Source organism: Ostreiculturibacter nitratireducens (assembly GCF_032670585.1).
Lineage (GTDB): Bacteria > Pseudomonadota > Alphaproteobacteria > Rhodobacterales > Rhodobacteraceae > Ostreiculturibacter > Ostreiculturibacter nitratireducens.
Genome location: NZ_JAVQHL010000003.1, coordinates 109896 through 165689, shown reverse-complemented (window position 1 = coordinate 165689; position 55794 = coordinate 109896). Strand labels below are relative to the sequence as shown.

At 65.6% G+C, this 55794-nt stretch carries 54 protein-coding genes, 1 tRNA gene and 1 riboswitch (1 of these 56 cut by a window edge); of the genes, 35 read left to right on the top strand and 20 right to left on the bottom strand.

Features of this window, described 5'->3' with window-relative positions:
• From rimK to ABCN56_RS15060, 8 genes are all read left to right on the top strand, one after another.
• Positions 1-99 carry the end of a 30S ribosomal protein S6--L-glutamate ligase gene (gene rimK / locus ABCN56_RS15095; RefSeq protein ID WP_343081970.1) on the top strand. Its footprint begins 807 nt before the window's first position, so the window shows 99 of its 906 coding nt (coding positions 808-906); its start codon lies off the left edge, out of view; its stop codon occupies positions 97-99.
• A complete protein-coding gene (locus ABCN56_RS15090; protein ID WP_343081651.1) occupies positions 99-1142 on the top strand; it encodes a succinylglutamate desuccinylase/aspartoacylase family protein in 1044 nt (347 codons plus the stop codon). Before rimK ends, ABCN56_RS15090 begins: the two co-directional genes overlap by 1 nt.
• A gap of 143 nt (positions 1143-1285) precedes the next feature.
• The gene (locus ABCN56_RS15085; protein WP_343081650.1) at positions 1286-1447 is read left to right on the top strand and encodes a hypothetical protein; all 162 of its coding nucleotides are present in this window, start codon (positions 1286-1288) and stop codon (positions 1445-1447) included.
• A 231-nt stretch (positions 1448-1678) separates the two neighbouring features.
• Positions 1679-2440, top strand: a complete 762-nt coding sequence (locus ABCN56_RS15080; RefSeq protein ID WP_343081649.1) for a MipA/OmpV family protein — start codon at positions 1679-1681, stop codon at positions 2438-2440.
• Between the two features lie 76 nt (positions 2441-2516).
• On the top strand, positions 2517-3173 hold the full coding sequence (locus ABCN56_RS15075; RefSeq protein WP_343081969.1) for a paraquat-inducible protein A: 657 nt from the start codon (positions 2517-2519) through the stop codon (positions 3171-3173).
• Positions 3140-3775 (top strand): paraquat-inducible protein A, encoded by a 636-nt coding sequence (locus tag ABCN56_RS15070; protein WP_343081968.1) that lies wholly within the window; start codon positions 3140-3142, stop codon positions 3773-3775. The genes ABCN56_RS15075 and ABCN56_RS15070 overlap by 34 nt, the downstream gene beginning before the upstream one ends.
• Positions 3772-5856: a PqiB family protein gene (locus tag ABCN56_RS15065; RefSeq protein ID WP_343081648.1), complete on the top strand. Its 2085-nt coding sequence runs from the start codon at positions 3772-3774 to the stop codon at positions 5854-5856. Before ABCN56_RS15070 ends, ABCN56_RS15065 begins: the two co-directional genes overlap by 4 nt.
• Before the next feature lie 3 nt (positions 5857-5859).
• Entirely contained in the window at positions 5860-6423 is a 564-nt protein-coding gene (locus ABCN56_RS15060; protein WP_343081647.1) for a PqiC family protein, read from the top strand.
• 384 nt (positions 6424-6807) lie between these two features.
• On the opposite strand, the gene ABCN56_RS15055 is transcribed toward ABCN56_RS15060, so the two are convergent.
• Positions 6808-7155 (bottom strand): FAD-dependent oxidoreductase, encoded by a 348-nt coding sequence (locus tag ABCN56_RS15055; RefSeq protein ID WP_343081646.1) that lies wholly within the window; start codon positions 7153-7155, stop codon positions 6808-6810.
• 164 nt (positions 7156-7319) lie between these two features.
• Positions 7320-8720 carry an amidase family protein gene (locus ABCN56_RS15050; RefSeq protein ID WP_343081645.1) on the bottom strand — a complete coding sequence of 467 codons (1401 nt, stop codon included), beginning with the start codon at positions 8718-8720 and terminating at the stop codon, positions 7320-7322.
• A gap of 196 nt (positions 8721-8916) precedes the next feature.
• Between ABCN56_RS15050 and ABCN56_RS15045 the strand changes: the two genes are divergently transcribed.
• Positions 8917-10233: an acetamidase/formamidase family protein gene (locus ABCN56_RS15045; RefSeq protein ID WP_343081644.1), complete on the top strand. Its 1317-nt coding sequence runs from the start codon at positions 8917-8919 to the stop codon at positions 10231-10233.
• Positions 10234-10456: 223 nt separating this feature from the next.
• On the opposite strand, the gene ABCN56_RS15040 is transcribed toward ABCN56_RS15045, so the two are convergent.
• Positions 10457-11608 carry an NADH:flavin oxidoreductase/NADH oxidase gene (locus ABCN56_RS15040; protein ID WP_343081643.1) on the bottom strand — a complete coding sequence of 384 codons (1152 nt, stop codon included), beginning with the start codon at positions 11606-11608 and terminating at the stop codon, positions 10457-10459.
• 424 nt (positions 11609-12032) lie between these two features.
• On the opposite strand from ABCN56_RS15040, the gene ABCN56_RS15035 reads away from it, so the two are divergent.
• Both ABCN56_RS15035 and ABCN56_RS15030 read left to right on the top strand, forming a co-directional pair.
• Entirely contained in the window at positions 12033-13085 is a 1053-nt protein-coding gene (locus tag ABCN56_RS15035; protein ID WP_343081642.1) for an SH3 domain-containing protein, read from the top strand.
• Between the two features lie 549 nt (positions 13086-13634).
• Positions 13635-14084, top strand: a complete 450-nt coding sequence (locus ABCN56_RS15030) for a hypothetical protein (protein ID WP_343081641.1) — start codon at positions 13635-13637, stop codon at positions 14082-14084.
• 11 nt (positions 14085-14095) lie between these two features.
• Here ABCN56_RS15030 and iolE read toward each other — a convergent pair whose 3' ends face one another.
• Both iolE and iolD read right to left on the bottom strand, forming a co-directional pair.
• A complete protein-coding gene (gene iolE, locus ABCN56_RS15025) occupies positions 14096-15001 on the bottom strand; it encodes a myo-inosose-2 dehydratase (protein ID WP_343081640.1) in 906 nt (301 codons plus the stop codon).
• Between the two features lie 3 nt (positions 15002-15004).
• The gene (gene iolD / locus ABCN56_RS15020) at positions 15005-16864 is read right to left on the bottom strand and encodes a 3D-(3,5/4)-trihydroxycyclohexane-1,2-dione acylhydrolase (decyclizing) (protein WP_343081639.1); all 1860 of its coding nucleotides are present in this window, start codon (positions 16862-16864) and stop codon (positions 15005-15007) included.
• Positions 16865-17039: 175 nt separating this feature from the next.
• Between iolD and ABCN56_RS15015 the strand changes: the two genes are divergently transcribed.
• The 4 genes from ABCN56_RS15015 (at position 17040) to iolG (ending at position 21335) form a co-directional block, all read left to right on the top strand.
• Positions 17040-18476: an NAD-dependent succinate-semialdehyde dehydrogenase gene (locus tag ABCN56_RS15015; protein WP_343081638.1), complete on the top strand. Its 1437-nt coding sequence runs from the start codon at positions 17040-17042 to the stop codon at positions 18474-18476.
• An 8-nt stretch (positions 18477-18484) separates the two neighbouring features.
• Positions 18485-19291 (top strand): HpcH/HpaI aldolase family protein, encoded by an 807-nt coding sequence (locus ABCN56_RS15010; protein ID WP_343081637.1) that lies wholly within the window; start codon positions 18485-18487, stop codon positions 19289-19291.
• On the top strand, positions 19291-20253 hold the full coding sequence (locus ABCN56_RS15005; RefSeq protein ID WP_343081636.1) for a hydroxyacid dehydrogenase: 963 nt from the start codon (positions 19291-19293) through the stop codon (positions 20251-20253). Before ABCN56_RS15010 ends, ABCN56_RS15005 begins: the two co-directional genes overlap by 1 nt.
• A gap of 74 nt (positions 20254-20327) precedes the next feature.
• A complete protein-coding gene (iolG, locus tag ABCN56_RS15000) occupies positions 20328-21335 on the top strand; it encodes an inositol 2-dehydrogenase (protein WP_343081635.1) in 1008 nt (335 codons plus the stop codon).
• A 24-nt stretch (positions 21336-21359) separates the two neighbouring features.
• Here the strand turns inward: iolG and ABCN56_RS14995 are convergent, their stop codons facing one another.
• The 5 genes from ABCN56_RS14995 to ABCN56_RS14975 form a co-directional block, all read right to left on the bottom strand.
• A complete protein-coding gene (locus ABCN56_RS14995) occupies positions 21360-22439 on the bottom strand; it encodes a Gfo/Idh/MocA family protein (RefSeq protein WP_343081634.1) in 1080 nt (359 codons plus the stop codon).
• Between the two features lie 63 nt (positions 22440-22502).
• Positions 22503-23489: a sugar-binding protein gene (locus tag ABCN56_RS14990; protein ID WP_343081633.1), complete on the bottom strand. Its 987-nt coding sequence runs from the start codon at positions 23487-23489 to the stop codon at positions 22503-22505.
• A 45-nt stretch (positions 23490-23534) separates the two neighbouring features.
• Positions 23535-24551 (bottom strand): ABC transporter permease, encoded by a 1017-nt coding sequence (locus ABCN56_RS14985; protein WP_343081632.1) that lies wholly within the window; start codon positions 24549-24551, stop codon positions 23535-23537.
• Positions 24548-25288, bottom strand: a complete 741-nt coding sequence (locus ABCN56_RS14980; RefSeq protein WP_343081631.1) for an ATP-binding cassette domain-containing protein — start codon at positions 25286-25288, stop codon at positions 24548-24550. The genes ABCN56_RS14985 and ABCN56_RS14980 overlap by 4 nt, the downstream gene beginning before the upstream one ends.
• A 287-nt stretch (positions 25289-25575) precedes the next feature.
• A complete protein-coding gene (locus ABCN56_RS14975) occupies positions 25576-26394 on the bottom strand; it encodes an SDR family oxidoreductase (RefSeq protein ID WP_343081630.1) in 819 nt (272 codons plus the stop codon).
• A gap of 267 nt (positions 26395-26661) precedes the next feature.
• On the opposite strand from ABCN56_RS14975, the gene ABCN56_RS14970 reads away from it, so the two are divergent.
• Positions 26662-26907, top strand: coding sequence for a hypothetical protein (locus ABCN56_RS14970; protein WP_343081629.1), 246 nt, complete (start codon positions 26662-26664; stop codon positions 26905-26907).
• Complete coding sequence (locus ABCN56_RS14965; RefSeq protein WP_343081628.1) at positions 26904-28595, top strand: Na/Pi cotransporter family protein; 1692 nt, start codon at positions 26904-26906, stop codon at positions 28593-28595. Before ABCN56_RS14970 ends, ABCN56_RS14965 begins: the two co-directional genes overlap by 4 nt.
• 132 nt (positions 28596-28727) lie before the next feature.
• Here ABCN56_RS14965 and ABCN56_RS14960 read toward each other — a convergent pair whose 3' ends face one another.
• The 3 genes from ABCN56_RS14960 to ABCN56_RS14950 all read right to left on the bottom strand — a co-directional run bounded on the left by ABCN56_RS14960 (position 28728) and on the right by ABCN56_RS14950 (position 31235).
• Positions 28728-29687, bottom strand: a complete 960-nt coding sequence (locus ABCN56_RS14960; protein WP_343081627.1) for a 1-phosphofructokinase family hexose kinase — start codon at positions 29685-29687, stop codon at positions 28728-28730.
• 85 nt (positions 29688-29772) lie between these two features.
• Positions 29773-30723: an MBL fold metallo-hydrolase gene (locus ABCN56_RS14955; RefSeq protein ID WP_343081626.1), complete on the bottom strand. Its 951-nt coding sequence runs from the start codon at positions 30721-30723 to the stop codon at positions 29773-29775.
• Between the two features lie 104 nt (positions 30724-30827).
• On the bottom strand, positions 30828-31235 hold the full coding sequence (locus ABCN56_RS14950) for a metallopeptidase family protein (protein ID WP_343081625.1): 408 nt from the start codon (positions 31233-31235) through the stop codon (positions 30828-30830).
• An 80-nt stretch (positions 31236-31315) separates the two neighbouring features.
• Between ABCN56_RS14950 and gltX the strand changes: the two genes are divergently transcribed.
• Positions 31316-32638, top strand: coding sequence for a glutamate--tRNA ligase (gene gltX / locus ABCN56_RS14945; RefSeq protein ID WP_343081624.1), 1323 nt, complete (start codon positions 31316-31318; stop codon positions 32636-32638).
• Positions 32639-32718: 80 nt separating this feature from the next.
• Here gltX and ABCN56_RS14940 read toward each other — a convergent pair whose 3' ends face one another.
• On the bottom strand, positions 32719-33282 hold the full coding sequence (locus ABCN56_RS14940; RefSeq protein ID WP_343081623.1) for a gamma-glutamylcyclotransferase family protein: 564 nt from the start codon (positions 33280-33282) through the stop codon (positions 32719-32721).
• A gap of 112 nt (positions 33283-33394) precedes the next feature.
• Positions 33395-33484, top strand: a riboswitch (glycine riboswitch).
• Positions 33485-33630: 146 nt separating this feature from the next.
• Here ABCN56_RS14940 and gcvT point away from each other — a divergent pair.
• The 5 genes from gcvT to ABCN56_RS14915 all read left to right on the top strand — a co-directional run bounded on the left by gcvT (position 33631) and on the right by ABCN56_RS14915 (position 38665).
• Positions 33631-34758 (top strand): glycine cleavage system aminomethyltransferase GcvT, encoded by a 1128-nt coding sequence (gene gcvT, locus ABCN56_RS14935; protein ID WP_343081622.1) that lies wholly within the window; start codon positions 33631-33633, stop codon positions 34756-34758.
• Between the two features lie 24 nt (positions 34759-34782).
• Positions 34783-35142: a glycine cleavage system protein GcvH gene (gene gcvH, locus ABCN56_RS14930; RefSeq protein ID WP_343081621.1), complete on the top strand. Its 360-nt coding sequence runs from the start codon at positions 34783-34785 to the stop codon at positions 35140-35142.
• A gap of 8 nt (positions 35143-35150) precedes the next feature.
• A complete protein-coding gene (gene gcvP / locus ABCN56_RS14925; RefSeq protein WP_343081620.1) occupies positions 35151-37991 on the top strand; it encodes an aminomethyl-transferring glycine dehydrogenase in 2841 nt (946 codons plus the stop codon).
• Positions 37992-38062: 71 nt separating this feature from the next.
• Positions 38063-38521, top strand: coding sequence for a thioredoxin TrxC (gene trxC, locus ABCN56_RS14920; RefSeq protein WP_343081619.1), 459 nt, complete (start codon positions 38063-38065; stop codon positions 38519-38521).
• Positions 38522-38589: 68 nt separating this feature from the next.
• A tRNA-Ala gene (locus ABCN56_RS14915) sits at positions 38590-38665 on the top strand.
• Between the two features lie 142 nt (positions 38666-38807).
• Here ABCN56_RS14915 and ABCN56_RS14910 read toward each other — a convergent pair.
• A complete protein-coding gene (locus ABCN56_RS14910; protein WP_343081618.1) occupies positions 38808-39245 on the bottom strand; it encodes a hypothetical protein in 438 nt (145 codons plus the stop codon).
• Between the two features lie 286 nt (positions 39246-39531).
• Between ABCN56_RS14910 and ABCN56_RS14905 the strand changes: the two genes are divergently transcribed.
• The 9 genes from ABCN56_RS14905 to parA all read left to right on the top strand — a co-directional run bounded on the left by ABCN56_RS14905 (position 39532) and on the right by parA (position 50901).
• Complete coding sequence (locus tag ABCN56_RS14905; RefSeq protein ID WP_343081617.1) at positions 39532-40968, top strand: FAD-binding oxidoreductase; 1437 nt, start codon at positions 39532-39534, stop codon at positions 40966-40968.
• 201 nt (positions 40969-41169) lie between these two features.
• Positions 41170-41820 carry a TetR/AcrR family transcriptional regulator gene (locus ABCN56_RS14900; RefSeq protein ID WP_343081616.1) on the top strand — a complete coding sequence of 217 codons (651 nt, stop codon included), beginning with the start codon at positions 41170-41172 and terminating at the stop codon, positions 41818-41820.
• Between the two features lie 3 nt (positions 41821-41823).
• Positions 41824-43008, top strand: a complete 1185-nt coding sequence (locus tag ABCN56_RS14895) for an efflux RND transporter periplasmic adaptor subunit (RefSeq protein WP_343081615.1) — start codon at positions 41824-41826, stop codon at positions 43006-43008.
• Positions 43009-43018: 10 nt separating this feature from the next.
• Complete coding sequence (locus tag ABCN56_RS14890; RefSeq protein ID WP_343081614.1) at positions 43019-46294, top strand: efflux RND transporter permease subunit; 3276 nt, start codon at positions 43019-43021, stop codon at positions 46292-46294.
• A gap of 121 nt (positions 46295-46415) precedes the next feature.
• Positions 46416-47057 carry a maleylacetoacetate isomerase gene (gene maiA, locus ABCN56_RS14885; RefSeq protein WP_343081613.1) on the top strand — a complete coding sequence of 214 codons (642 nt, stop codon included), beginning with the start codon at positions 46416-46418 and terminating at the stop codon, positions 47055-47057.
• A 118-nt stretch (positions 47058-47175) separates the two neighbouring features.
• Complete coding sequence (locus ABCN56_RS14880; RefSeq protein ID WP_343081612.1) at positions 47176-48213, top strand: TRAP transporter substrate-binding protein; 1038 nt, start codon at positions 47176-47178, stop codon at positions 48211-48213.
• A gap of 88 nt (positions 48214-48301) precedes the next feature.
• A complete protein-coding gene (locus ABCN56_RS14875) occupies positions 48302-48880 on the top strand; it encodes a TRAP transporter small permease (protein WP_343081611.1) in 579 nt (192 codons plus the stop codon).
• The gene (locus ABCN56_RS14870; protein WP_343081610.1) at positions 48877-50187 is read left to right on the top strand and encodes a TRAP transporter large permease; all 1311 of its coding nucleotides are present in this window, start codon (positions 48877-48879) and stop codon (positions 50185-50187) included. The genes ABCN56_RS14875 and ABCN56_RS14870 overlap by 4 nt, the downstream gene beginning before the upstream one ends.
• An 84-nt stretch (positions 50188-50271) precedes the next feature.
• Positions 50272-50901 (top strand): ParA family partition ATPase, encoded by a 630-nt coding sequence (gene parA / locus ABCN56_RS14865; protein ID WP_343081609.1) that lies wholly within the window; start codon positions 50272-50274, stop codon positions 50899-50901.
• A 38-nt stretch (positions 50902-50939) separates the two neighbouring features.
• Here parA and ABCN56_RS14860 read toward each other — a convergent pair whose 3' ends face one another.
• Positions 50940-51131, bottom strand: a complete 192-nt coding sequence (locus ABCN56_RS14860) for a hypothetical protein (RefSeq protein ID WP_343081608.1) — start codon at positions 51129-51131, stop codon at positions 50940-50942.
• A 122-nt stretch (positions 51132-51253) separates the two neighbouring features.
• On the opposite strand from ABCN56_RS14860, the gene ABCN56_RS14855 reads away from it, so the two are divergent.
• From ABCN56_RS14855 to ABCN56_RS14845, 3 genes are all read left to right on the top strand, one after another.
• Positions 51254-51577: a TFIIB-type zinc ribbon-containing protein gene (locus ABCN56_RS14855; RefSeq protein WP_343081967.1), complete on the top strand. Its 324-nt coding sequence runs from the start codon at positions 51254-51256 to the stop codon at positions 51575-51577.
• Positions 51578-51652: 75 nt separating this feature from the next.
• Complete coding sequence (locus tag ABCN56_RS14850; protein ID WP_343081607.1) at positions 51653-51973, top strand: antibiotic biosynthesis monooxygenase family protein; 321 nt, start codon at positions 51653-51655, stop codon at positions 51971-51973.
• Positions 51974-52056: 83 nt separating this feature from the next.
• Positions 52057-52317 carry a GlsB/YeaQ/YmgE family stress response membrane protein gene (locus ABCN56_RS14845; RefSeq protein WP_343081606.1) on the top strand — a complete coding sequence of 87 codons (261 nt, stop codon included), beginning with the start codon at positions 52057-52059 and terminating at the stop codon, positions 52315-52317.
• A gap of 12 nt (positions 52318-52329) precedes the next feature.
• Here the strand turns inward: ABCN56_RS14845 and ABCN56_RS14840 are convergent, their stop codons facing one another.
• The 4 genes from ABCN56_RS14840 to uvrB form a co-directional block, all read right to left on the bottom strand.
• Positions 52330-52617 carry a DUF3175 domain-containing protein gene (locus tag ABCN56_RS14840; protein WP_343081605.1) on the bottom strand — a complete coding sequence of 96 codons (288 nt, stop codon included), beginning with the start codon at positions 52615-52617 and terminating at the stop codon, positions 52330-52332.
• Between the two features lie 4 nt (positions 52618-52621).
• Positions 52622-52831, bottom strand: a complete 210-nt coding sequence (locus ABCN56_RS14835) for a DUF2905 domain-containing protein (RefSeq protein ID WP_343081604.1) — start codon at positions 52829-52831, stop codon at positions 52622-52624.
• A gap of 260 nt (positions 52832-53091) precedes the next feature.
• Positions 53092-53433: a hypothetical protein gene (locus tag ABCN56_RS14830; RefSeq protein ID WP_343081603.1), complete on the bottom strand. Its 342-nt coding sequence runs from the start codon at positions 53431-53433 to the stop codon at positions 53092-53094.
• Positions 53434-53482: 49 nt separating this feature from the next.
• The gene (gene uvrB / locus ABCN56_RS14825) at positions 53483-55663 is read right to left on the bottom strand and encodes an excinuclease ABC subunit UvrB (RefSeq protein ID WP_343081602.1); all 2181 of its coding nucleotides are present in this window, start codon (positions 55661-55663) and stop codon (positions 53483-53485) included.
• Positions 55664-55794 lie beyond the last annotated feature (131 nt).

Below are 55794 nucleotides of genomic sequence, written 5' to 3'. Positions count from 1 at the left end.
ATCGAAAAGGCCACTGGCATCGACGTGGCCGGGAAGATCATCGAGTTTCTCGAAAGGAATGCCAAAGTCGGCGCCACGCGGACCAAAGGCAAAGGCTGATGGCTCTGCAAAAACCGTTCGAGATAGGGGGTGAGATAATCACCCCCGGTAGCCGTCGGACAATCGATATCCCGGTCAGCGTGCTGCCGGATCACACGCCGGTCACCATGTCGGCCCATGTGATCCACGGGCGCCGGGCCGGGCCTGTCGTCTTCGTCAGCGCGGGTGTTCACGGAGATGAGGTGATCGGTGTCGAGATCGTGCGCCGATTGCTGAACGTCGACAGCCTGAACCGCCTTGCCGGGACGCTGATTGCCGTGCCGATGGTCAATGCCTTCGGCATGATGAACCTTTCGCGCTACCTGCCTGACCGCCGCGATCTGAACCGTTGCTTTCCGGGCAGTGACAAGGGTTCGCTCGCCTCGAGGCTCGCGCATATATTCCTGACCGAGATCGTGAAGCGTAGCGATCTGGGCATCGATCTGCATTCGGCCGCCATTCACCGGACCAACTTGCCCCAGATCCGTATCTCGCCCGGCAACGCGGAAACCAAGCGTCTGGCTGAACTGTTCGGCGTCCCCGTGGTGCTGCGCGCGCCCCTGCGCGAAGGCTCGCTTCGGGCCGCGGCGCAAAAGGCGGGCGTAGACGTGCTGCTCTACGAGGCAGGCGAGGCGCTGCGCTTCGACGAAATGGCCGTCCGCGCAGGGGTATTGGGCATCCTTCGCATATTGCGGGATCGCAGGATGATCGGACCGAAAGGCATTACCCGCCCCCGAACGCAGCCAGTTTTCTCCGATTCCAGCCGCTGGACGCGCACCAGCCAGGGCGGGCTGTTTCGCTGCTATCGCTCCGAAGGCGAGGTCGTTCAGGAAGGTGAGGTCTTGGCGGTGGTATCGGATCCATTTGGTGAGGTGGAACACGAAATCACCGCCTCTTCCGACGGTATCATCATCGGTCGCGCGGTCATGCCAGTGGTCAATGAGGGCGACGCCGTCTTCCACATCGCGCGCGTCGGCAACACTGACGACGCGGAAGAGCGCATGGACGCCATTTCAACACAGTTGGAGGCTGATCCCTTGTTCGACGAGGATGAGATTCTCTGATGGCGTCAAGGGCACGTTCAATAGATCTCGATTCCGTTGTGCAAATCAGCCGAAGACCGGACTTCCCCTTTCCGTGCGCAGACATGTCTCACGCTCTCTGTGACGCGGAGGACAATTGCGGTGTAGTGGTTCGGGTCGGCCGAGTGGATATGGAGCTCGGCGAAGTGGGCGTTGGACCTGCGCGGACACATGCGTCGCCGGTCGATCCCGGTCGGCGTGACCATGACACCGATGCCGATCTGGAGATCGGGTTCTGGATCTCCGACACCGAGGAGGGCGTTGCCAATGTGGCTAGCGACGTCTAACTGGAGGCTCGGAAGGTGTTCCAAGAAAGACAGATCGAAATTTCTTTCCCGCAGCGCGGTTTTCACATCAGGTCCGGGCTGCCGGCAATTCCGCGTGCGGCCGAATGAACCATGCCGGACCGATCGCTGTTCCGCTATGAAGGCCCCGGCGCTGCCACCCTTGCTGTCGCTGACCTCGGCGCAAGTGCCGCTCGGCAGCCACGACTGCCACCTCATCGAAAGGCTCCTCGAATGAAGGCTCTCACTCTTGGAATGGCGCTCGCCACCCTGACCGTCGCTGCGGCCGCCCAGGCCGAGCCTGGTGTCTCGTTCACGTTCGGGGCGGGCACAAGTCTGGCACCGGCCTATTTCGGATCGGACGACTACGAGTTCGGCCCGACAGGGACGGTCCGGTTGCACGGGCTGCAGATCGGTCAGTTCTCCTTCGGTTCGCCCGACCCCTCGGTCGAGCGCATGGGTTGGGGTCTGCGCGGTGCGTTCCGCTATTTGAGATCGCGCGAGGCGGCGGACCATCCCGAGCTGACCGGGCTTGCCGATATCGATGCGGCGATCGAGCTGGGCTTGGGGATTGGCTACGAGGCCGAACGCTACCGCGCTTTTGCCGACTTGCGCTATGGCGTGATCGGGCATGAGTCTTTCGTGGCCGAACTCGGCGCCGACGCCAAGCTGCGCGCGAGCGATCGGCTGACGCTGACTGCGGGCCCGCGGCTCCTGATCGGCTCGGACCGCTACGCGGCCACCTATTTCGGCGTCACGCCGGTCGAATCCGTCGCAAGCGGACTGCCCGCCTTCGCCGCGGAAGGTGGCCTGCTGACCGCTGGGGTGCAGGTCGGGATGGCCTATGACCTCGGTGGTGACTGGGGGCTTGAGGGAACGGTCGGCTATGCCTGGCTCCAGGGCGACGCGGCGGACAGCCCGATCACCGCGATGGGCAGCCGCACTCAGGGAACGGCATCGCTGATGCTGACCCGGCGCTTCACCTTGGGGTATTGATGGTACGGGGCGGGCGGCGCGGCGATCCGAGCCGGGCCGACCTCATCCAAGTCGCTGGAGGGCCGAAGTGACTTCACTGTCCGCACCGCCGACGCCGCGGCAGCCGGCGCAGCCCCTTGGACCCGAAGGGCTGGTCGCCTGCCCTGTCTGCGACGCCCTGCATGCCGAGGTGGCGGTACCCTCAGGCGCGCGGGCGCGCTGCCACCGCTGCGGCACGGTGCTGTTGGCGCCGCGTGAGGGCGCGCTCACGCAGATCGTGATGCTCGCGGCCACGGCGCTGATCCTCATGGTGGCCGCAGTCTTCTTCCCGTTCCTGGAGCTGAGTGCGGGCGGCATGGTGCAGCGCAGCTCGCTGCTCGACGCAGTGATGGCGTTTTCGACCGGAATGCTCTTGCCGCTCACCTTCGCGGTGGCGGCGCTGATCATCGTGCTTCCGCTGCTGCGCTTCGGGACGCTGCTCTATGCGCTCGGGCCGATGGCCTTCGGCCGGCGTCCGGCGCGCCATGCGGCTCGCGCATTCCGGATCGCGGAGTCGACCCGGCCCTGGGCGATGGCCGAGATCTTCATCGTCGGCGTGGCGGTGGCGCTGGTGAAAGTGGCAGGGCTCGCCAAGCTCTCGCTCGGGCCGGCCTTCTGGGCGTTCGTCGCCCTGGTGCTGGTGACGGTGCTCAAGGACAACTTCATGTGCAGGCTGACGGTTTGGAAAACGCTGGAAGAACGCAGGAAGTCCTGACGGCGCGCCGGGCGGGCTTGGTCGGCTGCCGAAACTGCGGGCGGGTCCACGACGTCGCGGAGCGCGTCTGCGCGCGCTGCGGCAGCCGACTCTCCAGCCGCGATCCCGGTAGCCTGCAGCGCGTCTGGGCCTGGCTCGTGGCCGGGATAATCGTCTACATTCCGGCGAACCTCTATCCGATGCTGGTGACGACGACCTTCGGCAAGACCAGCGAGAACAGTATCGTTGGAGGGGTGATCGAACTTTTTCATCACGGCGCCTACGCAGTCGCGCTGATCGTCTTCTTCGCGAGCGTCGTGATACCGATCGGCAAGTTCCTGGCAATCGCCTACCTTGCCATCAGCGTTCGCTCGGCCGTCGTGATCCGGGGGCACGGCCGTCAGAAGCTCTATGAGGTGGTCGAATTCATCGGGCGCTGGTCCATGATCGACGTCTTCGTGGTGGCGATCCTGTCGGCGCTGGTGCAGCTCGACTTCGCGGCCACCGTGAATCCCGGCATCGCCGCCGTGAGCTTCGCGCTTTCGGTTGCATTCACGATGCTTTCGGCGCAGAGCTTCGACCCGCGCCTGATCTGGGACGCTTACGAAGCGGACGACACATGACCAATCCCAAGCCAGCCGATCTCGACGTCTCGCCGCTCCGGCCATCGTTCCTTCGCAACCTCTCCTTCGTGTGGCTGGTGCCGATCCTGGCGCTGGTCGTCTCGCTCGCGATCGCATGGCGGAGCTACGCGGAGCGCGGAGTGCGGATTGAGATCTCGCTCCGCAATGCCTCGGGCGTCACTCCCGGCGAGACCACGGTGCGCTACCGCGACGTGGCCATCGGCGTTGTCGAGGACGTGGACTTCACCGCCGACCTGTCGCACGTGGTGCTCTCGGCGCGGATCGACAAGACCGTTGCAGACACATTGCCCGAGGGCGCGATGTTCTGGGTGGTCCGCCCCGAGGTCACCGCGCAGGGGATCAGCGGCCTGTCGACAGTGCTTTCCGGCGTCTACATCGAAGCGGCGTTCAGCCCCAGCCCGGGGAGCGGCGCGTGGCAGTTCGAGGGGCTCGACGCCTCTCCGCTGGTTCAACTGGGCGAGGAAGGGACCCGCGTCACCATCCGCGCGCGCGATGGTAACCGGCTCTCGCCTGGCGCTCCGGTGCTCTATCGCGGGATCCAGGTCGGGCGGATCGAGACGCCACGGCTGACCGAGACCGGCGACAGCGTAATCGTCGGGGCCTTCATCAATGCCCCGCACGACCGCTTTCTGACCACCGCCACGCGGTTCTGGGACACCTCGGGATTTTCCGTCTCGCTCGGCGCCGGCGGTATCAACCTGGACGTGGGCAACCTCTCCTCGTTGGTGACGGGCGGCATCGCCTTCGACACGGTTTTCTCGGGCGGTGATCCGGTCGGCGAGGAGTCCACCTTTGATCTCTTCCCCGACGAGCAGGCGGCGCGTCAGAGCGTCGTCACCGGCGTCGGTCCGAATGCCATCCGCTTCAGCATCGAGTTCGACGGCTCGGTCGACGGCCTTTCGGCGGGCTCGCCCGTCGAGTATCGCGGCCTGCGGGTCGGGGAGGTCAGCGCCATCGGGGCCTTCCTGGTGGAAACGGCGGAAGGGCCGCGCGTGCGCCTGCGGACGACGGTTGCGCTTGACCCGCAGGGCATGGGCTTGCCGGCCGAAGCGGGCGAGGAAGAGACGGTCACCTTCCTCGCCGCCGAAGTCGATGCAGGGCTCAGGGCGCGGCTTGCGACCGCAAGCCTGTTCAGCGCGGCTCTGATCGTCGAGCTTGTGGAGATTCCGGACGCGGCGCCGGCCGCGCTCGAGCGCCCGGAAGAGGGATTCCCCGTGCTGCCTTCGGTGGAATCCGATCTCCCCGATTTCACCGCTACCGCCGAGGGCGTCTTCGAGCGCATCAACGCGCTCCCCGTCGAGGAACTGATGCAGCAGGCGATCAGCCTGATGGCATCGATCGAGGCGGTGGCGACGGCCGAAGGCACGCGCGCGGCGCCCGATGCGCTTGTGGCGCTCCTCGACGAGAGCCGGGCCCTCGTCGGATCGCAGGAGACCCAGGCGCTGCCGGGCGAGATCCGGGCCGCGGTCTCCGAATTGCGCGGAGTGGTCGAGGAGCTTCGCGGTCGCGGCGCGCTCGACCGGCTGGTCTCGGCGCTTGAAAACGCCGATGCCGCCATTGCCAACCTGTCGGTGGCCTCCGAGCAGGTCCCGGCGCTGGTCGAGGACCTCAGGACGCTCGCGGCCAAGGCCCACGCCCTCGAGGCCGAGGAACTGGTCGCTGCGGCCACGCGCGTTCTCGACAGCGCCGATGCACTGATCGGAACCGAAGAGGCCCGCGCGCTCCCGCCTGCCTTGACGGCGGCGCTGGGAGAGGTGGAGGCGACGCTGTCCGAACTGCGCGCGGGGGGCGCCGTGGAAAACACCAACGCGACACTCGCCTCGACGCGCGCCGCAGCCGATGCGGTCGCCGAAGCCGCCGCCGGACTGCCGGAACTCTCGGCGCGACTCGACGCGCTGATCGCGCAGGCCGAGGGGCTCGTTGCCGCCTACGGAACCCAGTCGGATTTCAACGCCGATGCGCTTGCGGCGTTGCGCGAGGTGCGTGCCGCTGCACGGACGGTCGCGCAGCTCGCCCGTGCAATCGAGCGTAACCCGAATTCCCTCATTATTGGACGCTGAGCCATGCCCAACCTTCGCGTGTCCGCACTGTTCCTCGTGTTCACACTCGCTGCCTGCGGCGCCCCCGCCGACCGCTATCTCGTCGAGCCGTCCGCCCCGCCGGAGCCGATCGCCCTGCGGATCGCGAGCCTCGAAGTAGGCGAGGTCGTAGTGCCGGCCTACGCGGAAGCTTCGGAGATCCTCAAGGAGAGCGAGACCGGGGCGCTCGAGGTCGTCGACAGCGCCGAATGGGCAGACGGGTCGGCCCGCGCGGTGACTGCGGCCCTTGCGCGCAGCCTTGATCTGAGGACGCGTGCCGACGTCGCCGCCGAGCCTTGGCCACTCACCGAGCCCGCTGCGGCCCGGCTGGAAGTGAGAATCGAAAGCGTGGTGGCCCGTGCTGACGGTACGTTCCAGATTTCGGGGCAATTCGCAGTCGCCTCGCCCGAAGGACGGATCAGAGAGTTCCTCGACCGCTTCGATATCAGCGTCGCACTCGACGGCGAGGGTCCCGCCGCGATTGCACGCGCCAACGGCCGGGCGTTGGACATGTTGGCCGATCAGATCGCCCTGCGGCTCCGGCGGTAGGCGATGCAGGGTCAGGTCATCCTGCATGAGAACGGCGGTGCAAAAGTCTGCCACGGTAGCGGCGGGATAGGCCTGCTGCGGGCGGTGTAAAGACCGGCCACTTTGCCCTTCGTGCGATCATCGCAGGGAGTGCGTGGAGATCCATACCGTGGAACTTTACCGGAAGGTTCGTCTGGCCTGCGCCGACAGGATGAGCAAGCGCGCCACGCTGTTCAGCGCTCTGCAGTCGCATTCCCTGTTCCGGGACCGCTATGGACGGCCGGGCATGCTCCGCCTCGCACCACTGGCCACTGTCGGTCAGAAGCCGGTCACCCTGCGTGATTTCCGTCACCTTCGAGGACTGGTGCACCCGGTCTTGTGCCAATCGTGCTGCAAGCCCCTCGATCAGGCCGTGCATCCCGCCCTCAAGGCGAAACGATCCCTCAATCGACGCAAGCCCAGGCCACGATGGACCGTGCCGCGCTCATCTTCGAAACAGATGTCGCTGTCGGCGTATTGCGGAAAGGCCCGGAGCCCGAGGTCTTCGACAAGGTTGGCGATGCGAGGTTGCCCGGGCCAGAACCAAGAGGGCCCGAGGTCGACAGCGCCCGTCGGAGGGTTCAGCACCGCAATCCGACCGCCCAGCCGGGAACGCGCCTCGAAGATGTGATAATCCACGTTGGCGTTCTGCAGTCGAGCCGCGAGCGATAGCCCCGCCAGTCCACCGGCGACAATCGCGATTTCGGTTTTCATTCCATCTGCCCCGCGCTCTGGTCATGCTGACGGCCTGATACCGAGTGCTTGGAACTGCAAGAGCATGTTGACGGTGCCTCGATGGGGTTGTCTGGATCGAGCGGCACGCTTCGACTGTCATCGAAGGTTCAGGCAGTCACAGAGGCGTATCGTGCGCTCCATCCTCAACTCCACTCCGGATTGGCAACCAGGATAGGGCGACCCCTTGCCTCGATGTCGCCGCCTGCGGCAAGCAGAATGTCCTCCCGATATCGCGGGCCGACAAGCTGGACGCCCACGGGCCGCCCATTCGCATCCCCTGTCGCGATGGATAGAGCCGGCACACCGATCGCCGGGATCGCCCTCTGGGTCAACTGCGCCTCAAAGACCCGGGCAAAGGCCGCCTTCGAGCTTACGTCGAGCTGCTGGTCGAACGGCAGTTCGCCGGAGACGGGGCAGAGGACGACCGGGAAATCGCTCAGAAAGAGTTGCCACTGGCGCAAGATTCCGGCACGCGCCTGAAGCGCCTCCATGAGGGATCTGAACCCCACCTGGCCGGCGTCCTCGGACATCCGGGCGAAGACGAACTGCGAGTCCGCCTCTCCTTCGCGTGCCAGCATCTCGGCTGCCCCGAACTGCGTTTCGGCCATCCAGAGGCAGGCATTGATGCCTGCCGCGCGCCTCATTGGCGGGCAGTCCACCTCCTCGACTGTCCAGCCGGCGTCCCGCAGGCGGTCCGCTCCGTCAAGCAGGGCCGCACGCACGTCCCCCGTCACCTCCATGCCATCAGGGGCCAGTGCGAGCGCGGCACGCCTGGGGAAATCGGCCCCGCCCTGAGCCGCAGGAACATACCACGGGTCCCTCGGGTCGGGCGCCGACATGGCCGCGAAAGCGATCTCGAGATCGGGCATGCTGCGTGCGATCGGCCCTGACACGGCCATGAGCTGCGCGCCGATGAAGCGGTCGGGTCCGCTGGAATTGGAGGCCGGGATCCGACCGGGTGTCGGACGCAGCCCATGCAGGCCGCAGGCATAGGCCGGATAACGGACCGACCCCGCGATATCGGTGCCATGCCCGATGGCGCAGATGCCCGCGGCAACGGCCGCAGCCGCTCCGCCTGACGAGCCGCCCGGCGTGATCTCCCTGTTCCGGGGGTTCAGTGTCTGGCCGTGCAGGTCGTTCTTGGTGAACCAGCGGAGCGAGAAGGCCGGTGTATTGGTGCGCCCCACGATGATTCCGCCCGCCTTTCTGACGTTCGAGACCACGGGGCTGTCCTCCGTTGCGACGAGCGCCTCCTGAAGCCGCAGGCCGTTAGTCGTTGCATGACCTTTCTGATCGACGTTCACCTTGATCGTCACCGGCACACCGCACAGCGGCCCCGGGTCCTCGCCCTTGGCGATCGCCGCGTCGATCTGTCGGGCAGCATCAAGCGCCTCCTCGGGGAATTCCTGCACCACAGCGTTGATGGCGGGGTTCACTTTGGCGAGCCGGTCGAGATGGGCTTCCGTCACCTGGACCGCCGACAGCCGTTTTGCACGCACGTCCGCCGCAATCCGGCTTGCGGTCATCTCCCAGATTTCCGTCATGGATGCTCCCCTTTCTCAGGCGTCAATCCCGTTCGACGTTGGCAGGAGGGGAAGGGAATGTCGACGGTGTCCGCTGCGCTGCGGGACAGCCGCGGCCGCGAGCGAATCCTCTCCGATCGGTACGACCATGACGATTGCAGATCACGTCCCTCGGCTTATTCTCGCCCATGAGAGTCCATATCCGAGGGAGGTCGTCATGCCGGATGGAAGCAACACGCCGTCGCGCCGCAGCGTCGTCGTTTCGGAGTTCACCAACAGCGTTCTCGATCCGAAAGAACCGATGCTCGGTCCGGTCGAGAATGGCGGGACCATCATCGCGAATACCGCGCCGGGCTGCTGGGGCCCGATGATCACGCCGCGCCTGCGGGGCGGCCACGAGGTGACGAAGCCCGTCTTCGTCGAGGGCGCGGAGGTCGGCGACGGCGTCGCCATCCGCATCCGCGACATCACCGTGACCTCGATCGCAACGGCCTCCGGGCACGACAGCTCGCCCGAAGGGTTCTGCGTCGGCGACCCCTACGTCGCCGCGCGCTGTCCTGTCTGCGATACCGTCTGGCCAGAGACCCATGTCGAGGGCATCGGGCAGGACGCAGTGAAATGCGACGTCTGCGGCAATGCGGTGAAGCCCTTCGAGATCGTGCATGGTTATACCGTGACCTTCGACGAGACGCGCGCCGTCGGCCTGACGCTGCCGAAGACGGCTGCCGAAACCATCGCGAAGGAGGCCGACCACTACTCGGCCCTGCCCGACCAGAGCCGCCAGCATTCGATCCTGACCTTCGCGCCGTCCGACATGCCGGGCACGCTGATCCGCATGCGGCCCTTCATGGGGCAACTGGGCACCTGCCCGTCGATGGCTATGCCCGACAGCCACAACGCCGGCGACTTCGGGGCCTTCCTCGTCGGCGCGCCCCATGCCTATGCGATCACCGCCGAGCAACTGGCCGAGCACAAGACTGATGGCCACATGGATATCGACGCGGTGCGCGCGGGTGCCATTATCGTCGCCCCCGTCAAGGTGCCGGGCGCGGGCATCTACATGGGCGACATGCATGCCGGCCAGGGCGACGGCGAGATCGCCGGTCACACGATGGATGTGGCAGGTAGCGTGACGCTGCAGGTCGAGGTGGTGAAGAACTATCCCATCGACGGGCCCGTCCTCTTCCCGCTGGTGGAGGATCTTCCGCCGCTCGCGAGGCCCTTCACCGAAGCCGAGAAGGCCAAGGGACAGCGGCTTGCCGCGAAATGGGGCGTGAAGGAGATCGAGTCGCTGGCGCCGATCTCGGTGATCGGGACCGCGGCGAACCTCAACGCCGCGATCGAGAACGGGCTGGCGCGTGCCGCGAAGCTTCTCGGCATGACCGTGGCTGAGGTGCGCAACCGCGCGACCGTGAACGGCGCGATCGAGATCGGGCGCGCCCCTGGCGTGATTCAGGTGACGTTCCTTGCCCCGCTCGCCAGGCTCGACGCTGTCGGCCTCGGCGACTACGCACGCGAACAATACGGTCTCTGAGGGATCAGACGGCGGGCCTCTGCGGCCCGCCGACGAGGCGGCAAGATCCGCTCGGGACCTCCCGGACACCTTCCCAACACGCGCGGCGCGGTGAGAGTGCCCTTTCCGCACCGCGCCCTGCCGCAAACCCGAATTCGTACACCAGCGCCGAAACCGGCGCGGCCCTGTCAAGGAAGCCTCTCGACTTCAAGGCGGCCCAGAAAAGCCCGACACGCGGGTCGGGCTACCGCTTATGGGGTTTGTAGAACTCGGAAGTCCTTTCCCGTCCGGCCAGCCACCACCCTGACTGTTCGGGCCAGGTCGAGAAGGTGGTGTCGTGCCCGAGGTCGCGCGCGGCATGGAGCGCCCACATCGGATTGACGAGGGCCTCGCGCGCGATGGCGATCAGATCGGCGCTTCCGTCGGCGAGGATCTTCTCAGCCTGTTCGGGATGGGTGATGAGGCCCACGGCCATGGTCGCCATCCCGACCTCCCTGCGGACTCGGTCGGCATAGGGCACCTGGAAGCCTGGCTGTCGCTTCTGCCCGCCTCCAGCCGTTGCGGCGCCCGCGATACCGCTCGACGAACAGTCCATGACGTCGACCCCGATCTCCTTCAGCGCACGGGCAAGCACGACCGTGTCGTCAAGGCTCCAGCCCTCGGGGCTGCCGTCAACCGCAGAGGTGCGGAAGAACAGCGGCAACTCTTCGGGCCAGGCCGCGCGTACGGCCTGGGAGATTTCGAGTGCAAGCCGCATCCGCCCTTTCAGATCACCGCCATAGGCGTCCGTTCGCCTGTTGGACAAAGGCGAGAGAAAGCTGTGAACGAGGTAGCCGTGAGCGCCATGGATCTCGACGATGCGGTAGCCGGCCTCGCGTGCGCGATGCGCCGCCGACACGAAATCTGCGATCACTTCGTGAATCTCGGCCACGGTCAGCTCATGCGGAACCGGCCAGCCCTCGGCGACCGGGATTGCGGAGGCGCCCACAGGCGTCCAGGGCATGTCGCCGCGCCCGAAATCAGCCTCGCCGAGGGGACCATTGCCATACCAGGGTCGCTGCATTCCGGCCTTCCGGCCCGCATGGCCGAGCTGGATTGCGGGGATCGCACCGTTGCGAAGCACGAACTGGGCGACCCGCGCGTGGCCCGGGATCTGGCTGTCCGTCCAGAGCCCCGGGCAGCCATGGGTGATGCGTCCGCATTTCTGCACTGCGGTCGCCTCGGTGAAGACAATGCCTGCTCCGCCGATGGCGAACCTGCCAAGATGGACAAGATGCCAGTCCTCCAGGTGTCCATCGTGAGCCGAGTACTGACACATGGGCGAGATCACGACACGATTGCGGGTCTGGATGGCCCGAATGGCAAGTGGCTGGAACAGTCTCGACGTGTGGGTCATGGGTTCCTCTCCGGGTTCGGACCTTCTCTGTCGGCGATCGGAGACCCGTCTGCAAGCAACAGCCAATCTCGATCGACCGAGTTGAGCACCTTCCATCCCTGCCAGCAGTCGAGAGTTCCCTGTTCGGGTGGGAAAATTCCCCTGTTTTCCGACGTAGGGAAATTCCGCTCAAGCCTTGGACATTTCGTGCTAGTTTCGATTGAAAACAGCATGTTACGTCGCGCAATGGGAAATTTTCCCTGTATTTTCCCTGTTATCAGGGAATTCGCAACCAGACCGCGTAGCTCGAGACTGCTTACACAGCCACGTTTTCCTCGAAAGCCACCGAACCAAGGCCGAAAGGCCCTTCCTCGTTGCTCCCGTGTTACAATCGCGCCAGACTTTGACTCATTGTTTGACGTGCATTCGTTTGGAGGAACCGAAAATGCTAAGAGAGACCCTTTGGGCCATGACGGCGGCGGCCGCCTTCGCAGTCGCCGCAGATGCGCAGGAGATGAGGACCGAGGCCATCCGCTTCGCCCCGGGAACGAGTGGCGCGACGATCGCGGGCAGCATCACCGGCTATGAAAGCGTCCAGTACACGCTTGGTGCGGAAGCAGGGCAACGCTTGAAGGTCCGGCTGGAACCGTCGAACCTTGCCACGTATTTCAACGTCTATGCTCCGGGGAGCGGACCGGGGGACCAGGCACTGGCGAACGCGCAGTTCATGGGCGAGATGGTGCCCGACATCAACATCTTCGACGGCACGCTTTCAACGTCGGGAGAATACATGATCGACGTCTACATGATGCGCTCTGCCGCGCGCCGCAACGAGACGTCGAACTACGCGCTTTACGTAAGCATCGAGGGCGACTTGCCGGCCCAGGTCGAGGGTGACTATGCGGACGGGCTTCAGGGAGGTCCTGATTATTTCCAGGTGGCGACCTCGGGCGGGGGAACGCTCAACCTCCGGTCGGGCCCCAGCGGCGCGGCAGGCCTGGTGACGCGCCTTGCAAATGGCCAGAACGTCCGGAACCTCGGCTGCCGGATGGCGGAAGGGCGGCGCTGGTGCCGCGTGGCGACGCTTGCCGACCCGGGCTTCGAGGGGTGGGCCGCTGGTGACTTCCTCATCGAGGGGACGGGCATGGCCTCGACGCCTCCGACGTCGGCTGGCGGGGTTGGCGGGACTTCGACCGAACGCGTCCGCTTTGCCGCCGGGACGAGCGGCGCCGAACTGACGGGATCGCTGCTGCCGGGTGAATCGCGCCGCTATCTTCTCGGCGCCTCCAACGGTCAGGATCTCTACGTGCGCGTGGCCGCGAATGGTCCGGACCTGTCCTATCAGATATTCAATCCGGATGGGTCCTTCCTCCTGGATCAGATGACCTCGGCGCAGGAATATCGTGGTCAGCTCTGGCAGTCGGGTGACCACGTCATCGAAGTGATCAACCGGGGAAACAGCACACAGACATACAACGTGATCTTCGGGATCGATTGACGCGGCGCGTTCGCACCGAACAAGCGTTGCCGGTCGGGTGTATGGCCCCGGCGGCGCGAACATCCGCCTGAGGTGAGGAAAGGGACGAGACGAACTGGCAACATTCGATTGCGACAGCGGTTGTGATCGGGGGGTTTACCGGGCCGTCGAACTGAGCGGATGGCTGGGGGGAAGGCAAGACGGCAACGCTTGATGTACATCATCCCGCTCTTGTTCCTGGCGATCGTCATCCTGAACCTGATCTGGCCAGCCGGTCCGTGATCGGCGCGGTGGCCGGGCTTCAGGCACCGGGGTGGAGTGCCGATCCGTGCAGGATTTTCGAGAGTCTCGCGCCCTGCCGTTTCCGGCCGTGACCCTTGGCCAGTCGCGGGGAGTTGTTCCCGCAACCGTCTGACAACGCTTCGTTTCCGAAATGCGTCGGCACATGAACGCGCCGGACGTCGGCCAGATACCTCACATGCTTGTGCGGGTTGCATTCTTTCGACGTGGATTGACAGCGCGGATGACCATCGTAACACGTGGCCTGCAAATATCGGAAAGATTCTCGCCGTGGACCTTCGTGCACTCGTCCTCCTTGCCCTCGCCCCCCTTGGCGCCTGCACCTTTTCCGGTGGCGAGATGCAGCTCTACCCGATTGCCGGACCGATCGCGGAGGCCGATCCGACGCTGGTGATCGCCGCGCGCGCGAAGGACCTCGACAAGACTTCGGGGGCGCTCAGCTTCCGCTTGCCGGGCAAACGGAAATGCGAAGGCACCTGGAGCTCCGTCGCGCCAAAGATCACTTCGAACGAGAGCAAGCTCAGCCTCACGCTGCGCGGTACCGGCGGCAAGATCGGCCGTTCGACCGAAGACGTGGGCGGCATCAACTCCGGCGAGATCTACGCAGTGTGCAGCGATGGGACCCGCGTGCAGGGGACCTTCATCATGGGGTCGGGTACGCAGAGCGGGACGGGAACCGCGACCGACACGCTGGGCAACAGGTACAAGCTCCTGTTCTGAGGCGTCGGCCTTCAGTTCGTGACCACCTCGTATTCCGCCGCCGACATCACGCGCAGCAGTTCCTTATGGCCGATCCTTGCCATGTCGAGTGGCGGGCTGACACGGGGATCCTGTTCCGCCTCGACCACGAACCAGCCCTGGTAGCCGAAGGAGGCCAACCGGTGGACGATCCGGCCGAAGTCGAGGTCACCGTCGCCGGGCACGGTGAAGGCTCCCTTGATGACCGCGTCAAGGAAGCTTTCCTTCGTCCGGTCGAGGCCGTCGATCACGGACATGCGCACGTCCTTGGTGTGGACATGGCTGATCCGCCGATGATGGTGGTTGATGACGCGGATGACGTCACCGCCCGCCATGGCCAGGTGGCCCGCATCGTAGAGCAGCTTCACCGCCTCGCCGGTGGCGCCCATGAAGGCGTCGATCTCCGGCTCCGTCTCGATCGCCGCCGCCATGTGGTGGTGGTAGGCGATGGGCATCCCCTCGTCCGCGCACCACTCGGCGAAAGCGGTCATCTTGCGGCCATAGGTCTTCATCTCGTCCGCTGAGAGCTTCGGCTTCGTGGCGAGGGGCTTGGAGCGATCGCCCTGGATCGACCGCGCCGTCTCGCCATAGACGATGCAGGGGGCCTTGGCGGCGATGAAGAAATCCATCTGCTCGCGGATGCGGTCCTTCTCGGCCTCGATGTCGCCGTCGAGGAGCAGGCCCGAGAACCAGCCACCGCAGACGGATATGCCGTACTTGTCGAGGATTGGCCCCAGTTCCTCCATGTTCATGGGAAAACGGCGGCCGGTCTCCATGCCGGTATATCCGGCCTCCGCCGCCTGCCCGAGGCATTCCTCGAGGCTCACGTCGTCCGACAGTTCCTCGAGGTCATCGTTCCACCACGCGATCGGGGCGATGCCCAGTTTCGCCTTGAGCATCGGTCACACTCCCACACGCTGTTTGCTGCGGATTTCCTCCTGGTGCGCCCGCGCCGCCTTCACCGTTTCCCGCTCGGAGATCTCCGGCACGCCGACGTCCCAGTCGGCGTCGCCCGGAACCCAGGCGAAGGCGTCGGTGACGATGGAGAGAACCGTCGTTCGGTCGGTGCCCTTGGCCCATTCCAGCGCGGCTTCCAGGTCGGCAAGGCTTTCGCAGTGGCGGCCATGGGCGCCCATGGATTCCGCGTGCTTGGCGAAGTCCACGTGCGGCGGGTTGTCGGGGTTCTGGATCCGGCAATCCTTCAGGAGGTTGTTGAAGCCAGGCGTGCCCTTGAACTCCTGCAGGCGGTTGATGACGGCGAAGCCGCCGTTGTCGCAGACGACCACGATCATCTTGTGGCCCGTCAGGACGGATGAATAGACGTCGGAGTTCATCATCATGTAGGTGCCGTCGCCCAGCATGACGTAGGGCGTGGATTTGCCCGCGTTGGCCATGGCGTTGCCCCAGCCTGCGGCGAGTTCGTAGCCCATGCAGGAGAAGCCGAACTCCAGGTCGAAGGTATTGGGGTTCTTGACCCGCCAGCCCTTCGCGACCTCGCCGGGGATGCCGCCCGCCGCCGCGACGAGGTTGTCGTTCTCGCCTGCGGCCCTGTTCACGAGGTTGACGACCTGGGCGTAGGTCGGGACCGGCGCGTTGGTCGGTGCCTGGTGTTCGTCGAGAAGCGCGTCCCATTCCTTGAAGAGCTTCTGGGCGTGTTCCATGTAGGCCTTGGGCATGGCCCAGTCGCCCAGCAAGGCGTCAAGCTCGGTCACGCTTTCCAGCGCATCGCCGACCACAGCCAGCGCCCGGTGCTTCGTCGCATCCCAGCGGGCGGCGTTGAGCGAGATGAATTTCGCTTCCCGAGAGAACGCGGTCCACGAGCCGGTCGTGAAGTCCTGCAACCGCGTGCCCACGGCGAGGATCACGTCCGCCTCTTGGGCGAGCGCGTTGGCAGAGGTCGAGCCGATGATGCCGATAGGTCCGGCATGGGCGGGGTGATAATGGGTCAGGCCGCCCTTTCCGGCGATCGTCTCGACCACCGGAATGCCGCGCGCGACGGCGAACTTCGCCACCGCCTCCTCGGCGCCCGAATAGCGCACGCCACCTCCCGAAATGATCAGCGGCTTCTTCGCCGTTTTCAGCATCGCCGCCGCCTCGGCCAGCCGGTCCCTGTCGGGACGCGGACGCGGGATCGACCAGACCCGCTCCTCGAAGAACTCCCGCGGGTAGTCGAAGGCAAGCTCCTGCGTGTCCTGGGGCAGGGCGACGAAGGCCGGGCCGCAATCGGCCGGGTCGAGCATGGTGGCGATGGCCTGCGGCATCGACGAGATGATCTGCGCCGGATGGGTGATCCGGTCCCAGTACCGCGAGACCGCCTTGAAGGCGTCGTTCACCGTCACGGTCGGATTGCCGAAATGTTCGACCTGCTGCAGCACCGGGTCCGGCAGGCGGTTCGTGAACGTGTCGCCGGCGAGGATAAGGATGGGCAGGCGGTTCGCATGTGCCGTCCCCGCGGCCGTCACCATGTTCAGCGCGCCCGGACCGATCGAGGAGGTGGCGATCATCAGCTGCCGGCGGCGCTTCGCCTTGGCGTAGCCGATGGCAGCCAGCGCCATGGATTGCTCGTTCTGACCGCGCCAGGTCGGAAGCTGATCCTGCACCGTTTCGAGCGCTTCGGCGAGGCAGGTCACGTTGCCGTGGCCGAAGATGCCGAAGACCCCGGCAAACAGCGGAACACGCTCCCCGTCGATTTCGGTGAACTGGTTGCACAGGTAGCGGACCAGGGCTTGCGCCATGGTCAGGCGAATCGTTGCCTGGGGCATGCAATCTCCTCCCTCTGACTATATTGCGTGATTAACTCATGAAATGTTCATTGACAAATGCAATTTCACGCAACGAATATTGTCGCATTGAATCGGGAGGAAGCGATGACCTGTATCGCCGTGCCGGATAGGGGGCGCGCCGTCGAGACGCGCGCCGAGCGGAGCGAGTAGGGCCATGTATCGGGATTTCGGACTGTTCATCGACGGAGCATGGCGGGCGGCGGGCGAAGGCGCGACTGCCGATGTCGTGAGCCCCGTGACGGAGCAACCGCTCGGGAAGGTGCCCGTCGCGGGCATCGGGGACACGGAGGCAGCGATTGCCGCAGCCGAAAAGGGTCTGGCGGCGTGGCGTGCCACGCCCGCGTTCACCCGTGCCGATGCGATGCACAGGATCGCCGACGAGATGATCCGCCGGACGGACGAGGCGGCGCGGATGATCTCGTCCGAGACCGGCAAGCCCCTGGCTCAGTCGCTGCGTGAATGGGGCCTCTCGACCGATCAGTTCCGCTGGTATGCCGAGGAAGCGCGCCGCATCTACGGCCGCATCGTGGAAAGCCGCGTGCCGGGTGGCCGGTTCGAGGTCCACCACGAGCCTGTCGGCATCGTCGCCGCCTTCACTGCCTGGAACTTCCCTGCCGCGCTGATCGCGCGGAAGGTGGCGCCCGCGCTCGCCGCCGGCTGCTCGGTCGTCGTGCGGCCCTCCAGCCAGACCCCCGGCACCGCGATGGTGATGTTCGACTGCTTCCGCGCGGGCGACCTGCCGGCCGGAACCGTGAACCTTGTCGTGGGGGCAACGGGCAACACCTATGGGCCGCTCATGGCCTCGAAAGCCGTGCGGAAGGTGTCGCTGACGGGTTCGACGCGCGTGGGCCAGCAGATGATCCGCGACGCGGCGGACACGATGAAGAAGGTCTCGATGGAACTGGGCGGCAACGCGCCCTGCATCGTCTACGACGACGCCAACCTCGAGGCCGCGCTTGACGTCTGCGTGCCCACGAAGTTCGCCAACTGCGGGCAGGTCTGCGTGACGCCCGACCGGTTCTACGTGCACGAAAGCCTGCACGACGCCTTCGTGGAGGGTTTCGTGAAGCGCGCCAGGGCCATCAAGCTGGGCGACGGGCTGGACGCGGATATCGGCATGGGTCCCCTGATCAACGCCGGCCGCCTCGAGGAGATCGAAGCCATCGTGGCGGCGGCCGTCAAGGACGGCGCCAAGGTCGCGACCGGCGGTCAGCGCGCGGCGGGCTTCAACGCCGGTCATTTCTACGAGCCGACGGTCCTCACTCACGTCAGCGACGACATGCAGGTGATGGCCGAGGAGAATTTCGGCCCGATCGCGGCGATCAGTTCCTTCAAATCCGACGACGAGGCGATCAGGCGGGCCAATTCGACCGACATGGGCCTGTCCGCCTATGCCTTCACCACGTCCCCGGCACGCGCAAGGCGCACCGTGGCGGAATTGAAATCGGGGATGGTCGGGATCAACAGCTTCGCCCTCGCCGCGTCGGAGGCACCTTTCGGCGGCACGAACTTCTCCGGCATGGGCCGCGAAGGCGGGACCGAAGGCATCCGTGACTATCTCGATATCAAACTCGCGCAGAACGTATTCTGAGGGCCGACATGCTTGTTAACGCACTCAAGGAAAAATGGGCCAAGGGGCAGGCGACGATCAATGGCTGGTGCTCCATCGGCAGCCCCTTCACGGCCGAGATCATGGCGGCCCAAGGCTATGACTCCATCTGCGTCGACGTGCAGCATGGGGCGCTCGACTATTCCGCCGCGCTGCCGATGTTCCAGGCGATGCGCGCCTCGGGCGTCGTTCTGTTGGCGCGTGCACATTGGCTTGATCCGGCGAGCATCATGAAGCTTCTGGATGCCGGCGCGATGGGGATTGTCTGCCCCATGGTAAACAACCCCGAGGAGGCGGCCCGGTTCGTCAGCTACATGCGCTATCCGCCCCTGGGGCAGCGCAGCTTCGGCCCGACGCGGGCAGGCTTCGCCATGAAGGGCTACGGCGTCCAGGCGAACGATGCCGTCCTGGCCTTCGCGATGATCGAAACAGCCGAAGGCATGAAGAACCTCGAAGAGATCGCGGCGACCCCCGGCCTCGACGGAATATACGTCGGCCCCGCCGACCTGACCCTTGGGCTCACGCAGGGCCGCCTGCCGCCGGGCTTCGACCGGGAGGAGGATGAGATGGTCGCTGCCATCCGGCGCATCGCGGAGGTCTGCCGGAAGAACGGAAAGTTCGCCGCGCTCCACTGCGGAACCGCGGAATACGCCGCGCGCGCCATCGGCTGGGGCTACAACATGACGACCGTTTCAGGCGACACGCGCCTTCTCGCCGCGTCCGCCGCCGCGTCCGTCGCGCGCTTCCGCGAGCTGACCGAGACGTCCGGCGCCGAGGGAGAAAAGGGGGTTTACTGATGCCGCATGTGCTCGTCGCGGGAAAGATCCACCCATCGGGGGTCGCACTTCTCGAGGCAGCCCCCGGTCTTACCTACGAAATCGTAGAGGAGGTGTCTGAGCAAAGTTACACGCCCCTGATCGCCAAGGCGGACGCGCTCGTGATCCGCACGCAGCCGATGACTGCGGCGACCATCGCGAAGGGCGAAAGGCTCAAGATCGTGTCGCGCCACGGCGTGGGCTTCGACGCGGTCGACAGCAAGGCACTGACGGATCGCGGCATCCCGCTGGTGGTGGTCGGAGACGTCAATTCGGGCGCCGTGGCCGAACACAGCATCCTGCTGATGCTGGCGGCCGCCAAGCTGGCGATCCGGGCAGACGCCGCCGTGCGCCGGGGCAAGTGGTCCTGGCGCAACCTCCTCGAAGCCGGGGAGATATCGGGCAAGAACCTTCTCATCGTGGGCTACGGCCGCATCGGGCGGCGCGTTGCCAAGCTGGCCTCCGCCTTCGACATGAAGATCCGGGCCTTCGACCCGTTCCTTGCCGAACATGGCTGGCCCGAAGGAAATGTCGCGCCGGTCAAGACGCTACGCGAGGGGCTCGCCTGGGCCGACATCGTCTCCATCAACGCGCCCAAGGCGGAGCGTCCGATCATCGGGCCGGAAGACTTTGCCGTCATGAAGCCGAGTGCGATTCTCGTGAACGCGGCCCGGGGCGGGATCGTCGACGAAGGCGCGCTGATCGCCGCGCTTCAGGCAGGCACGATCCGCGCCGCCGGGGTCGACGTGTTCGACGACGAACCGCCCTCGCCGGACAATCCGCTCCTCGCGATGGACAACGTCTTTCTGTCCCCGCACATCGGCGGGCTGACGCTCGAAGGGGCGGAGCGGCTGGCGGTCCACTCGGTCCAGAACGTCATCGACTTCTTCTCGGGGCGGCTGGATCCGAGCCTTGTGGTCAACGGCGTGCTTCTTGATGCCTGAGGTGACCAGGGCGCCCGCCCGCGCCTTTCAGAAATCGAAGGATCCGAGATGACATTCTGCACGAGGAGGAGAAGATGCTGAAGATTGCGGTGCTCGGCTGCGGCCGGATCGGCGTCATGCACGCGGCGAACGTGGCGGCTCATCCCCGAGCAAGCCTCGCCGGGGTCTACGACATCATCGCGGCGGCGGCCGATGCCTGCGGAGCGAGGCATGGCGCCCCGGTCTTCGATACGCCGGAGGAGGTCTTCGCCAGCCCGGACGTCGACGCCGTCCTCATCGCGTCGGCCACGAGCACGCATTCCGACTACATCGAGGCCGCCGTCGCTGCCGGGAAGCCCGTCCTGTGCGAGAAGCCGATCGACCTTGACCTGAAACGCGTGGAACTCTGCAAAAGCCGGATCGCGGGGACCGACCTGCCGATCATGCTGGGGTTCGTCCGGCGCTTCGACCCGGGGCACCGGGCCGCACGGCAGGCGATGCTCGATGGCGAGATCGGCGATCTGCACCAGGTCACGATCGTCTCTCGCGATCCCGGCATGGCACCCGACGCCTACATCGAGACATCGGGCGGGATCTTCCGGGACATGACGATCCACGACTTCGACCTCGCCCGCTTCATGCTGGGGGAGGAGGTGGAAACCGTCTTCGCCACGGGCTCCCGTCTGGTGAACCCGGCGTTGATGGACAGGTGCAACGACTACGACACGGTCGTCGTCACCATGACCACGGCGAGCGGGAAGCAGGCCATCATCACGAACTCGCGTCAGGCGGTCTACGGCTACGACCAACGGGTGGAACTGTTCGGCAACAAGGGCATGGTCATCTCGGAAAACCACCGGGAGAACCAGGTGACCAGGCACCTCAACGGCGCGACCAACGTCTCGGCGCCGCTCCTGAACTTCTTCATCGAGCGCTATTCCGAGGCGTTCAACGCCGAGATCGGGCACTTCGTCGACGCGGTCGAGAATGGCGTTCCGGTCGAGGTCGGGTTCGAAGACGGCCGGCTGGCGCTGGTCCTGGCCGAAGCCGCTTTCAAGTCGATCGCGGATGGTCGCGCCGTCCGGGTCAGCGAGATCGGCTGACCTGCCCGGGGCGCCTTCCGCGGCCTACAGGAGGAGCCGACGATCCGTCCGCGGAACGAGACGGATCGTGTCCTGCGCCGGGTGCCTCGGGCGCGGCGGCGTTTCGATCCGTTGCGGCTGGCCGGTGGCGGCCGCGCGTTCGATCGCGAGCATCGCGCGGACGTCGGCCAGCCCTTCGGACCCGTCCGCCTCGGGGCGGGTGCCGTTCAGGATGCAGTCGGAGAAATAGGCCGTCTGGGCGCCGAAATGGTCCACCTGCGGCGAAACCTCCTGTTCGACCGTTTCCTCGCCCTGCCGCAGCCGCATGGCCGTGTCGGTCTCGAGCCGGAAACCGGGATCGACCACGATCTCGCCCTTCGTGCCGATCACTCTGTAGAAGTCGGTCACCTCTGCGCCGAAGCTCGCGAGGAACTGGGCGAAGCGGCCGCCTGAAAAGCGCAGCGTCACGGCGATCGTCTCCTCGACCTCGGTGAAGCGCGGATCGCCCTCGTCCTGTCCCTTCATCGCGATGGCCTCGACTGGCTCCGCCCCGAAGACATGCCGCGCGGCGTTCAGGCAATAGACCCCGATGTCCTGCAGGGGGCCGCCCCAATGCTCCGCCTTGAGCCGGTGGTTGTCGAGCGCGGACTGGAAGGAGAAGACAGAGGTGAACAGACGCGGTTCGCCGATCGCGCCCGCCCGGATACGCTCCAGCGCTTCGACCGTGACGGGATCGTTGTGGAGCCGGTAGGCGGTCATCAGCCAGACGCCTGTCTCTTCCGCCGCAGCGATCATCGCCTCGCACTCCTCGACCGTCGTCGCGAGAGGCTTTTCGACGAGGACATGCTTGCCCGCCCTCGCGGCGCGGATTGCGTATTCGGCGTGGAGCGAGTTGGGGAGCGCCACGTAGACCGCATCCACGGCGCCCGCCGCGAGCATCTCGTCATAGGCGTCGTAGCCGTAGATGCTTTCGATGCCGTAGAACGCCGCAAGCTTCGCCGCGTTGTCGGGGTTGCCGCTGACGATTGCGGTCATCTCGGAATTGCCGGTCTGGGCAACGGCCGGCATGAAGGCCTGCTGCGAGATCCAGCCTGTGCCTACGACGGCGTAGCGTATCTTCCGCATCGCGATCTCCCCAAGAAAACGGCCCCCGGAAGAACCGGGGGCCGCCTGTCGTTTCTGCCGCGCTTACTGCCCGAGGCAGCTGTCCGCGTTGTCGTTGTTGCAGACGTCGAGGCCGGTGTAGATCGGATCCTCGACGGACTTGCCTTCCTTGATGTCCTTCAGGATGAACATGGCCTTGTAGCCCATCTCGAACGGACGCTGGCCGACGTTGCCGTTGGCGAGGCCGTCCTTCAGCTGATCCATCTGCATCGGCAGCGTGTCGGCGACGACGACGGTCAGTTCGCCGGCATCCATCTTGGCCTTGTAGGGCTCGATCGCCTGGCGATAGGCGTTGTCGAACCACTGGGTGAAGGCGCCTGTGGACAGGAACGCGGTCAGATCCGGGTTCGCGGCGAGGATGTCGGTCATCCCCTGAACGGCGACGTTGCCGTCGTCATTGGTGATCAGCGGGCAGCCCGAGATCTCGGTCCAGCCGCCTTCGCCAGCGAGCGCCGTTCCCGGAGGTTCGCCCGTGTCCATGCCGGAGAGCGTGTCGCGGGCGCCCTTCAGGCGCTCGTTGTGGTTCGCCGCCGCGGCGCCGCCGGTCTGCAGGCAGATCGTGCCGCCATCGGGGTGACGTGCCATGACGAGCTTCGCGAGGTTCACGCCGATGTCGTAGTTGTAGGTGCCGACATAGGTCGTGCGCAGGCCCGCGTCCTCCGGCAGGAGGTCAGAGTCCCAGGTCATCACCGGGATGCCGGCATCCGCCGCGGCCTGAAGCGCCTTGGCCATGGCCGGAGCGTTCGACGGTGCCACCGCGATACCGTCCACGCCCTTCGAGATGAGGTCCTGCACGATCTGGACCTGTTCCATCTCGGTGTGCTCGCCGGGGCCGATGTATTCGCATGTGACATCAGCCAGTTCTTCCTGCGCCTTGTAGCAGCCGTCGCGCGCAAGGTCGAAGAACGGGTTGTTCATCGCCTTCGGAACGAGCGCGAATGTATAGTCAGCCGCTGCCATGCCGGGGGCGACGAACGCCGCCAGAATGGCCGTGGTCATTAATTTCTTCATGGTTATATTTCCTCCCTTTGCGGACTTGAAATGCGTCGGACCGGGTCACGGCCCTCTGCGATTGCGGATCTGCTCCAGAAGCACTGCAAGGATCAGGAACAGACCAACAAAGAATTGCTGCCAGAGGGCGTCGATCCCAGCGAGCAGCAGAGAGTTCCGGATGAGCTCCATCAGGCCGGCGCCGATGGGCGCGCCCACGGCGAACACGACCCCGCCCATGAGGTTGGCGCCGCCGATCACCGAAGCGGCGATGACGTTCAGTTCGTAGGTCAGGCCGAGCGCGTTCGTCACCGAGCCGAACCAGCCGACCATCAGGAAAGCGGCGAGACCCGCGCAGAGCGAACAGATGATGTAGACCGACACGATGATGCGCTCGACGGGAATGCCCGACAGCTTCGCGGCCTGCGCGTTGCCGCCGATCGCGATCACCCAGCGGCCCCAGGTGGAATAGCGCCAGACCCACCAGAACACGGCGGTGAGGATGATCAGCACCCAGACCGGGTTCGGCACGCCGACGATGCTCGACCCGCCGATCCATTCGTAGAGGTCCTGGTCGGGGCCGAACTCGTAGATCATCTTGTTGTTCGACACGACCATGGCGATCGACCGCGCCATCGCCAGCATGCCCAGCGTCACGACGAAGGGCGCCATCCTGAGATAGGCGATCAGCACGCCATTTATCAGTCCCACGGTCGCCGCCGTCGCCATGCAGGCCAGGAATCCCAGGCCGATCCCGTAGCCAGCCTGCATCACGAGCCCCGTGACGATGCCCGTCAGGCCCATCAGCGAGCCCACCGACAGGTCGATCCCGGCGGTGCAGATGACCGCCGACATCCCCAGCGCCATGATGCCGAAGAAGGCGAAGTTGCGCGTGATGTTGAACATGTTGCGCTCGGTCATGAACACGTCCGAGACGAAGCTCATGACGATGCCGATGACGACGATGGCAACGAAGACCCAGAACGGCTGTGTCCGGATAGCGGCCTGGAACCCCGACATTTCCTGGCGGGACGTGATGCTCTCGTCGATCTCGGCGTGCGATTTCTGTGTCGTGTCGGTCATGCGCTTTCGATCGCCCCCGTGATCAGGCCCGTCACTTCCTCAGGGCTCGTGTCCTTGATGTACTTGTCGGCCACCTTGGCGCCCCGACGAAGCACCGCGACCCGGTCGCAAACCTCGAAGACGTCCGGCATCCGGTGCGAGACCAGGATCACCGCGTGATTGGTTTCCTTCAGCCGGTGGATCAGGTTCAGAACCTCCGCCACCTGCCGCACGGAGATCGCCGCCGTGGGTTCGTCCATCAGGACGAGCTTCGGGTCCGACAAGCGCGTGCGCGCGATCGCGACCGCCTGGCGCTGGCCGCCCGACATCTGCCTGACGAGGTCCCGCGGGCGCGTTTCGGACTTCAGCTCGGCAAAGAGCTCGCCCGCGCGCTGGAACATAGACTTGTGATCGAGATAGCTGAACGGCCCGATCCTCTTGCGCCGCTCGCGCCCGAGAAAGACGTTGGCCGCCGCCGTCAGGTTGTCGCAGAGCGCGAGGTCCTGGTAGACGATCTCGATCCCGCTCCGGCGCGCGTCTATCGGCTTGTGGAAATGGACGTCGCTGCCCTCGATCCGGATCCGCCCGCTGGTCGGAGGGAAGTTGCCGGCGATGATCTTCATCAAGGTCGATTTTCCGGCGCCGTTGTCGCCCATGAGGCCGACCGCCTCACCCGCCTGAACCTTCAGGTCGATACCCTGAAGCGCGTGGATCGCGCCAAAACTCTTCGTTATGCCGTCAAGCTCGAGAAGGCTCACCGATCAGTCTCCTCCCTTTGTCTGCGGGCATTGCATTGTATTTCTTTTCGCCCGCGGCGCCGATTTCTTCCGAACACGGCGCATCTGCAATTTGCATTGCAGCGAGCCCCAAGAGTCAACATTTTTGTCAAAAAACGTCGTGGAGGACGGGCTGGACGTGCTTTGCAGCGCCTTGCGCCGGGAACGCGCGCTCATTCTCGGGACTTCGCCGCCGAGGGCGCGCTGTTCCTTTCTGCAGGACACGCCGGAATTTGCCCGAATCGTCATGCTTTCCCGCTCCGGCAAGTTCATTCGGCGAGCGGGGCGGCCGGTATCGGCGGCGCCGCGTCGTAGCCGCCCCAGACCGACTGGTCGAAGTGGATGACCGATCCCGTCATCATTCCGCTGTCGTCCGAGGCCAGGAACGCGACCGCCCGCGCCACCTCGGCGGGGTCGAGAAGTCGCCCGAACGGTTGCGCCGCGGCGACCTTTTCAAGCCAGTCGGGCTCTGCCCCGTGATAGGAGCGCTGCGTCGCGTCCTCGCCCTCGCTGGCCATCCAGCCGATGTCGAGCTGGTTGACGCGGATGCGGTTGCGCATGAGCGCGTAGCCGGAGTTCCGCGTGAGTGTGGCCAGCGCCCCTTTGGACGCGCAGTAGGGCGCGATGAAGGGCTGCCCGGCGCGTTCGGACGTGGAGCCGATATTGACGATGCTTCCCTCGATCCCTTCGCGGATCATCACTTTCACCGCCCCCTGCATAAGGAAGAAGGGCGCCCGGGTGTTGACGGCGAACATGCGGTCGAAGAGTTCCGGCGTCGTGTTCAGCAGGTTGCCCCGGTCGGTCAGGCCCGCCGCGTTCACGAGGATGTCGATCCGGCCGAACGCCTTGTCGGCGGCTTCGATGACCCGCGCGCAATCCTCGACCTTCGCGAGATCGGCGGTGACGAACTTCACGTTTGTCCCGTGCGCGGAGGAAATCTCGTCGCCGACGGCCTGTCCCTTGGTGGCGTTGCGCCCGCAGGTCACGATGCCGCCGGCGCCGGCCGCCGCGAATTGCCGCGCAATCGCCGCGCCGAGGCCCTGCGTGCCACCCGTAACAACAGCGATCTTCCCGTCGAGTCTGTTCATCGTTTTCTCCCCGCCGCCGGGCGCCGAGCATGATCGGATCGCGGCGCCGGATTCGAGGAGCATTCTTCACTATTTCTTGCGTTCCTGTCAAACCTGCAATTTTTGCTGCTTTCAGCGGTTCGCCGGCTCCGACGTACGAGGTTCCGCCCGGTCGCCGAGTTCTGCGCGCTTCGGTGGCCCACCGTCGCTTGACATGGGTCATTGTCGTCTCGGTTCGCCCGGCGAAGCTGGTTGCGATCGCTCACCATACCGGGCGAGGGGAGGGAGATGTTCGGAACAGTGCAGCTAAGGTCCACGGTCCGGATCAACCGAGGCGGGTCTTTCCGGGTCGGCGGCACGTTGCCTTTCGCCATCACGGTCCTGCCTTTCACGGCCGCCGGAACCGGCGACGGAGCCGGTGCGATGCCACTGGTCATCGCGGCGATGGTCTGTTTCATGATCCGGGGAACGAGGCTGCCCGAGTTCTGCCGCCTTGGTTTCGTCCACCCCGTACTGTATCCGGTCGCTCCATGACGGGAATTGACGAGCTCAGCCTGGCCACGGGCCTCATTGGAGGCCTCGCACTTTTCCTCTTCGGCATGGATATCCTTGCCCAGTCGCTGAAGCAGGTGGCCGGCGACTACATGAAGGTGCTTCTCGGCCGCATGACGAGGAACCGGTTTCTCGGGATGACGGCGGGCGCGGTTGTTACGGCACTGCTGCAGTCCTCATCGGTGACGACGGTGCTTCTTGTCGGCTTCATCTCCGCCGGGCTGATGAAGACATCCCAGAGTGTCGCGATGATATTCGGCGCGAACATCGGTTCGACCGTCACGGCCCAGATCCTCGCCTTCAAGGTCACCGCTCTGGCGCTGCCGGTCATAGCGGTCGGCTTCTTCCTGTCCTTCACCGCGAGGCGCGCCGATTTCAGGGAATACGGGCGCTTCCTCCTCGGCCTCGGGCTCGTCTTCTACGGCATGAGCATCATGAGCGATGCGGTGACGCCGCTGCGGAGCTTCCAGCCCTTCCTCGACTTCATGCTGTCGCTCGACAATCTCGCGCTCGCGGCGCTGGTCGGCGCGGCGTTCACGGCGATCATTCAATCCTCCGCCGCCACGACCGGTATCCTTATCGTGATGGCGGGGCAGGGCCTTATCGGCCTCGAACCCGCGATCGCGCTGGCCCTCGGTGCGAACATCGGCACCTGCGCCACGGCGCTGCTGGCGGCGATCGGCAAGCCACGCGAAGCGGTGCGCGCGGCGCTCATCCACACGCTGTTCAACATCTTCGGCGTCCTGATCTGGATCGGCTTCGTTCACCAGCTGGCCGAACTCGCACGCGTCATTTCACCGGCGCATCCGGAACTCAACGGACTCGCGCGCGTATCGGCCGAGGTGCCGCGGCAGATCGCCAACATCCACACGTTCTTCAATGTCGTGAACGCGTTCCTCTTCATCGGCTTCACGTCGCAGATCACGCGGTTCGTGGAATGGCTGGTGCCGATGCGCCCGCCGAAGATCGAACCGCGCTACGCGCCCCGCCATCTCGATCCGCAGCTTCTGTCGGTCCCGGCGATTGCGCTGGACGCGGCGCGGCTCGAACTCCTGCGCCTTGGCCGCCTCGTCAGGGACATGCTTTCCGAGGCGTTTCCGACGCTCCTGTCCGGCAGCCCGGTGCAGCTTGACCAGTTGCGGGTCATGGACCGCCCCGTCGATCTTCTGCACCGCGAGATCGTGGGCTACCTTCGCCAGATCAGCCTCAGGGATCTTTCATCCGACAATGCCGGACTTCTCATGGCCTACATGAAGATCGGCAACGACCTCGAACACATCGGCGACCAGATCGCGACGGGCATGGTGACCTCTGCCCGGAAGCGGATCGAGGAGAACGTCGTGATCAGCGCCGTGACGAGCGCTGTCCTGACACGCCTCCACGGCAAGGTGAAACTGGCGCTGGAAGGGGCCATGCAGGCGCTCGAGGAGGGCGACGCGGATCGCGCCGCGGCCGTCCGGGCGATGAAGGAAGACATTTCCCGCACCATGGACGAGATCGAACAGCACCAGATGAAACGGTTGCGCGCCGACGAGCCGCAGAGGCTGCCGACCTACGTCAGGGAAATCGAGCTCTCCGAGGCGCTCGACGACATCTTCAAGACGGTGCGCCGCATCGCCCGCACCCAGCTTGCCGTCGCCGGGAAGATACGTCCCCACGCGTCCGAATGATCCCCGAGACTGGAGCTTCCGCTTGCCCTGCAAGCGCGTCGCCGGCCTCACACCCGCGCGATATCGGCCATGGTCGGAGGGCGGGCTCCGCGACGAGGGGGCGGTGGAAGATCGTTCCGGTCGGACGATGCCCTAGAGGCTAATGGTCGGGCAAGCGGAGAACAGCCTTTCCGCGTCCGCGCGGGTGCACAGCTTCGTCGCTTCGGTCATCATCGCGGCGCTGGCGGCGGCGGAGCCCTTGCTCAGCGCGGTGGCGAGCGGTTCGGCCCGCGACAGCGACAGCGTGAAGGCCCCGACAAAGCTGTCGCCCGCGCCCACGCCGCTCGCGACGGGCACCTCCGCCGCCTCCGCATGAAGCCGTTCCTCGGCCGTGACCAGCGTCGAACCGTCCGCGCCCCGCGCCAGGATGACGATCCGTGCGAGGCCCCGGCGGACGAGTTCCTGTGCGAAATCCGCGCTGTCCTTCCGCGACGAAAGCGGCGCTCCGGCCAGTTCCTCGGCCTCGAGGTGGTCCATCCGCAGAACGTGCGCCACGGGCCCGCGCGCCGGGTCGGCCAGCTCGGCAACGCGTCTCAACGCGGCGCCTGACGTGTCGAGAACGAAACGCCCGCCCTTGCGCGCGACGACTTCGGCCAGGCGATATGGGAATTCGAGTGGCACGCCCGGGGGCAGGCTCCCGGACAGGACGACGTAGCTTGAACGTGCCACGACCTTGCCGATCTCGTCGAGGGCGAGCGTCACCCGGGGCTCGGTCCATTCCGGTCCCGGCAGGACGAAGCGGTACTGATCGCCCGTGGTCCGGTCGGTGACGGAGAAGCTTTGCCTTGTCTCGCCGGGGCCGGGGAAGATCGACAGGCCAATTCCCTCGACGGTCAGCATCTGGACGAGGCGTTCGCCGGTTGCCCCGCCGACGGCGATGAATGCCGTGCTGTCACCGCCAAGGATGGCTATCGCGCGGCTTACGTTGATCCCTCCGCCGCCCGGATCGGTCGCGGGCCGGCCGCAACGGAGCTTGCGGCCGGGCAGGATGCGCTCGGCCGATGTGGCGAGATCGACGGTCGGGTTGAGCGTGACTGTCAATATCTGGTTCAAGACGGTCTCCGGCGCGGACTCTTCGCCAGAGTGCCAAGAAAGCCGCGCCCGGCCAAGGGCCAAGACCGGGCGAGGCGGGGCCGGGTCAGGCCTCGTCGCTCATGAAGAGCTGGTAGGAAGCGGGGACGTAGTGGAAGCCCTCGCCGCGCGCCTCGACGTAGCCGAGGGCCGGGAACGGCATGTGATACCCGATGAACGGAACCTTGTCGGCCGCGAGCATCCCGAGGACCTTGCGGCGCGACTGCGCTGCGGCGGCCTTGTCGGCATCGAAGCGCACTTCCCAATCCGGGTAGGCGAGCGACCACACGTAGTGATTGGCGGTGTCGCCGATCAGGACCAGGTTCTGACCCGCGCTTTCGATCATGTAGGCCATGTGGCCCGGCGTATGGCCGAAGGCCGAAACCGCCGTGATGCCGGAGGCAACGCTGCCCCCGTCGTCCAGGAAGGTCAGCTTCTCGTTCAGGGGCTTAACCTTGGCGTCGAAGCCTTCGTTGCCGGCCTGTGACCAATGGTTATGTTCCAACGAGCCGGTGACGTAGCGCGCGTTCGGGAAGGTTTCGCCCGCGTCGCCGGAGAGCCCGCCGATATGGTCGCCGTGCATGTGGGTGAGCACCACGACGTCGACCTGGTCAGGGGCGTAGCCCGCGGCTGCGAGCGCCCCCGTGATGCCCTCCGGGGCAAGGCCCGTGTCGAACAGCACCAGTTCATCGCCCGTGTTGATCACGGTGGGGGTGAAGTAGAACTGCGCCTTGTCGGTCGGGATGAAGGCCGCTGAAGAGGCCTCCGCGAACTCTTCGGGTGTCACGTTCAGTCCGAAAATTTCCTGCGGGTTCGGCACCGTGCGCGTGCCGCCCAGAAGCGTCGTCACCTCGAACTCGCCGAGCTTGATGCGATGGAACGGCGCCATGCCGGCCCCCATCATCTCCGCCTTCGCCCGTGCGCGCGGCGCGCTCGCGCCAAGGGCCGCCCCGGCGAGGGGTAGAGCCGCGCCGGCCAGAAGCGCATCGCGGCGCGTGAAGCGTTTTGCCTTCGTCATGGAATCCTCCCTTCGATGGGTCCTGTCGTCGGAACAGAGGATAGGACGGAAACCGCCTGCGACGAGACTTCGCGCTCCGCGTCAGCGCACAAAGCGCTGTGCGCCTATTCCCACCAGCGGTCGATGAGGGCGATGTCGTCGTCGGACCACCCGAAATGGTGCGCGAGTTCATGCACCACCACATGCGCGATGAGGTCGCCCAGTTCCACGTCGCCGCGTTCGGCCCATTCGTCGAGGATCGGCCGGCGAAACAGCCAGATCATGTCGGGCCGGTCCAGCATGTCCATCACCGACTTCTCGGTCATCGGCACGCCCTCGTAAAAGCCGGTGAGTTCGAAGGGGTCCTCGATGCCGAGATCGTCGAGGATGTCCTCGGGCGCGAATTCCGCCACGCGGAACTGGACGGCCTTCGCCGGACCCGCGAAGGCAGGCGGCAATGACGCGACCGCTGCCTGCGCCAGTTCCTCGATCACGTCGAGATCGGGCGCAGTGCGCCCCTTCCAGTCGTCCATTCCCGCACCTCCGGCTCGGGCCTCATATGGACAAAAGCGGCGCCTTGTGAAAGAGGAACCGCAACAGGAGACCTCCATCCATGACCGTCACCCGCTTCGCCCCTTCGCCCACCGGTTACCTGCACGTCGGGAACCTGCGCACCGCTCTGTTCAATTACCTGATCGCGCGGAAGGCGGGCGGGCAATTCATCCTGCGGCTCGACGACACCGACCCGGAACGCTCGAAACAGGAATACGCCGACGCGATCATGGCGGACCTGGAGTGGCTGGGTCTCACCTGGGACCGGGTGGAGCGGCAGTCGGCGCGGCTCGACCGCTACCAGGCGGCGGCCGACGAGCTGCGGGCCAAGGGCCGTTTCTACGAATGCTTCGAGACGCCGACGGAGCTGGACCTGAAGCGCAAGAAGCAGCTGAACATGGGCAAGCCCCCGGTCTACGACCGCGCGGCGCTGTCGCTGTCCGAGGCGGAGAAGGACAAGCTCCGTGCCGAGCGCGAGGGCTATTGGCGGTTCCTCCTCGACCAGGAGCGGATCGAGTGGACCGACGGCATCCTTGGCCCGATCTCGATCGACGCGGCCTCGGTTTCCGACCCGGTGCTGATCCGCGCGGACGGGCAGGTGCTCTACACGCTCGCCTCGGTCGTGGACGACGTCGAGATGGGCGTCACGGACATCGTGCGGGGTTCCGACCACGTCACCAACACCGCGACGCAGATCCAGATCATCCGCGCGCTCGGCAGCGAGCCGCCGGCCTTCGCGCATCACAGCCTGCTGACCGGCCCCCAGGGCGAGGGATTGTCCAAGCGGCTGGGCACGCTATCGCTGCGCGACCTGCGTGCGAAGGGGATCGCGAAGGAGGCTCTGCTGAGCCTGATGGCGCGGCTCGGGTCCTCTCAGCCGGTGGAATTGAAGATGTCGCTGGACGAAATCGCCGAAGGGTTCGACCTGTCGCAGTTCGGCGCCGCGCCGACGAAGTTCGACGCCGAAGACCTCGTGCCGCTGACGCAGCGCGTCAACCAGTCGATGCCCTTCGAGGCGGTCAAGGACCGGATCGCGGCGCTGGGCGTGCCAGACGACATGGCCGAACGGTTCTGGAACGTCGCGTCGCAGAACATCACCTATCTCGACGATCTCGAGGGGTGGTGGAAGATCTGCCGCGATGGCGCGGAGCCCGTGATCGACCCTGAGGACAAGGACTTTGTCGCGACCGCCGTGGGCCTGCTGCCCGAACCGCCCTTCACCGAGACGACGTGGAAGGAGTGGACCGAGGCCGTGAAGACCGCGACGGGTCGCAAGGGCAAGGGGCTGTTCATGCCGCTTCGGAAAGCCCTGACCGGTCAGGCACAGGGGCCGGAGATGGCCGACCTCATGCCGCTGCTCCAGAAGGTGCGCGCGAAGGACTGACGACGTCCGGCCGGGGGAAACCCGAAGACGGCGCCGCCAGGGCTGCCGTGCGTGGCGTGGATTTCGGGGGCGAAGAGAGGTCAGCGGAGGCGCTGCGCGCCCACGCCGATCAGGGCTTCGTCCACGAAGGCGGTCTCTGAAAGGCTGAGCGCGCGCGCGCGGGAATAGCGTGGCGCCGCTCGGTCGTCGAGGATCGGCGTTTCCCACCCGGCCGTCGTGTCGAAAAAACGCTGCGCGCCTTCCTCGCCGAATTCCCTCAGGAACCCCTGCACGACCGTGTCGATGTAGCTCAGGAGAACAGGGTGCGTCTCATCGGCCGGCCTGTGGCGGGACGAGACGGCATAGACCTGGACGGATGACGCCCAATGCGCCTCGTGCGCCACGGTGGTGGACGGGAGATGATGGCGGTCATAGGCGCCCTCACGCTTGTCCAGCGCCGTCCAGTCATCGCCGGGCACGGCCGCGACGAGACCGTCGATCGTGACGTTCTCGGCCGGTTCGACCGAGAGAAACGCCAGGGGCCGCAGCCCGGTATGACGCCAGACCCGGCGCCAGCCGGTCAGGCGCGCCGGGGTCGCGGGCGCGTAGTCATGGGTCTCGCGGTTGACGAGCGAGCCGTAGCCGAAGAACGCGGGGTGCTTCATGGAACGGATACATGGGGGATCGGCGCGGCCGTATCAACCGTGCCTGCTGTCACCTTCGGTATACGATTGCATATTCTCTTGCCAGCCCGGGGACGGCTCGGCTAACCAGAGGCTGTCAGGATCGGGAGAATCCGGCAGCAGCCGGTGCCGAAGGAGCAACCGCCCCGGTAAACTCTCAGGCGCAAGGGACCGTTCTGGCGAAGGAACTCTGGAGAGTGGCCGAAAGCGCCCGCCGAAGGGATAACGATCTCAGGCGAAAGGACAGAGGGGGCATCGGAATGGGCGGGCGCAGGCACGCCAGGAACGATGCCGGGCCAAATGAACCGGCGACAGGCAAGGAGTACGGCAATGGCCGACCTGAAGCGTACGGTTCTTCATGATCTTCACCTGCGACTGGGTGCGAAGATGGTGCCCTTCGCAGGATACGAGATGCCCGTGCAGTATCCGATGGGCGTCCTGAAGGAGCATCTGCATACCCGCACGGCCGCCGGCCTTTTCGACGTGAGCCATATGGGCCAGGTCCTGATCGCCCCCGCCTCCGGCAGTGTCGAGGATGCGGCGCTGGCGCTGGAGACGCTCGTGCCGGTCGACGTGCTGGGGCTGGCCGCGGGGCGGCAGCGCTACGCGATGTTCACGAACGACGAGGGCGGGATACTTGACGACCTCATGGTCGCGAACCGCGGCGATCATCTGTTTCTCGTCATAAACGCGGCCTGCAAGGAAGCGGATGTCGCACACATGAGGGCGCACCTCGGCGCGGGCTGCGACGTGGGCGAGGTGACGGACCGGGCGCTTCTGGCCCTGCAAGGGCCGGCGGCGGAACTGGCGCTCGCGCGGCTCGTGCCGGAAGTGGCCGAGATGGACTTCATGGACGTCGGGATCCGCAATTGGCAGGGGGTCGAGCTCTGGATCTCGCGCTCGGGCTACACCGGCGAGGACGGGTTCGAGATCTCGGTCCCGGCGCATCGGGCGGAAGCCTTCGCGGAAACGCTCCTCGCGATGGAGGAGGTGGCCCCGATCGGCCTCGGCGCGCGCGACAGTCTGCGGCTGGAGGCGGGGCTCTGCCTCTACGGCCATGACATCGACGAGACGACGAGCCCGGTCGAGGCGGGACTGAACTGGGCGATCCAGAAGGCGCGGCGCGAAGGCGGAGCGCGGGCCGGTGGCTTCCCGGGCGCCGATCGGATCCTGCGCGAACTGACGGAAGGCCCCTCGCGCCGCAGGATGGGACTGCGCCCGGAGGGGCGTGCGCCGATGCGCGAGGGAACGGAGATCTATGCGGCCGCCGAAGGCGGTGCGCCGATCGGGCGCGTCACCTCGGGTGGTTACGGGCCTTCGATAGAGGCGCCAATGGCGATGGCCTACATGCCCGCCGATATCGGGGAAGGGGCCACGGTCTGGGGCGACGTGCGCGGCAGGCGGCTGCCCGCGACGGTCTCGCCGATGCCGTTCCAGCCGACCAGATACAAACGCTGATTCACAGACGAGGACCTCAACACCATGAAATACACCGAAGAACATGAATGGCTGCGCGTCGACGGCGATCTGGTCGTCGTCGGGATCACGGAACACGCGAGCGAGCAGTTGGGCGATGTCGTCTTCGTCGAACTGCCGGAAGAGGGGCGGAGCGTCTCGAAAGGGGAAGAGATCGTGGTGATCGAAAGCGTGAAGGCCGCGTCGGACATCACGGCGCCGCTCGACGGCGAGATCGTCGAGGTAAACCCCGAGATCGCCGACAACCCCGCGATGGTGAACGAGGACCCGCTGGGCAAGGCGTGGTTCTTCAAGATGAAGGTCAAGGACATGAAAGCTCTCGACGGCTTCATGGACGAGGCCGCCTACAAGGACATGATTGGCTGAGGTGCATCATGGCTTACACTCCCATCGGCTATAACCCCTACGATTTCGCCAACCGTCGCCATATCGGGCCTTCGCCCTCGGAGATGGACGAGATGCTGAAAGCGGTGGGAGCGGACAGCCTGGACCAGCTGATCGAGCAGACGGTGCCCAAGTCGATCCGGCAGAAGGAGCCGCTGACATGGGCACCGCTTGCCGAACACGAACTCCTGGCGAAGCTGCGCGAGGTGGCTGCGAAGAACAGGGTCATGACCTCGCTCATCGGGCAGGGCTATTACGGCACGGTCACTCCGCCCGCGATCCAGCGCAACATCTTCGAAAACCCGGCCTGGTATACGGCCTACACGCCTTACCAGCCGGAGATTGCGCAGGGACGCCTCGAGGCGCTTTTGAACTTTCAGACGATGGTCGCGGACCTGACGGGGCTGCCGGTGGCGAACGCCTCGCTTCTCGACGAGGCGACAGCGGCGGCGGAGGCGATGGCGATGGCCGAGCGGCTCGCGAAATCCAAGGCGCGCGCCTTCTTCGTGGACCGTGACTGCCACCCGCAGACCTTGGCGGTGATCGAGACGCGGGCGCGGCCGCTCGGGATCGAGGTGATCGTCGGCGCGCCGGACAAGCTCGAGCCCGAAAAGGTCTTCGGCGCGATCTTCCAGTATCCGGGCACCTATGGCCATGTGCGCGACTTCACGCCCGAGATCGAGGCGCTGCATGCCGCGGGCGCGGTCGCGATTGTGGCGGCGGACCTGCTGGCGCTCTGCATGCTCAAGGAGCCGGGGGCGATGGGCGCTGACATCGCCGTGGGTTCGGCGCAACGCTTCGGCGTGCCGATGGGCTTCGGTGGACCCCACGCGGCCTTCATGTCCTGCAAGGACGAGATGAAGCGCGCGATGCCGGGACGGATCGTCGGCGTCTCCATCGACTCGCGCGGGAACCGCGCCTACCGGCTGTCGCTCCAGACGCGCGAACAGCACATCCGGCGGGAAAAGGCGACCTCCAACGTCTGCACGGCGCAGGCGCTTCTGGCGGTCATGGCCTCGTTCTATGCGGTGTTCCACGGGCCCGAGGGGCTGCGCGCCATCGCGGAGCGGGTGCATTTCTACACGGTGCGGCTCGCGAAGGCGCTGAGGGTCGCGGGGGCAACTGTGAACCCCAGGCACTTCTTCGATACGATCACCGTGGAGGTGGGCGTTGGCCAGGCCGGCATCCTTGCCGCGGCGCGCCACGAGGGGCTGAACTTCCGCAAGATCCACAACAACCGGGTCGGCATCAGCCTTGACGAGACGACAGACGAGAAGGTGCTGATGCGCATCCTGCGCGCCTTCGGCATCCATGCCGTTCCGCCTCACCGTGCCGACCTCGGCTTTCCCGAGGACATGAAGCGCGAGAGCGATTTCCTCACCCACCCGGTCTTCCACATGAACCGGGCGGAGTCGGAGATGATGCGCTACATGCGGCGCCTTTCGGACCGCGACCTGGCGCTGGACCGCGCGATGATTCCGCTTGGCTCCTGCACGATGAAGCTGAACGCCGCGGCCGAGATGATGCCGGTCTCCTGGCCGGAATTCGCGAGCCTTCACCCCTTCGTGCCGGTGGACCAGGCCGGAGGCTACCGCGAGGTGATCGAGGACCTTTCGGAGAAGCTGTGCGAGATCACGGGCTACGACGCCTTCTCGATGCAGCCGAATTCGGGGGCGCAGGGGGAATACGCGGGCCTTCTGACCATCGCCGCCTATCACCGGGCGCGCGGCGAGGCCGAGCGTGACATCTGCCTGATCCCGATCTCGGCGCATGGCACGAACCCTGCCTCGGCCCACATGGCGGGCATGAAGGTCGTCGTGGTGAAGTCCGCGCCGAACGGCGACATCGACATCGACGATTTCCGCGACAAGGCAGAGGCTGCGGGTCAGAACCTCGCGGCGGCGATGATCACCTATCCCTCGACGCATGGCGTCTTCGAAGAGACGGTGCGCGAGGTCTGCGAGATCACCCACAAGTACGGCGGTCAGGTGTACCTCGACGGTGCCAACATGAACGCGATGGTCGGGCTGGCGAAGCCCGGCGAGATCGGGTCGGACGTGAGCCACCTGAACCTGCACAAGACCTTCGCGATCCCGCATGGCGGAGGCGGGCCGGGCATGGGGCCGATCGGCGTGAAGGCCCATCTGGCGCCCTATCTTCCGGGCCATCCGGAGACCGGTGGTCAGGAGGGGCCGGTGAGTGCCGCGCCTTACGGCTCGGCCTCGATCCTGCTCATCTCCTGGGCCTATTGCCTTATGATGGGCGGCCCGGGGCTGACGCAGGCGACGCGTGTAGCGATCCTGAACGCGAATTACATCGCGGCGCGGTTGCGTGGCGCCTATGACGTCCTCTTCATGGGCAACAAGGGGCGGGTGGCGCATGAATGCATCCTCGACACGCGCCCCTTCGCGGAACACGGCGTGACGGTCGAGGACATCGCCAAGCGGCTGATCGACAACGGCTTCCACGCCCCCACGATGAGCTGGCCCGTCGCCGGGACGCTGATGGTCGAGCCCACCGAGAGCGAGACCAAGGCTGAGATCGACCGCTTCATCACCGCGCTCCTCGCGATCCGCGAAGAGATCCGGGACGTGGCCGAAGACAGGATCAAGGCCGAGGAAAGCCCGCTTCGCCGAGCGCCGCACACGGTCGAGGACCTCGTGGCGGAATGGGACAGACCCTACAGCCGCGAGCAGGGCTGCTTCCCGCCGGCGTCGTTCCGGGTCGACAAGTATTGGCCTCCGGTGGGCCGGGTCGACAACGTCTATGGCGACCGGCATCTCGTCTGCATCTGCCCGCCGGTGGAAAGCTACGCGGAAGCGGCGGAATAGGATCCGCAAAGACTTGTGGAGCGCCTCGGGGTCCCCATATATTCGATGTAGTGAATGTATGGGGGCCCGCCATGCCTGCTGAAGCGAGAACCGCCGTGAAACTCGTCTGCGCCACCTGCGGCCAGGCGAACCGTGTGCCAGCCGACCGCGTCGGCGCCGGCCCGAAATGCGGCAGCTGCGGGGACCCGCTGTTGTCAGGCAAGGTCGCCGAGTTCGACGGCCAGACGCATGACAAGGCAGTCCGGACCGACGACCTGCCGCTGATCATCGACTACTGGGCGCCGTGGTGCGGCCCCTGCCGGATGATGGCGCCGGAATTCGCGAAGGCAGCTAAGGCGCTCGCACCCGGCGTGCGGTTCGCCAAGATCAATACGGAGGAATTTCCGCAGATCGCCGGTCGCGCGAACATCCGCGGGATTCCCGCGCTGATTCTCTATCACCGGGGCCGGGAGGTCGCGCGGCTGACCGGAGCGCGCCCCGCCGCGGATATCGAGGCCTTCGTGCGTTCCAAGGTGCAGGTCCGCGCCTGAGAATTCGACAAAGCCGGCCGCGGGCTCCTTGACAAGGCGCGCGGCATGGAACAAATAGCGCGCGCAGTGGGGTCGTAGCTCAGTTGGGAGAGCGCGTCGTTCGCAATGACGAGGTCAGGGGTTCGATCCCCCTCGACTCCACCAAATCGCCCATCAACCTTGTCGCCCTTAGTCCGCTGGATTGATGCTTGTTGGCCGATCGTGTGCCATGATCAGCGCCGACGATGGGGCGTCTTTCAACTGAAATGCCGCTCAGGCTTCGGGTTCTGCGCCGCTTTGCTCCCATTCATGCAGACCCTGTCGGTGTGGTTGTCGATTTCCCTGTCGCGTTGTTCGCCTGCTCGGACATGACGACGTCACATCGGCCCTCGATCACCATCCCTTGCAGGCCCCATTGCCCATGATCCAGGGTCGCAATCACCCAATTCCACGTATTCTTTTCGACCACGATCGAAACAGTCGACATATCCGATGTGACGTCGCCGGAGTCCCCGACGAAGAACAGGGTCTTCTCCGTTTCTTTTAAGACGGGAATGGTTGACCACTGGGCGTCTTGCGGACTGTCCAGGATATGAAGCGTCTTTCCATCCAGATCCAGTTCCACGAATTGGCCGAATATGCCGTCGGGCTCTTCACCGGGAAAACAGTGCAGTTTGACCGGTTCAGCATTGGCTTGGGCAACGAAGGCAACGTTGGCGGAGATCAAGACGAGCAGGCGTAGCATCACAAACCTCCTTGTCGAACTTGCACTGGCACGGTGACACGAAGGCGTCTGGACAGGCAGTTCGGTTGAATCCATGGAGTGCGGCTCGCGTCACTCAAACGCCGCCGTTTCTTGGCAGGTTGCTGGAAACCCTGACTTTTCCGTCGCGGCCACTTCGACCGTGGCGCGGGATGATTTTTCGGGGCTTTTTCGGTAGAATGACTACTATTGGGGTGGTCATCGCACTTCGAAATGTCGCCGTGTGTTCGTCCGGCAAGAAGCCTCCGACCAACGGAGGAATTCAATCATGACCAAGATCAAGACTCTCGAAGGCCGCTCCAAGGCGGTCGATGATGAAGTCGTCGACGCGCTCGCAGGCGCAATCCGCGGAGAGGTCTTCCGAGAAGGCTCGGCCGGCTACGATGAAGCCCGCACGATCTGGAATGCGATGGTGGACCGGCGGCCGGGGCTGGTGGTCAGGGCGCTTGGTGCCAGCGACGTGAGACACGCGGTCGACTTCGCCCGTGACAACGGCCTGCTCATGGCAATCCGGTCTGGCGGCCACCAGATTGCCGGCCATGCCGTTGCCGACGGCGCGCTGCTTCTCGACCTCTCGAAGATGAAATCGGTCCATGTCGATCCCGGGGCGAGAACCGCGCGGGTCGAACCCGGCGCGACGCTTGGCGATGTCGACAAGGAAACTCAGGCCCATGCGCTTGCCGTCCCTGTCGGCGTGAACTCCACCACCGGGATCGCGGGGCTGACGCTCGGAGGCGGGTTCGGCTGGATCACCCGCAAGCATGGAATGACGATCGACAACCTCGTGTCGGCGGACCTCGTGACTGCGGATGGCGAATTCGTCCGGGCGAGCAAGGCCGAGAATGCAGACCTGTTCTGGGCTATCCGCGGCGGAGGAGGGAACTTCGGCGTGGTCACGTCGTTCGAATTCCAGCTGCACCCGGTCGGTCCGGAAGTGCTTTCGGGCCTGATCGTGCACTCGCTCGACGACGCGCCGGCGCTTCTGCGGGACTTCCGCAAGATCGCCGACGAGGCGGAGGATGATCTGACCGTCTGGGCCGTGCTGCGGCAGGCGCCGCCGCTCCCGTTCCTGCCGGAGGAATGGCACGGCAAGGATGTGCTCGTCTTCGCGGCCTGCTACGCGGGCGACATTGCTGACGCGGAGAAGGCAATGGCACCGCTCCGCGCTCTGGGCAACCCGATCGCCGATGTGATTGCCCCGCACCCGTTCCAGGGCTGGCAGGCGGCCTTCGATCCGCTGCTGACCCCCGGCATGCGGAACTACTGGAAGAGCCATGATTTCGAGACCCTGTCGGACGCGGCGATCAAGATCATCCTCGACGCGGTGCGCAATGTTCCGGACCCGGCCTGCGAGGTCTTCATCGCCCATGTGGGCGGCGCCATGGCGCGCGTGGCATCGGACGCGACCGCCTATCCGCAGCGCTCGTCACACTTCATCATGAACGTTCACACGCGCTGGGAGGACGCGTCGAAGGACGGGGCCTGCATCGCATGGGCCAGGAAGCTGTTCGACGCGGCGGCGCCGCATTCGGTCGGCAGCGTCTACGTGAACTTCATGCCCGATGACGAAGCGGGCCGGATCCCCGGCGCCTACGGCGCCAACATGGACCGGCTGGCGAAGGTGAAGGCGAAATACGATCCGAAGAACCTGTTCCGGCTGAACCACAACATCGAGCCCGCCGCACTCGCACGCGCAGCGGAGTGACAAGGTTGCTCCGCGCGATGCTTCGGCATGGCGCGGAGCGATCGCGGGTCCATGCAGAGGTTTCCGCGTTGATCCGGGCGGGAGATACGCGTGTCGTGGGTCCGCTGCACGGCGGGAGGACGGGCGCCATTCGCGACTCATCTTGCTTTGCGTGAGGCGGCGCTATATGAGAATGAACGTTCATTCAGCGCGAGACCCCTCATGTCCGCAACCGCCACGAAAGCCGAACCGAAGGCTGTCGAAATCCTCGATCGTATCAAGACCGTCTTTGCGGCGAAGGGATTCGACGGAGCGTCCATGCAGGATCTCGCCCGCGCCGCAGGGATGAGCGCGGGCAATTTCTACCGCTATTTCTCCTCGAAGGATGCGATCATCGAGGCGATCGTGGAACGCGAACTCGCGCTGATCGAGGATGAGTTCTCCCGGATCATGAAATCCGCCAACCCTCGCGCGGCACTGATCGACTCGATCCGTATAAGGGTCGAGTCCGCCCGGGAAAGCGACGGCCCGCTCTGGGCCGAGATCGAGGCGGCCTCCACGCGGCGACCCGAGATCGGCATCCTCCGCGCGCGGATGGAGACGGAGATCGGCCGCTATCTCATGGTCATCTTCGCGCGCATCGCCGGTATATCCGAAGCCGATGCGGCCGAACGCTTCGGCGCACATGCGGCGCTTCTCATGCTCATCGTTCATGGTCTGGAAACCCGCACCTGCGGACAGTCGCAGCTGGGCACACCGGAGGCCAACGCAGCCCTCAACGATCTCGTACTGCATACCGTCGATGGACTTCTGGCCGAAGTGGCAGCTGCGCTTCCCGTCCGGCCCCGTACCTTTTTTCCCAAGGAAGACTAAGTGATGATCCGCCCTGTTCTCGCATCCCTGACGATCGTTCTGGCCGCGGCGGCCGGATCGGCTGCCGCAGAAGAAACCCCGGTCTCAGCGCCCGCCGCGGCGCTGCCCGCGATCACGGTTTCGACCGTGGAGCGCGCGGTCCTGCGTGACCGCGTCCTGGCTTCGGGCCTGATCGGGCCGGTGGAGCGCATCTCGGTCCAGCCCAGGATCGAGGGACAGGCCATCGAGGAGCTTTTCGTTGAGGTCGGCGACACCGTCGCGGCGGGCGAAGTCCTCGCGCGGCTGTCGGAAACGGCGCTTACGCTCAGGAAAAGCCAGTTGACCGCGCAGCGTGCCGGCGCGGAGGCCGCCATCGCCCAGGCCGAGGCCCAGCTTGTCGAGGCCGAGGCGGCAGCCGACGAGGCGATCCGGGTGCGAGACAGGACGCTTGCGCTGCAGGCGCAGGGCACGGCCTCGCAGGCCGCGGCGGATCAGGCGGCCGCGGCCGCGACCTCCGCCGTGGCGCGCGTAACGGTCGCCAGGCAGGGCCGCGCGGCGGCCGAGGCGCAGCTTGCGCTGGCCGAGGCGCAGATCGCGGACGTGGAACTGCAGCTTCAGCGGACCCAGGTGACGGCGCCCGTCGCGGGCGAGGTCGTCGAGCGCAATGCGACCGTCGGCGCCATCGCGAGCGCCGCGGGCCAGCCGATGTTCGTGATCATCAGGGACGGCCTTCTGGAGCTTCGGGCCGACATCGCCGAACAGGACGTCCTGCGTCTTGCCCCGGGCCAGACGGCGCTCATGCGCCTCGTGGGCAGCGCCGAGCCGCTTCCGGGCACGGTGCGGCTCGTCGAGCCGACCGTTGATCCCGCGACACGCCTGGGGCGCGTGCGCATATCGATCGAGGATACCGACAAGGTCCGCTCCGGGATGTTCGCCGAAGCGGAGATCCTCGTGGACGAGAGCGACTCGATTGCCGTCCCGGTGAGTGCGGTCGGCCGCGACGGCGGCATCGAATCCGCCCTTCGCGTGACCGATGGACAGGTGGCGCGGGTGCCCGTGGAAACCGGAATCCGCGACGGCGGAATGGTCGAGATCACTTCGGGTCTCGACGAAGGCGATCTGGTCGTGACGCGGGCAGGGGCCTTCGTGCGCGACGGCGACCGGATCAACCCGGTCCCCGCGAACGGCGAACCCGTCGCGTCGAACTGAGGGGGCAGCCATGAACTTCTCCGCCTGGTCGATCCGGAATCCGATCGCGCCGATCCTGGCCTTCTTCATGCTTTTGGTGCTGGGCTGGCAGTCGTTCAACACGCTGCCCATCACCCGCTTTCCGAACATCGACGTTCCCCTGGTGGCCGTGAGTGCCGCCCAGCCCGGCGCTGCACCGGCCGAGATCGAGACCCAGATCACGAAGCGGATCGAGGACGCGGTCGCGGGCGTGACCGGCGTGAAGAACATCCAGTCCACGGTGTCGGACGGCGTTTCTTCGACGGCGATCGAGTTCCGGATGGAAGTCCCCACAGACCAGGCAGTGCAGGACGTCAAGGACGCGGTCGACCAGATCGTGAGCGACCTGCCGGGCGAGGTCGAAACCCCGATCGTCACGCGGATCGACGTCGAGGGGCAGGCGATCATGACCTTCGCCGTCGCCTCGGCGGGCATGTCGATCGAGGAGATATCCTGGTTCGTCGACGACGTGGTAAAGCGCGGGCTTCAGGGCCATGCCGGCATCGGTCGGATTTCGCGCTACGGCGGCGCCGATCGCGAAATCCGTGTGGAACTTGACCCCGTGCGCCTCGACAGCTTCGGGATCACGGCCGCTGCGGTGAACGCTCAAGTGCGCGCGACGAACGCGGACCTCGGATCCGGGCGGAGCGAGATCGGCGGCGGCGAACAGGCGATCCGCACCCTGGGCGACGCCTCCACGGCCGAGAATCTCGCGGCGACGACCATCGCGCTGCCGTCCGGCCGCTACGTTCGGCTGGGCGAGCTTGGCCACGTCATCGACACCTACGAGGAGCCGCGCAGCTTTTCGCGGTTCAACGGCGACCCGGTCGTCACCTTCTCCGTCTTCCGCGCCAAGGGGGCGAGCGAGGTGACCGTCGCGGAGACGGTGAACGGCAAGCTCGAGGAGATCCGGGCGGCGCATCCGGAAGTGACGATCACGCCGGTGGACGACACCGTCTTCTACACCTACGGCAACTACGAAAGTGCGATCCACACGCTTCTCGAAGGCGCGCTGCTTGCCGTCATCGTGGTGCTGATGTTCCTCAGGAACTGGCGCGCGACGCTGATCACGGCGGTCGCGCTGCCGCTGTCCGCGATCCCCACGTTCTACGTTATGGACCTGCTGGGCTTCTCGCTGAACCTCGTCAGCTTCCTCGCGATCACGCTTGCGACGGGGATACTCGTCGATGACGCGATCGTGGAGATCGAGAACATCTCGCGCCACATCCGGATGGGCAAGACGCCCTACCGCGCCGCGATGGAGGCGGCGGACGAGATCGGGCTTGCCGTCATCGCCACGACTCTGACCATCGTCGCCGTCTTCGTGCCGGTGTCCTTCATGCCGGGCATCCCGGGCCAGTATTTCCGGCAGTTCGGCCTGACGGTCGCTATCGCGGTGTTGTTCTCGCTGCTGGTTGCCCGCCTCATCACGCCGATGATGGCGGCCTACCTGATGCGATCGAAGGATGCCCATGCCGAGTCCGACACCGATGGCTGGATCATGCGCGGCTATACGGGCTTCGTGCGGCGGACGCTGAAGCTGCCTTATGTCACGCTTCTGGCCGCCATCGGCATCCTGTTCGTGTCTGTCCACTTCATGCTGCAGGTCCCGGGCAGCTTCCTGCCGCCCGAGGACGTGAGCCGCATCTCGGTCAGCGTGGAACTGCCGCCAGGCTCGACGCTCGCGGATACCGACAGGACCACGCAGCGGATCCAGCAGGCGGTTCAGGATATCGAAGGTGTCGATAGCGTCTTCGTCCTCGGAGGCGCCTCGCCCACCGGGGACCGCGACATCCGCCGCGCGGCGGTGACCGTGATCCTGGAAAAGCTTGACCATTCGCTGGTGCACAGGTTGTCCGAGATCGGCCGGAGCATTCCGGTCATCGGGGCGCTTGTTCCCGAGATGCCGACGGAAGGGCGGAAGCGGCCGCAGAACGAAATCGAGGCCGAGGTCTTCACGCGTCTCGCCGGAATCCCAGACGTTCGCGCCTACAAGCTGAACGACCGGGGCGAGCGCGACATCTCGTTCTCCATCCTCTCGGCGAGCGAGGAGAGCCTGAACCTCGCCGTGGCGCGGCTGGAGGCGGCGCTTCGCGGCGATCCGCTCCTGGCGAATGTCGGCGCCACGGGCGCGCTGCCGCGCCCCGAGGTGCAGGTGCTTCCACGCGAGGAAGAGGCAGCCCGGCTTGGCATAACCACGCAGCAGATCGCCCAGACGCTCAGGGTGGCGACCCTCGGGGACGTGGATGCGGCGCTGGCCAAGGTATCGGTCGACGACCGTCTGATCCCTGTTCGGGTCCAACTGACGGACGAGATATCCTCCGACGTTCGCCGGATCGGCGCGGTCAAGATCACGACGGCCACCGGAGCCACGGTTCCCTTGAATGCCGTCGCCGATATCGTGATCGGCGAGGGGCCGGGCTCGATCGACCGCCTGAACCGGGAGCGGCGGGCGACGATCGGGGCCAACCTGCCGCCGGGCGTCGCGTTGGGTTCGGCGACCGCGCGGTTCAAGGAACTGGCCGAGGCGGTCGAGCTGCCGCCCGGCGTCCGGATCGCGGAGGCGGGCGACGCCGAGATGCAGCAGGAACTGGTCGCGAGCTTCGGCAACGCGATGATCATGGGCCTGATGCTGGTGCTCACGGTGCTGATCCTCCTGTTCCGCAGCGTGATACAGCCCTTCACCATCCTCTTCTCGCTGCCGCTTGCGATCGGGGGCGTGGCAGCCGGCCTGATCGTGACCGGAAACGCCGTCTCAATGCCCGTTCTCATCGGCATCCTGATGCTGATGGGGATCGTGACCAAGAACGCCATCCTGCTCGTCGATTTCGGGATTGAGATGCGGCGGCAGGGCCTGAACCGGGCGCAGGCGATGATCGAGGCGGGTCGGAAGCGCGCGCGTCCGATCGTCATGACCTCGATTGCGATGTCGGCGGGGATGCTTCCCTCGGCGCTGGGCGTGGGCGAGGGCGGGTCCTTCCGCGCGCCCATGGCAATCGCGGTGATCGGCGGGATCATCGTCTCGACGCTCTTGAGCCTCGTCGTCGTGCCGTCGTTCTTCCTCATCATGGACGACCTCGCGCGGCTCCTGGGCTGGATCTTCGGTCGTTTCGTCGGCCACAAGGAGGCCGAGCCCGAGGCCCCCGATCCCGTCGAGCTGGCCGCCTCCGTCGAGGGAACGACAACCGCGCTCGGCTCGCTCGAAGACCGGGTGCGCGCGTTGGAGGAAGGCCGCCGCCCCGACAGCAGGCTACAGGTCGCCGAGTGACGGCTCGAGACGGGCCCGCGGCTTTCCGGGCGCCCGCCTCGAGGAAGTGAATTGACATATTACATAATAATACGTTGACTTACCTTACCGGAGCCCGACGTCGCTTTGGTTGGGGGAGATCATGCGTCTATACGGCTATTTCCGGTCCTCGGCCGCCTATCGCTGCCGGATCGGGTTTGCTCTGAAGGGTATCACGGCGGAAGAAGCCTTCGTCCACCTGCGCAAGGGGGATCAGAAGGCGGCCTCCTTCCGGGCGGTGAATCCGCAGGGGCTGGTTCCGGCGCTCGACGTCGGTGGGCGCGTGCTGACGCAGTCGCTCGCGATCCTGGAGTGGCTTGACGAAACCCATCCGCGCCCCGCGTTCCTGCCCGGAAGCGCCGAGGATCGGGCCGAGATCCGCGCCTTTGCACAGATCATCGCCTGCGACATCCACCCGCTTCAGAATCTGCGTGTGCTCGACTACCTTCGCTCGGAATACGGTCAGGACCAGGCGGGGGTCGAAAAGTGGTGCCAGCGCTGGATCGGGGACGGCCTCGCGGCCTGCGAGGCCATCCTGGCAGGGAGGGAGCAGGAGGGGCCATATTGCTTCGGAGCGACGCCGACGCTGGCCGATATCTGCCTCGTGCCGCAGGTGTTTTCGGCGGAACGGTTCGGTGTCGATCTGGAGGCGATGCCGCGAGTCCGGAAAATCCATCGCATTTGCAGTGAGTTGCCCGCCTTCGCCGGCGCGCATCCGGCGAAGCAGCCGGATTCCGAAGCCTAGCACTGCCAAAATGGTGATGGTCGAGGGGGATGGACAACCGATTGCCAAGGCAATCAAATACGGGATAGGCGACGCGGAGATCGCCATGGAAAGAGAGCATTCAGGGAGGAGACACAGAATGACAATGAAGCGCAGAACGATACTCGGGCTGGCGGGAGCGCTTGCGATGAGCGCGCTCGGCGCTGTGCCCGCCGCAGCACAGGAAGTCACGCTGAAGCTGCACCAGTTCCTGCCGGCGCAGGCGAGCGTGCCGCGGCTCGTGCTCGACGTCTGGGCCGACAAGGTCGAGGCGGATTCGGGCGGGCGCATCAAGATCGAGCGCTATCCTTCGATGCAGCTCGGCGGGAAGCCGAACGAGCTTTACGACCAGGTTGTCGACGGCGTGGCCGACATCGTCTGGACCGTCGCGGGCTACACGCCCGGCCGCTTCCCGCGCGCCGAAGTGTTCGAGCTTCCGTTCATGATGACCGAAGCCGAGGCCACCTCTCGCGCCTACTGGGAGCTCTTCGAGAGCGACATGAAGGACACGGACTACAAGGACGTCCACATGCTGGCCGTCTGGGTCCACGGTCCGGGCCTGATCCACTCGAAGGCTCCGATCGCTTCGGTCGCCGACCTGAACGGCGTGAAGCTGCGGGCGCCGACGCGGACGACGAACATGCTGTTCGAGGCTCTGGGCGCGACCCCGGTCGGGATGCCCGTTCCGGCGGTGCCGGAAGCGCTTTCCAAGGGCGTGATCGACGCGACCGTGATCCCGTGGGAGGTGACGAGCGCGTTGAAGGTGGCGGAACTCGTGGGCAACCACACCGAGATGCCGGGCGCGTCGCTCTACACGACGTCCTTCGTGTTCGCGATGAACAAGGGTGTCTATGACGGTCTGCCGGACGACCTGAAGAAGGTGATCGATGACAACTCCGGGATGGAACTGTCGGCCTTCGCCGGCAAGACCATGCAGGACGCCGATGCGCCGGCGCGCGCGATCGCTGTCGAACGGGGCAACAACATCATCGAGCTGACGCCCGAGCAGATCGACGAGTGGAAGACCGCGGCGGCACCGGTGGTCGATACCTGGAAGGCCGAAATCAACGGACAGGGCATCGACGCCGACGCGCTGATCGAGAAGGCGCAGGCAGCGATCGCCAAGTACTCCAACTGAGGCCGTAACACAGCCGGCGGCGCCGTTTGCGCCGCCGGTTCGGCACAAGGCACGTCGCGACGGCGGGGTGTCAGCGGAGGGGTTACCCATGCAGAGAATCGTGTTCTGGCTGGCCCGCATCCTGGCGATCCTCGGTGGCATCGTCCTGACGGTTCTCATTCTTCTCACCTGCGTCAGCGTGCTCGGGCGTGGCGGCAATACCTTCGGCCATTCGGATTTCCTGAACGGCATCGCACCGGGCATCGCGGAGGCCTTCACCCGCCTTGGCCCAGTGAAGGGCGACTTCGAGATCGTCGAGGCGGGGATCGCCTTTTCGGTCTTCGCCTTCCTGCCCTGGTGCCAGCTGAGGCAGGGGCACGCGACCGTCGATGTCTTCACCTCCTACCTGTCCGAGCGTCTGAACCGTGCGATCATGGCCTTCTGGGAACTGCTCTTCGCGCTCACGCTCATCCTGATTTCCTGGCGGCTTTTCGAGGGGATGATCGGCAAGGTCCGGAACGGTGAGACGACATTCCTTCTGCAATTCCCGATCTGGTGGGCCTATGCCGCGAGTTTCGTCGCCTCGGTGATCGCGGCCCTCGTGGGCGTCTACACGGCATGGGAGCGGGCGCACGGACTGATCATTGGCCGCGAGGTGCTTCCGGCCAGTGGGGGGAGCGCACATTGAGCAACCTCGAACTCGGGCTCTGGTCCTTCCCGGTCCTTCTCCTGATGATCTTCCTGCGCGCGCCCATCGGGCTCGCGATGCTGCTGTGCGGTATGGTCGGGCTGACCTATGCCACGGGCGGCACGAACATGGTGCTTTCGAAACTCAAGTCCGAAGCCTATTCGACCTTCTCGAGCTACTCGCTGTCGATCATCCCGATGTTCCTCCTGATGGGGCAGTTCGCGACGCTGGGCGGCATGAGCAAGGCCCTTTTCAAGGCCGCCGAAAGCTGGCTTGGCCATCGGAAGGGCGGCGTCGCGATGGCGGCGGTCGGGGCCTGCGCCGGGTTCGGAGCGATCTGCGGATCCTCGCTCGCCACGGCCGCGACGATGAGCCAGGTCGCGTTGCCGGAATTGCGCCGTTACGGCTATTCGGGCGGGTTCTCCACGGCGACGCTGGCGGCCGGGGGGACGCTCGGGATCCTCATCCCGCCCTCCGTCGTTCTCGTGATCTATGCCATCCTGACGGAGCAGAACATCGCCAAACTGTTCCTCGCCGCCTTCGTTCCGGGTGTCCTGGCCGCGATCGGATACATGATCACCGTCTCGATCTATGTCCGGCTGCACCCCGGTTCGGCGGGCACGCGCGAGAGGGTGCCCTATGGCGAAAGACTCCGTGCGCTCGTCGATGTCTGGCCCGTTCTGCTGGTGTTCATCCTCGTCGTGGGAGGCATCTACCTTGGCTGGTTCACGCCGACCGAGGGCGCCTCGGTCGGGGCGGCGGGAACGGGGCTCATCGCGCTCCTGAACGGCGGGCTCACGTGGCGGACCTTCATCGGCAGCATCCTGTCCACGGCGCAATCGACCGCGATGATCTTCTTCATCGTCCTCGGCGCGGGGCTCTACAATTCGTTCCTGGCGCTCAGCCAGGTCCCGCAGGAGTTGTCCGAATGGGTTGTTGGGCAGGGCTTCAGCCCATGGCTCGTTCTCGTGATGATCCTGGTCTTCTACCTGGTCCTCGGCTGCCTGATGGACTCGCTGTCGATGATCCTTCTGACGATCCCGATCTTCTTCCCGGTCGTCTCACAGCTCGATTTCGGCCTTTCGCCTGAACATCTCGCGATCTGGTTCGGTATCCTCGTGCTGATCGTGGTCGAGGTCGGGCTCATAACGCCTCCGGTGGGGATGAACCTGTTCGTCATCAACTCGATGGACCGCGAGACGCCGATCTCGGCGACCTATGGCGCGGTGACCTATTTCATCGCCTCGGACATCATCCGGGTTTCGCTTCTGGTGATCTTCCCCTCGATCACGCTGTTCCTGCTGTAGCGCAGCCTCGATTGCGCTGGCCAAGCCCATGTAGGGGCGCTATGCTGCATCGCAGCAATGCAGTCGCAGCGCGAGGAATCGGCGATGTCAGGCAAGATCATCGTTGTCGCTCAGCAGAAAGGCGGGTCGGGCAAGACGACGCTCGCCGCGAACCTCGCCGTCGCCTATGCCCGCCAGGGGCAGAGCGTCGCGCTTCTGGACACCGATCCGCAGGGTTCTCTGGGGCGCTGGTTCATGGCGCGGCGGGAACACTACGGCGACGCGGGGATGGAATTTTCCACCTCATCCGCCTGGGGCGTGTCCTACGAATGCGAGAAGCTGCGGCGCGCGGCCGATGTCGTTCTGATCGATACGCCGCCCAAGGTGGATTCCGACCTGCGGCCGGCGCTGCGGGAGGCTGACCTCGTGCTCATTCCCGTCGCGTCGAGCCATGTCGATCTCTGGGCGACGGACGGAGTCCTCGACCTCGCCCGGCGGGAAGGAAAACTCGCCACGGTGGTCCTGAATCGGGTGAAGGCCGGCACCCGGCTTGCCGCAGAGGTCGCGGAGGCGGCCGGCGCACTTGAGGCGCAACTTGCCGCATCGATGCTTGCCAACCGCGTCGCCTATGCCGAGACGCTGGGGACCGGGCAGGGTGTTCTGGAAGCCGCCCGCCGTGGCCCTGCGGCGGCCGAGATCGAGGCACTCGCGGCCGAGGTCACGACACTTCTCTGAGGGCTGCCTCAATCTCAGGCATGCGATCGGCGCATCCCTCACTCGGGGTCGCGTGGTGCGGTGAGGATGAGCGCCCAGTAGGCGTAGGCCGCCGCGCCGCCGAAAATGATCCCCCAGCCCGGACTGCCCGACGCGAACTCGAAGCAGGCCCAGATGCCCGGCACCAGAACCACGGCCCAGCGGCGCCAGACCGGACGGAAGAAAGGATCGGAAGGGTCGATGAGCTTCATCCCCGGAACGTAGCCAGCCTGCCGCAACGCGGCAAGTGGCGACCTTCCGCCGCAAGCCCTTGCCGGGAACGCGGACGATGCCGATCTCTGCACCACAGGACAGAACTGGGGAGCAAATGAACATGAGATGCCCGATCGACAATTCGGAACTGGAGATGACCGAACGCCACGGGGTCGAGATCGACTATTGCCCGAATTGCCGCGGCGTCTGGCTGGACCGGGGCGAGCTCGACAAGATCATCGACCGGGCCGCGATCTCCCAGTCCGCGCCGGTCGCTCTCGAGGAGCCGCCGCGTCCGGCGCGCGAGGAACGGCGCGACCGGAAGGACAAGGGTCGGCGTTACAAGGACGATGACGATGACGACGACGATGACGAGGACGATTATCGCTCCGGCAAGCGCGGGAAGCGCTATAAGAGCTTCCTGAGCGAGATCTTCGACTTCTGACGTGCGCAGACGGTCGGCGGCATTCGCGGCGGGCGGATTTTCTGCTAGGATTCCAACATGGAACAGGAGGAAGCCATGCCCACCATTTCCGCCGACTTCGAAGGACAGACCGTCATCACCACCTTCGAGATGACGCCCGGAACCTGCCAGGACCTCCTCGACGAACTCACCGATGCCTACCGGAATTTCATCTGCCATCAGCCGGGTTTCATCGGGGCCGGACTGCACGTGAACGATGCCCAGACCCGGATCGCCAACTATTCCAAGTGGCGGCGGCGGGAGGATTTCCAGGCGATGCTGCGCACGCCCGAGATGCGGGAGCGCAACCGCCGTATCGCGGCGCTCTGCTCGCGGTTCGAGCCGGTGATGTACGAGGTCGTCGAGGTCCTGGGGTAAGACATGCAAAGGGCGCCCTTCGGTGAACGGGCGCCGGCGACGTGTGACCGCGGACCTTTCGCGGCGGGAAGGGGAGAAGGGAGATGAGCATGGGGCTAGGTAGTCTGATCGCGATACTGATCGTGGGCGCCATCGCGGGATGGCTGGCCGGGCTGATGGTGAAGGGCTCCGGCTTCGGGCTTCTCGGGAACATCGTGGTCGGGGTCGTCGGCGCCGTGATCGCGGGCTTCCTGTTGCCGAGGCTCGGGCTCGGGGCCGGAGGCGGGGTTTTCACCGCGATCCTCCATGCCACCGCCGGCGCGGTGATCCTCCTCGTCCTGATCCGGCTGGCGAAGTCGGTCTGACGGCGGAACGGTTCAGGCGGGGCGGCCGTAGAGCTTGCGAAGCTCCCGCTTCGCCCGCTCCAGAACCGCCCTCTGCTCCGGGTCGAGGTTCCGCCCGGCTCGGTTGATGTAGAAGTTCAGCATCGACATGGCGGACTGCAGTGGCGTGCCCTTCCGGGCCGTGCTTTCCTCCGCCGCCCGCTTCAGCGAGGCGGCGATCCGCTTGGGGTCGTCCCAGGTGAAGACGCCGGGTTCGAGCGACAGCGCGCGGCTCGTCTCGGTGACGTGACGGGACCATTTCTTCTGCGGCTCGGCGGGCATGGGTCTATCGCCCGAGGAAGCGGATCAGCGCGATCACGGCGGTGAGGACGACCGAGATCAGGATCGAGGTGGTGATCGGGATGTAGAGGCGGAAGTTGTCCCGCTCGATCACGATGTCGCCGGGCAGGCGGCCGAGGCCAAGGCGGCTGAGCGGCCCCCAGAGAAGGCCCGCGAGGATCAGGATCAGCCCGAGGAGGATCAGGAAGCGGGACATGGGGGAAGGGTAGGGCGGGAAGGGGGGTGAGGGAAGTCTGTGCGTGTGGCTGGCCGGGGATCAGCACGACGGAGGGAGGCAGTCGGTCCAAGGGGCGGAACGTGGCAACCGATCCCGCCAAATGGAGCGGTAGCAAAATTCACGGCGCGGTAATTCTTGTGAACGAGGACAAGACTACCCAAGCCAAAAGCCCAAACACGAAGACACCACCAACAATAGCGAACCCGATCGCCAATCTGAAAAGGGCGCGCATTTCTGCGTCAGGCGTCTGTCTTCTCTCGGCTAATGAACAAGCCCAGGATTCCGCCAACAAAGGCAAGCAGCATGGGAACAGCCACGAGAGTGCCGCCAAAGACGGCGCCGCCGATGGCAGCAAACATTAGCAGGAATGCCGGAACACGGCCTTTCGCTCTAACTACAATCGCGCCAAGAATTATGCACAGAGATGAAAATAGCGCACCGGCCCTGCCGATGCCTATGACCACCCTGGCGCCCTCAGCCTCGAGTGCGCCGCCAGGGTTGCTCATTCCAACAGTGACTATTGCCGCAAGCAGACCGAAGACGCCCGCGATGATGGCCAGAATGCCTCCGGTTCTCTGCATTCCCTACTCCAAGAAGTAATCAGCTAAATCATCCAGGGGTTGCGGGCGGTCAACGCTTTCCTCTTGATCTGCCACCCCTCTGCCCGGCCCGGCCCGCCGTCGATCGTCCGCTCGCCTTCGTCGCGGCCTCGACGGCTTCCTCCACGGCCGACTGGCGCGCAAGGGGATCGTCGGACAGCACGAGGTCCACGGTTTCCAGACGCTTGATCTCGTCGCGGAGCCTCGCGGCCTCTTCGAATTCGAGGTTCTCGGCGGCCTTGCGCATCTTGGTGCGGAGACCGTCGAGGTGCGCCTCGAGGTTCGCGCCGTGCATGGGTTTCTCGACCTTTGCGGTGACGCGGGACATGTCGGTGTCGCCCTGCCAGAGGCCGGCCAGAACGTCCTCGACGTTCTTCTTGACGGTCGCGGGGGTGATGCCGTGGGCTTGGTTGTAGGCCATCTGCTTCTCGCGGCGGCGTTCGGTCTCGCGCAGCGCGCGTTCCATGCTTCCGGTGATGCGGTCGGCATACATGATGACGCGGCCCTCGGCGTTCCGCGCGGCGCGGCCGATGGTCTGGATCAGGGAGGTTTCGGACCGCAGGAACCCTTCCTTGTCGGCGTCGAGGATCGCGACGAGGCCGCATTCGGGGATGTCGAGGCCCTCGCGCAGGAGGTTGATGCCGACGAGCACGTCGAAGGCGCCGAGGCGGAGGTCGCGCAGGATCTCGATCCGCTCGATCGTATCGATGTCGGAATGCATGTAGCGGACGCGGATGCCCTGTTCGTGCATGTATTCCGTCAGGTCCTCGGCCATGCGTTTCGTCAGCGTGGTGACAAGCGTGCGGTAGCCCTTGGCGGCGACCTTGCGGACCTCGTCCAGGAGGTCGTCCACCTGCATCGAGACGGGGCGGATCTCGACCTCCGGGTCGAGGAGGCCGGTGGGGCGGATGACCTGTTCGGTGAAGACGCCGCCGGTCTGTTCCAGTTCCCACGCCGCCGGGGTGGCGGAGACGAAGACGGATTGCGGGCGCATCGCGTCCCATTCCTCGAACTTCAGCGGCCGGTTGTCGGTGCAGGAGGGCAGCCGGAAGCCGTGTTCGGCCAGCGTGAACTTCCGCCGGAAGTCGCCCCGGTACATGCCGCCGATCTGCGGGACGGAGACGTGGCTTTCGTCTGCGAAGACGATGGCGTTGTCGGGGATGAACTCGAAGAGCGTGGGGGGCGGCTCACCGGGCGCGCGGCCGGTCAGGTAGCGCGAGTAGTTCTCGATCCCCGCGCAGGAGCCGGTCGCTTCCAGCATCTCGAGGTCGAAGTTGGTGCGCTGTTCGAGGCGCTGCGCCTCCAGAAGCTTGCCCTCGTCCGTCAGCTGCTTCAGGCGCTGGGCGAGTTCGACGCGGATGCCCTTGATCGCCTGTTGAAGCGTCGGGCGCGGCGTGACGTAGTGCGAGTTCGCATAGATGCGGATGCGTTCGAAGCTGTCGGTCTTGGCTCCGGTCAGCGGGTCGAACTCGGTGATCGCCTCCAGATCCTCGCCGAAGAACGAGAAGCGCCAGGCGCGGTCCTCGAGGTGGGCAGGCCAGAGCTCCACCACGTCGCCCCGGACGCGGAAGGCGCCGCGCTGGAAGGCCGCGTCGAGGCGGCGGTATTGCTGTGCAACGAGGTCGGCGAGGAACTTGCGCTGGTCATAGAGCTTGCCGACCTCGAGGTCCTGGGTCATGGCCGAGTAGGTCTCGACCGAGCCGATGCCGTAGATGCAGGAGACAGAGGCGACGATGATGACGTCGTCGCGTTCCAGAAGCGCCCGGGTGGCCGAGTGGCGCATCCGGTCGATCTGTTCGTTGATCTGCGATTCCTTCTCGATATAGGTGTCGGTCCGGGGCACGTAGGCTTCGGGCTGGTAATAATCGTAGTAGCTGACGAAGTATTCCACCGCGTTGTCGGGGAAGAAGCCCTTGAACTCGCCATAGAGCTGCGCGGCGAGCGTCTTGTTGGGGGCAAGTATGATCGCCGGGCGCTGCGTCGCCTCGATCACCTTGGCCATGGTGAAGGTCTTCCCGGTGCCCGTGGCGCCGAGGAGGACCTGGCTCCTCTCCTCCGCCTCGATCCCCGCAGTCAGTTCCGCGATCGCGGTGGGCTGGTCGCCGGCGGGCTGGAACTCGGTCTGCATCACGAACCGCCTTCCCCCCTCGAGCTTCGGGCGGGTCAGGACGTCCGGGCGGGCGCTGGGCGCGTTCGTGTTGTTGTGGGGCATGGGTCGATTCCTTGTCAGCCCCTTAACATGATCGCTTTTTGTTCCGGTTCAAGCTGCCTCGTCCCTCCTCCGGCGGTTGGGCCGGTGTAGTTTGCGCGAGCGCTTTCGCTCCGATCGCAACGCGAAGCAGC

Bases quoted from the DNA above. Each gene is read 5' to 3' on its own strand.
- ABCN56_RS15090 (WP_343081651.1), top strand. From the start codon at position 99: ATGGCTCTGCAAAAACCGTTCGAGATAGGGGGTGAGATAATCACCCCC.
- ABCN56_RS15080 (WP_343081649.1), top strand. From the start codon at position 1,679: ATGAAGGCTCTCACTCTTGGAATGGCGCTCGCCACCCTGACCGTCGCT.
- ABCN56_RS15065 (WP_343081648.1), top strand. From the start codon at position 3,772: ATGACCAATCCCAAGCCAGCCGATCTCGACGTCTCGCCGCTCCGGCCA.
- ABCN56_RS15060 (WP_343081647.1), top strand. From the start codon at position 5,860: ATGCCCAACCTTCGCGTGTCCGCACTGTTCCTCGTGTTCACACTCGCT.
- ABCN56_RS15055 (WP_343081646.1), bottom strand. From the start codon at position 7,155: ATGAAAACCGAAATCGCGATTGTCGCCGGTGGACTGGCGGGGCTATCG.
- ABCN56_RS15050 (WP_343081645.1), bottom strand. From the start codon at position 8,720: ATGACGGAAATCTGGGAGATGACCGCAAGCCGGATTGCGGCGGACGTG.
- ABCN56_RS15045 (WP_343081644.1), top strand. From the start codon at position 8,917: ATGCCGGATGGAAGCAACACGCCGTCGCGCCGCAGCGTCGTCGTTTCG.
- ABCN56_RS15040 (WP_343081643.1), bottom strand. From the start codon at position 11,608: ATGACCCACACGTCGAGACTGTTCCAGCCACTTGCCATTCGGGCCATC.
- ABCN56_RS15035 (WP_343081642.1), top strand. From the start codon at position 12,033: ATGCTAAGAGAGACCCTTTGGGCCATGACGGCGGCGGCCGCCTTCGCA.
- iolE (WP_343081640.1), bottom strand. From the start codon at position 15,001: ATGCTCAAGGCGAAACTGGGCATCGCCCCGATCGCGTGGTGGAACGAT.
- iolD (WP_343081639.1), bottom strand. From the start codon at position 16,864: ATGCCCCAGGCAACGATTCGCCTGACCATGGCGCAAGCCCTGGTCCGC.
- ABCN56_RS15015 (WP_343081638.1), top strand. From the start codon at position 17,040: ATGTATCGGGATTTCGGACTGTTCATCGACGGAGCATGGCGGGCGGCG.
- ABCN56_RS15010 (WP_343081637.1), top strand. From the start codon at position 18,485: ATGCTTGTTAACGCACTCAAGGAAAAATGGGCCAAGGGGCAGGCGACG.
- ABCN56_RS15005 (WP_343081636.1), top strand. From the start codon at position 19,291: ATGCCGCATGTGCTCGTCGCGGGAAAGATCCACCCATCGGGGGTCGCA.
- iolG (WP_343081635.1), top strand. From the start codon at position 20,328: ATGCTGAAGATTGCGGTGCTCGGCTGCGGCCGGATCGGCGTCATGCAC.
- ABCN56_RS14995 (WP_343081634.1), bottom strand. From the start codon at position 22,439: ATGCGGAAGATACGCTACGCCGTCGTAGGCACAGGCTGGATCTCGCAG.
- ABCN56_RS14990 (WP_343081633.1), bottom strand. From the start codon at position 23,489: ATGAAGAAATTAATGACCACGGCCATTCTGGCGGCGTTCGTCGCCCCC.
- ABCN56_RS14985 (WP_343081632.1), bottom strand. From the start codon at position 24,551: ATGACCGACACGACACAGAAATCGCACGCCGAGATCGACGAGAGCATC.
- ABCN56_RS14975 (WP_343081630.1), bottom strand. From the start codon at position 26,394: ATGAACAGACTCGACGGGAAGATCGCTGTTGTTACGGGTGGCACGCAG.
- ABCN56_RS14970 (WP_343081629.1), top strand. From the start codon at position 26,662: ATGTTCGGAACAGTGCAGCTAAGGTCCACGGTCCGGATCAACCGAGGC.
- ABCN56_RS14965 (WP_343081628.1), top strand. From the start codon at position 26,904: ATGACGGGAATTGACGAGCTCAGCCTGGCCACGGGCCTCATTGGAGGC.
- ABCN56_RS14955 (WP_343081626.1), bottom strand. From the start codon at position 30,723: ATGACGAAGGCAAAACGCTTCACGCGCCGCGATGCGCTTCTGGCCGGC.
- ABCN56_RS14950 (WP_343081625.1), bottom strand. From the start codon at position 31,235: ATGGACGACTGGAAGGGGCGCACTGCGCCCGATCTCGACGTGATCGAG.
- gltX (WP_343081624.1), top strand. From the start codon at position 31,316: ATGACCGTCACCCGCTTCGCCCCTTCGCCCACCGGTTACCTGCACGTC.
- ABCN56_RS14940 (WP_343081623.1), bottom strand. From the start codon at position 33,282: ATGAAGCACCCCGCGTTCTTCGGCTACGGCTCGCTCGTCAACCGCGAG.
- gcvT (WP_343081622.1), top strand. From the start codon at position 33,631: ATGGCCGACCTGAAGCGTACGGTTCTTCATGATCTTCACCTGCGACTG.
- gcvH (WP_343081621.1), top strand. From the start codon at position 34,783: ATGAAATACACCGAAGAACATGAATGGCTGCGCGTCGACGGCGATCTG.
- gcvP (WP_343081620.1), top strand. From the start codon at position 35,151: ATGGCTTACACTCCCATCGGCTATAACCCCTACGATTTCGCCAACCGT.
- trxC (WP_343081619.1), top strand. From the start codon at position 38,063: ATGCCTGCTGAAGCGAGAACCGCCGTGAAACTCGTCTGCGCCACCTGC.
- ABCN56_RS14910 (WP_343081618.1), bottom strand. From the start codon at position 39,245: ATGCTACGCCTGCTCGTCTTGATCTCCGCCAACGTTGCCTTCGTTGCC.
- ABCN56_RS14905 (WP_343081617.1), top strand. From the start codon at position 39,532: ATGACCAAGATCAAGACTCTCGAAGGCCGCTCCAAGGCGGTCGATGAT.
- ABCN56_RS14900 (WP_343081616.1), top strand. From the start codon at position 41,170: ATGTCCGCAACCGCCACGAAAGCCGAACCGAAGGCTGTCGAAATCCTC.
- ABCN56_RS14895 (WP_343081615.1), top strand. From the start codon at position 41,824: ATGATCCGCCCTGTTCTCGCATCCCTGACGATCGTTCTGGCCGCGGCG.
- ABCN56_RS14890 (WP_343081614.1), top strand. From the start codon at position 43,019: ATGAACTTCTCCGCCTGGTCGATCCGGAATCCGATCGCGCCGATCCTG.
- maiA (WP_343081613.1), top strand. From the start codon at position 46,416: ATGCGTCTATACGGCTATTTCCGGTCCTCGGCCGCCTATCGCTGCCGG.
- ABCN56_RS14880 (WP_343081612.1), top strand. From the start codon at position 47,176: ATGACAATGAAGCGCAGAACGATACTCGGGCTGGCGGGAGCGCTTGCG.
- ABCN56_RS14875 (WP_343081611.1), top strand. From the start codon at position 48,302: ATGCAGAGAATCGTGTTCTGGCTGGCCCGCATCCTGGCGATCCTCGGT.
- parA (WP_343081609.1), top strand. From the start codon at position 50,272: ATGTCAGGCAAGATCATCGTTGTCGCTCAGCAGAAAGGCGGGTCGGGC.
- ABCN56_RS14860 (WP_343081608.1), bottom strand. From the start codon at position 51,131: ATGAAGCTCATCGACCCTTCCGATCCTTTCTTCCGTCCGGTCTGGCGC.
- ABCN56_RS14855 (WP_343081967.1), top strand. From the start codon at position 51,254: ATGAGATGCCCGATCGACAATTCGGAACTGGAGATGACCGAACGCCAC.
- ABCN56_RS14850 (WP_343081607.1), top strand. From the start codon at position 51,653: ATGCCCACCATTTCCGCCGACTTCGAAGGACAGACCGTCATCACCACC.
- ABCN56_RS14845 (WP_343081606.1), top strand. From the start codon at position 52,057: ATGAGCATGGGGCTAGGTAGTCTGATCGCGATACTGATCGTGGGCGCC.
- ABCN56_RS14840 (WP_343081605.1), bottom strand. From the start codon at position 52,617: ATGCCCGCCGAGCCGCAGAAGAAATGGTCCCGTCACGTCACCGAGACG.
- ABCN56_RS14835 (WP_343081604.1), bottom strand. From the start codon at position 52,831: ATGTCCCGCTTCCTGATCCTCCTCGGGCTGATCCTGATCCTCGCGGGC.
- ABCN56_RS14830 (WP_343081603.1), bottom strand. From the start codon at position 53,433: ATGCAGAGAACCGGAGGCATTCTGGCCATCATCGCGGGCGTCTTCGGT.
- uvrB (WP_343081602.1), bottom strand. From the start codon at position 55,663: ATGCCCCACAACAACACGAACGCGCCCAGCGCCCGCCCGGACGTCCTG.